Raw genomic sequence first — 52,481 nt, 5'->3', positions numbered from 1 at the left:
TACCGCACGCTCGTTCTGCGTTGCCGCCACGCTGGCAAAACTGGTGTCATTACGGCCGACGTTGAGCGTCACCTGATTCGGCTGGTAGGTCAGCCCGGTACCGAGGAACAGATAGTTTGGCGCCACAGAATCAAACTGCCCGCTGATGCCCTGCTGGGCGGTCAGAATGTTGTACTGCTGGCCCAGCAGGCTGCGAACCTCGCTTTGCGACAGCAGGTTGCCGCTGTTTTCCAGCGATACATTAACGTTACCGCCATTCAAAATAGCCGTACCCGCACTGTGAATTCGGTCGCTCTGACCGTTTGCCGCCACCTCTACCCAATATTGCGAGCCGGGCTCAAAAGCCACCCTGTCGGCTACATTCAATACGCCTATCGAGTGGCCCGGCGTGACCACACCGCCCTGATGGACGGTTAATCTATTCAACACTCCATTGCCGCTGATCAAGCCGCCCTGATTAACATCTAAAGTCGAGTTTACTGCCCCATCAGCGATGACGACTCCGCCACGGTTGATATCCAGGGCTGAATTTAACACCCCGCTAATGACCAGAGTTCCGCCGTTAACCACGGACTTATCGCTGTATTGCGCATTGCCGGAAACAATCAGCGTCCCCTGATTAACCTCCAGACCGCCAAAACGATCGTTGCCAGCAAGCGTCAGGCTGCCCTCACCATTTTTAATCAGCTTGCCTGGCCCCTCGATATCGTTTTTCCATTCGTCGGATAAGGAAAAACCAACAACATCATAGGCAGGGTTAAAAGTCTGATTGACCACCAGAGAGTCGTATAGATAGGCCGGGCCGCCGTAAGCTTTGGGTAAATCTATAACGCCCCAAAACGAGTCAGGATTACTCGATTGTATCATCCATCCTGCTAAAGAATTGCTCGGGTAAGCGGTGCTGGCCAAAATGCTGCGCCAGTTGGCCTCGGTCAAATAAGGGAAACGCAGGCGTAATAAATAACCGGCTTTATCCGGCATATCATCCGGGGTTATACGAGGTGCCTCGGCAGGCTCTTTTTTTCCGTAGTAACCTATGCTGTTGCTTGAATACAACGGGGTTCCAGGTTGCGTAGCAGCGATGCAACCACCGGTATTTTCGTGACAACCCTTGGCTATTTCACTTCGGGTTGCCTTTGCCAAATCGGCGAGCGTAGCCGCAATGCTGTCATCGGCCAACAATTGCGCCAATGAGAAATAGCTGCCGACTCGCGAAGCTATAGTATCGGTTGGGAAATGAGCGCCCACGATCACTCGGCTTTCACCAAATTGCAGGGCGCGCGAAAATATCTCACTCCCTCGTTCAGGGAATATCAGTGACAAAGCGATAGCCTGTTTAAAACCCGACCACGTATGTCCACTCGGGAAGGAAGAACCTTTCACCGACAGGTAATTTTTTATGTAATCACCCTTTTCGTCCAATACCTGATAAGGCCTTCCCCGCTTAAACTCATCTTTCAGTATAAAATCGAATGAGCGCGTTCGACCGCTGTTGGCATCATAGGCATAGGTCGCTGTTTTATATAATTCGCTTATTTGATTATAAGAGGTTATTGAGCGGAGATCCGGGGCGTTGGCTTGCTCACCCAATGCTGCAACAGCAAAACTGCGATAGATATATTCTGATGATTGATCTTGATCGTCATAGGCCAACGCATAGCGTTCGCCAGTAATAGCCGTATATTCATTACTGGCTTGCCGATCCCATTCTGATGCCTGAGAACCTTTCCCCGGGTAGCTTGTCAGCACTCGCTCATGCAAGCTGTTAAACCACCCCTGCCGCTGTGAATATAAACTTTCTTTTGTTGAGGTAATATCTATCTCAGCCCATGAAAAACCAGAGCAAGCCAGAGTTATTGCCAGTATTGAGAGTTTTATTTTCATTATCATTCCATAATAATCAAGAAAGCACGCCAATAAGCGTAAGCGCGATAACTTAGTAGAATAATGTGACAGGATAATGACAGCGAAGTTGAACGTGGATAAGTTTAATTTTCGCAAAAAAAAATTAAGCCACTTAAATTAAAATATGATTTAATTTATTATTTACACCTAAATTAATATCCATTTTTTCTGGCGTGAATTTATTTAGGATGTAAATAAACGATCAGAGGACGATAGCACGATGCCGGTTTTTTGAGCCCAAAATGCGTCCATATCAAATCGAGACAATGGAGGAGATATTGATGCTATTGGCGAAGCTTAATGGTACGCCCTACAGGGCTCGAACCTGTGACCTACGGCTTAGAAGGCCGTTGCTCTATCCAACTGAGCTAAGGGCGCATTGGGATGCGACAACCGGGAGTTGCGGGTTGGATTATACGGTCAGAGATCATTGAGTCAATGCCTTTTCATGACGTTACGGCAGTCGCCGTGCTTTATGATGAATTTTCAGCCATTGCCGCCGCTCTGCGTTGAGTTAACCGCGTCATTTTCCTTGGGTTAAATCCGACAGTTGGCGGCTGTTGCGCTGGGCCAGGCCGGAATCAAAGGGCTCAGGAAGACGATCCGACTGTTGCTGTTCTGCCGGGCGCTGCAGGCAAACGCGGGCCGAGCGCACCATCGCGTTGATGTTTCCCCAATCGGCATGCTGAGCCGTCAACAGGGTACAAGCCGCCGATAACGGTTGCTGCAAGACTGCGCTAACCGGTGCGGCGTTTAACGAAGCCTGCGCCATTGGCCCCCATACCAGCAGCATAAAACCCATCCCTTTGATGTTTCTCATGCGCGCAGCCTCCGGCACAATGCGCCCAGGCGCGTTCTCCATGAGGGCGGCGTTTTGTGTGCGGCAAGCTGATGCAGCGCAATCAACTGCGCGACGTCAGCCGGGTGCAAGGACGAATCGAATACCGTTTCCCCCACGTGCCTTGGCTGGCATGCCTGGCTATCAAGAGGCAGGTGTAAGAAGTGCAAGCGGGTAATGACCATCATGATTTTGACTCCCGTACCGCAGTGTGAATAGCCACAGCTTACGCAGCGAGCGGTAAAAAAGGCGTAGAGGATCATTCCGTTGGTATAAAAAAAGCGTAAATCGCACCCGACAAACGCCGTCGATCGCGATTCAGCGCCTGACAGCGCGCTCCGCTTCTGACAAAATAGCGCTATCCCCGCTTTTCTTAATTGATGGATTTCCTCACTGATGTCAGCAAAGATTATTGATGGTAAAACGATTGCGCAGCAGGTTAGAAACGAAGTGGCTGAGCAAGTTAAACAACGTCTGGCTGCCGGGAAACGCGCGCCGGGCCTGGCGGTAGTATTGGTTGGCGAGAACCCGGCCTCACAGATTTACGTCGCCAGCAAGCGCCGTGCCTGTGATGAAGTGGGTTTCCTCTCCCGCTCCTACGATCTGCCTGCAACCACCAGTGAGGCTGAACTGCTGGCGCTGATCGATCGTCTGAACGCCGACGGCGAGATCGACGGCATTTTAGTGCAGCTGCCGCTGCCGGCCGGCATCGACAACGTCAAGGTGCTGGAGCGTATTCATCCGGATAAGGACGTCGACGGTTTCCATCCGTACAACGTCGGTCGCCTGTGCCAACGTGCGCCCAAACTGCGCCCTTGCACCCCACGCGGTATCGTCACCCTGCTCGAGCGTTACAACATCGATACCTATGGCCTGAATGCCGTGGTGGTTGGCGCATCCAACATCGTCGGCCGCCCGATGAGCATGGAGCTGCTGCTGGCCGGGTGCACCACTACCGTGACCCACCGTTTCACCAAAAACCTGCGCCACCACGTTGAAAACGCCGATCTGCTGGTCGTTGCGGTCGGCAAACCGGGCTTTATTCCTGGCGACTGGATAAAACCGGGCGCCATCGTGGTGGACGTCGGTATTAACCGTCTGGAAAGTGGTAAAGTGGTCGGCGACGTGGATTTTGACGCCGCAAGCGAGCGCGCCGCCTACATTACTCCGGTTCCGGGTGGCGTTGGTCCAATGACCGTTGCTACACTGATCCAAAATACCTTGCAGGCCTGCGAGGAATATCACGACGTTCAACCTAAATAAGTAAGGCAGTATGGAAACTTTTAATCTGGATAATCACCCGCACGTCGAACTGTGCGACCTGCTCAAATTCCAGGGCTGGTGTGAAAGCGGCGGTGCCGCCAAAGAAGTCATCGCCGATGGGCAGGTGAAAGTGAACGGCAAAGTCGAAACGCGCAAACGCTGCAAAATCGTTGCCGATCAGGTCGTGGAGTTTAACGGCGGCAAGGTTGTGGTTAAACCTTGATCCCCGCTCCATAGAAAAAGGCGCTGAAGATTAACTCAGCGCCTTTTTTGTTTGCAGCCTAAAGTGAATTACTTACGGCGCCAGGTGGTCCCCTGCGGGCCATCTTCCAGCACGATGTTCATCTCATTCAAGCGATCGCGCGCGGCATCCGCCAGCGCCCAGTCTTTGGCTTTGCGCGCGTCGTTGCGCTGCTTGATCAGGGCTTCAATCTCCGCCACTTCGCCGTCATCGGCCTGCGCGCCGCTCTGCAGGAACTGTTCAGGCTCTTGCTGCAACAGGCCGAGCACCTTCGCCAGCTTACGCAGTTCCGCCGCCATGCCGTTAGCCGCCGTCATGTCTTCAGCTTTCAGGCGGTTAACCTCACGTGCCAAATCAAACAGCGCCGAGTATGCTTCCGGCGTATTGAAGTCGTCATCCATGGCTTCACGGAAGCGGGCTTCGAACACGTCGCCGCCGGCAGGTTGGGCATTGGCGTCAGTGCCGCGCAGCGCGGTGTAGAGGCGTTCCAGCGCGGTACGTGCCTGCTTCAGGTTCTCTTCGCTGTAGTTCAACTGGCTGCGATAGTGGCCGGACATCAGGAAGTAACGCACGGTTTCAGCGTCGTAGTAACCCAGCACGTCGCGGATAGTGAAGAAGTTATCCAGGGATTTCGACATTTTTTCTTTGTCGATCATCACCATGCCGGAGTGCATCCAATAGTTGACGTACGGGCCGTCATGGGCACAGCTCGACTGGGCAATTTCGTTCTCGTGATGCGGGAACATCAGATCGGAACCGCCGCCGTGGATATCAAAATGGGTGCCAAGCTGCTTGCAGTTCATGGCAGAACATTCAATGTGCCAACCCGGACGCCCTGCGCCCCAAGGCGACGCCCAGCTCGGTTCGCCCGGCTTGGACATCTTCCACAGCACGAAGTCCATCGGGTTGCGTTTCACATCGTCGATTTCCACGCGCGCACCGGCCTGCAGCTGATCCAGATCCTGGCGTGACAGCAAACCGTATTGCGGATCGCTGTCGATGGAGAACATCACGTCGCCGTTGCTGGCCACATATGCGTGATCGCGATCGATCAGGCGTTGGGTTATCTCAATGATCTCGGCGATATGCTGGGTCGCACGCGGTTCGATGTCCGGACGCTCGATCAGCAGAGAATCGAAGTCGGCGTGCATCTCCGCCAGCATGCGTGCAGTCAGTTGATCGCAGCTTTCGCCATTTTCAGTCGCCCGGCGGATAATTTTGTCGTCAACGTCGGTGACGTTACGCACGTAGTTCAACGAGTAGCCGAGATAACGCAGATAACGCGCCACCACGTCGAAAGCAACGAAGGTACGCCCGTGTCCGATATGACACAGGTCATAGATGGTTACCCCGCACACGTACATGCCCACTTTACCGGCATGAATGGGTTTAAATTCCTCTTTTTGACGACTCAGGGTATTAAAAATCTTTAGCATCGGGACATTCCGTGGTGTGCGTGATAACAAAAATGATAACCAGGGTTAAGGTTGTTCACCCAGCAGCGTATTGAAACCCGAAGCCTGATCTAATGCAAGGTTAAGGCCGCGCTTTGCTGAGCTCAGAGGTGGAAAACGGTGATAAATCAGCGATCGCCACCAGTGTTATAATATAACAAATGGCGATTTACCACAGCCTGAGCGCGGTTTAGCCGCTGCTGACTCATTAAAGGAGATATGTTATAACGGCGGTCTGATAGTTCACTCGCTCCATGTGACATCTCACTTCATCTTGTTAGGACTAAAACTATGGTTACTTTCCACACTAATCACGGCGACATCGTTATCAACACCTTTGCGGACAAAGCGCCGGTTACCGTTGAAAACTTCCTGAACTACTGCCGTGACGGTTTCTACAACAACACCATTTTCCACCGTGTTATCAATGGTTTCATGATTCAGGGCGGCGGTTTTGAGCCGGGTATGAACCAGAAAGACACCAAAGCCACCATCAAGAACGAAGCCAACAACGGTCTGAAAAACACCACCGGCACCCTGGCAATGGCGCGTACCAACGATCCACACTCCGCGACCGCACAGTTCTTCATCAACGTAGCAGACAACGACTTCCTGAACTTCCGCGGCGAAAACGCCCAGGGTTGGGGCTACTGCGTGTTTGCTGAAGTGGTTGAAGGCATGGACGTGGTTAACAAGATCAAAGCCGTGAAAACTGGCCGCAGCGGCATGCACCAGGACGTACCGGTAGAAGACGTGATCGTCACCAGCGTTACCGTCAGCGAGTAATCGCAGCTGAATGAACACGCTGTTCATTGCAGATCTGCACTTAAGCGCACAGGAACCGGCAATCACTGCCGGTTTTCTGCGTTTTTTGCGGCAAGATGCCATACATGCCGAAGCCCTGTACATTCTCGGTGACCTGTTCGAAGCCTGGATCGGCGATGACGATCCCGAACCTTTGCACGCTGAAATCGCCGCGGCGCTGAAGACGCTGCAACAGGCAGGCGTGCCCTGCTACTTTATCCACGGCAACCGTGATTTTCTGGTGGGCAAGCGCTTTGCCCGCGCCAGCGGCATGCAGCTGCTGCCGGAAGAAAAAGTGCTGGACCTGTATGGCCGCAAAATCCTGATCCTGCACGGCGACACGCTGTGTACCGACGATCAGGCCTACCAACAGTTCCGCCGCAAAGTACACAACCCGCTGATCCAGAAATTGTTCCTGGCAATGCCATTGCGCTGGCGCCTTAAGATCGCCGCTAAAATGCGTGCCCGCAGTCGGCAAAGCAACCAATACAAATCGGACGCCATCATGGACGTCAACCCACAGGCGGTCGAACAGGCGATGGTGAACCATCAGGTGCACTGGATGATCCACGGCCACACTCATCGTCCGGCAGTACACGAGCTGGCGCTGAGCAACGGCAAGGCCCATCGCGTGGTGCTGGGTGCCTGGCATGAAGAAGGCTCGATGATCAAAGTCAGCGCTGACGCCGTCGAACTGATCCAATTCCCTTTCTAAGCTTCTGACTTCCCACGCCGGTAAAAACATTCGCGCTTTTGACGATGAAAACCGGCGACGCAACCGTTTTCCTCGCCGTTCGCTCATGGTATGCTCTACGCCCTCATTCGGCCTCCCGCCGCAGGCAATCGGCCGTCGTTTGTACAATTACAGGAGCCTTACACCCATGGGAGCCAACGCCGCTTCAGCCACTCACGCTGAGGTTAAAATCGCAATTGTAATGGGATCGAAAAGTGACTGGGCCACCATGCAGTTTGCGGCCGAAGTCCTGACCTCACTCGATGTCCCGTTCCATGTCGAAGTCGTTTCCGCTCATCGCACGCCAGACAAGCTGTTCAGCTTTGCCGAACAGGCAAGTGCCAAGGGTATTGGCGTGATCATTGCCGGTGCGGGCGGTGCTGCGCACCTGCCGGGCATGCTGGCGGCGAAAACCCTGGTGCCGGTGCTGGGTGTGCCGGTGCAAAGCGCTGCCTTAAGCGGCGTAGACAGCCTGTATTCCATCGTGCAAATGCCGCGCGGTATTCCGGTCGGTACTCTGGCGATCGGCAAGGCCGGTGCTGCCAATGCCGCACTGCTGGCGGCACAAATTCTGGCGTTGCATGACGCCGCGCTGGCGCAGCGTCTGGCAGACTGGCGTCAGGCGCAGACCGACGAGGTGCTGAACAACCCGGACCCACGGGAGGAAGCATGAAGCCGGTTTGCGTACTGGGTAACGGTCAATTGGGGCGCATGCTGCGCCAGGCCGGTGAACCGCTGGGTATCGCCGTTTATCCGGTTGGCCTCGACGCCGAGCCGGAAGCGGTACCTTATCAAAACAGTGTGATCACCGCTGAAATCGAGCGTTGGCCGGAAACCGCGCTGACGCGTGAACTGGCGACCCACAACAGCTTCGTTAACCGCGATATTTTCCCCCGTCTGGCAGACCGACTGACGCAAAAACAGTTGCTCGATCAGCTCGGCCTGGCTACCGCGCCGTGGCAGTTGCTGGCCGACGCCACCGAGTGGCCGCAGGTGTTCGCGGCCCTGGGCGAACTGGCGATAGTCAAACGTCGCGTGGGCGGTTACGACGGCCGGGGTCAATGGCGTCTGCGCCCTGGCCAGGAAGCCGAACTGCCGGCCGATGCCTATGGCGAATGCATCGTTGAACAGGGGATTAACTTCTCCGGCGAAGTTTCGTTGGTTGGCGCACGCGGGCACGACGGTAAATCGGTGTTTTATCCGCTAACCCATAACCTGCATGAAGAAGGCATTCTGCGCACCAGCGTGGCGTTGCCGCAGCCCAACCCAGCGCTGCAACAGCAGGCTGAACGGATGCTGGCGGCGATCCTCGATGAACTGAACTACGTCGGCGTCATGGCGATGGAGTGCTTTATCGTCGGCGATAGCCTGCTGATTAACGAGCTGGCTCCCCGGGTACACAACAGCGGCCACTGGACGCAGAACGGCGCGTCTATCAGCCAGTTCGAACTGCACCTGCGCGCCATTCTCGCCCTGCCGCTGCCGAAACCCGTCGTGAGCACCCCGTCGGTGATGGTCAACCTGATCGGCACCGCGGTAAATCAGCAGTGGCTGGCGTTACCGCTGGTGCATCTGCACTGGTACGAGAAAGAGGTGCGCGAAGGCCGCAAGGTTGGGCATCTCAACCTGAACGATCCTGACGCTGCCGTACTGCAACAGGCATTGCAGGCTTTGGCACCGCTGTTACCGGCCGAATACCAAAGCGGTTTGGCCTGGGCGCAGCAGAAGCTGGCTTAAGCGTTACGCCGAACCAAAATAAAGGGTTCAACTCTCAGAGCTGAACCCTTTTTTATTGTCGATGAAAAGCTATTGGCGGTAGCCCTGAGGATTTTTGCTTTGCCAATTCCAGGTATCGCGCATCATCAGGTCAAGGCCGCGTTGTACTTCCCAGCCCAGTTCCTGTTTCGCCAGGCTGGCATCGGCCCAGAAGGCGGGCAGGTCACCCGCACGGCGCGGTAAAATCTGGTAGGGGATGGTGACCCCCGAAGCTTTCTCAAACGCCCGCACCATATCCAATACCGAATAACCTACCCCAGAACCCAGATTATAGGCTTTGAAACCAGCTACCTGCGTTAAGTGATCCATCGCCGCCAGGTGGCCCTGGGCAACGTCCATCACATGAATATAATCGCGCACGCCGGTGCCGTCTTTGGTCGGGTAATCGCCGCCAAACACGCTCAGGCTTTCACGCTGGCCAATGGCGACCTGCGCGATATACGGCAGCAGGTTATTGGGAATGCCGCTGGGGTCCTCGCCAATCAGCCCTGATTCATGGGCGCCTACCGGATTGAAATAGCGCAGCGCGATAATCGAAAATGCCGGCTCGGCCTTGGCAAAGTCCTGCAGGATCTGCTCGACCATCCACTTGGAGGTGCCATAGGGGCTGGTAGTGCCGCCGATCGGCATATCCTCGCGATAAGGCACTGGCGCATTTTCACCGTACACCGTGGCGGAGGAGCTAAAGATAAACCGGTTAACGCCGGCCTGACGCATCGCTTCCAGCAACACCAGCGTGCCCGTCACGTTGTTCTGATAATACTCCAGGGGTTTCCGGGTAGACTCCCCTACCGCCTTCAGGCCGGCAAAATGGATCACCGAGGTAATCTGGTGCGCCTTAAAGATCCGCTGCAAGCAGGCGGCGTCCTGTACATCTCCCCGATAGAACTTTGCGGCTTTGCCCGTCAGTTGCGCCACGCGTCGCAAGGACTCTTCAGACGCATTGATCAAATTGTCCAGCACCACCACATCTTCACCCCGTTCCAGCAGCGCCAATAGGGTGTGGGAACCAATGTATCCGGCACCGCCGGTCACCAGAATCGCCATAATTTCCTCCTGTAGTCAGCATCTGGCGTTAACGCCAGATGCCTGAACGGATATCCTGCGCACAGCCCGTCGGCTAGCGCGAACCAATGTTGCGTAACGGTTTGCCGGCCATCAGATTGCGTTCGATATGCTCCAGCGAGATGTTCTTCGTTTCCGGAATCAACGCCAGCGTAATGAAGATAAACACCAGGTTAAGCGCCGCATAGACCCAGAAAGTGTGCGCGCTGCCCAGCGAATTGAGCATGGTCAGGAAGGTCGCCCCGACGATCATGTTGGCAATCCAGTTGGTGGCGGTAGAACAGGTAATGCCAAAATCGCGGCCTTTCAGCGGCTGGATCTCTGAACACAGCACCCAAATCAGCGGGCCGGCGCTCATGGCAAAACCGACAATAAACATCAACAGCATGATGATGGCAAAGTATTGCTCGGCCGGCGAGGTCATGCCCACATTCATCATGGTCCCCAGCGCGCCCATGCCCACCGCCATGACGACAAAGCCCAGCGTCAGCGTCGGTTTGCGCCCCCAGCGGTCAACCAACCCGATGGCAATAAAGGTCGCCAGCACGTTAACCAGACCGACAATGACCGTCCCCCACATCTGCTGTGCGGTACTGGCAAAGCCCGCCAGGCCAAAAATTTTCGGGGCGTAATACATGATGACGTTCATCCCGGTGAACTGTTGCATCACCTGCAGCAGGACGCCAAGGAACACGGCACGACGGAAGTTTTTATTGTCTTTAAACAGCGCCCAGCCGCTCTGTTTCAGCTTCAGGCTTTCGCGAATTTCGTTCAGTTCGTGCTGCGCCTGAGCGCTGGTGTCACGCAGCTTTTCCAATACCTGACGCGCCTGCTCATGGCGATTGCGTGAAGCCAGCCAGCGCGGGCTATCCGGCAAGAAGAACACGCCGATCAACAGCAATACCGCAGGGATGGTGATCACGCCCAGCATCCAGCGCCAGGCGCCGGTGTAGCTGAATGCGGTATCCGACAGGTAGGCCGCCAGAATGCCGATGGTGATCATCAACTGGTACATCGAAATCATGCTGCCGCGAATTTTCTCCGGGGCAATTTCAGACAGATAAATCGGTGCGGTGTAAGAAGCCACCCCCACCGCCAGTCCAAGCAGCACGCGAGAAATCAGCAAGATTTCCACGTTGGGAGCTGCGGCTGAGCACAGCGAACCGACGACAAACAACACGGCGCCAATCATCAGGCTGTATTTACGCCCGATACGGAAGTTCATCCAGCCACTGCCCACGGCGCCGACCGCCGCCCCAAACATCATTGAGCTGACCACCCACTCCTGCTGGGAGCTGGTAATGTTAAACGAGTCGGTGATAAACGGCAGAGCACCCGCAATAACCCCGATGTCCAGACCGAACAGCAGCCCAGCCAATGCGGCCAGAAAACAGACGAAAAAAGTCATCCCTGCATTGCTCTGGCTTTTTTCTGCCACCGACACTTTGACGGTAGTACTCATACAGCCTCCAAACGATAACGTGCTTAAGTTGCCCGTATGATAGGAGGCAATTCGCCAGAGAGAAGTGAGTGCGATCACATTAGTGGAAACGATTACATTTATTGTTTGTTTAGTTAAAAACAGAAATACAACCTCAAAACAAACTCTTTTAACTGATTTAAAAGGATAAATATAGGCATCAACACCCTTGTATGCCGGTGACGGTAATATCAATTTACCTTAATCGCTCCTGGTAAATTGAGCAATCTGAAGATGAAGTGTAACCGATTTCATGCAGGCATCAGCAAAGTGAATAGCCGACCGTTCGAGGCAGGAATTGAAAGCAGAGGTTGTAACGAGAAACGGATTCGTGCGGAGAGTAACGTCGACCGGCCCCTGATAATGGAGCCGGTCGATAGCCTTAAGGAACTAGCCGTCGTAGCTGCGGAACAGCGCCTGACCGCGCAGCAAACGCACGCCCAGCCAACCGCCACACAGCGACAGCAACAGCGCGCTGAGCAACGGCAGTGCCCACCACAGCACCGGTGTCGGTGCCCACGGGAAGTCAAACACCTGGCTTTGCAGCAGCCACAGCGCCGCCTCTGCGCCCACCGCAGCGGCGATGCCCGCCACCAGCCCCAGTAGGGCAAACTCACACCACAGCGTACTGCGTAACAGGCGCTTGCCTGCGCCCAGCGTGCGATACACCACCAACTCCTGACGTCGCTGACGCATCCCCACCTGCACCTGAGCCATCAGCAACAGGCCGCCGCACAGCACCACCAGCACCACCATCACTTCCAGTGCGCGGCTGACCTGCTGCAGCACGCCGCCCACCTGTTTGAGGATCGAGCCGATATCCAGCAGGCTGAGCGTCGGGAACTGGCGATTAAGCTGGGTTAACATCTGGCCGTCCCCGTCATAGCGGAAACTGGTGAGCCAGGTTTGCGGCTGACCGTCCAGCGCACCCGGCGGGAAGATAAAGTAAAAGTTCGGCTTCAGACTTTCCCAATCCACCTGCCGCAGGCTGGTTACTTTGGCACTGAACGACTGGGTATCGCCACTGAAGGTCAGCGTATCGCCCAGCTTGATCTTGAGCCGCCCGGCAATGCCCTGATCCATCGACACTTCGCCGGTCTTGGGCGGCCAACTGCCCGCCAGCAAAGGGTTGTGCGCCGGCAAATCCGCCAGCCAGGTCAGGTTCAATTCGCGATTCACCGCTTCACCGCCCGGATCGTCCTCATGCACCCGTTCGGTCGCCACCTGCTGGTTAATCTCGGTCAGGCGAACACGGACAATCGGATAGTAGGTCTCAGGTGCAATTTGATGCTGTTGCAGGAAGGTCTTCACCTGCGGCACCTGCGCTTCGGTCAGGTTCAACAGGAAGTAGTTCGGGCTGTCCGGCGGCAGTTGTTGCTGCCAGCGTTCGAGCAGATCGCCACGCAACACCAGCAATAACGCCAACAGCATAAACGACAGCGAAAAGGCCGCCAGTTGGCTTACCGTTACCCAAGGCTGATGCAACAGACGGTTGACCGCCAGACGCAGCGCCAGGTTTTTCAGCGTAATACGGCGCAGCAGCAGCAGGCTGCCCCAACCTATGGCCCCCAACAGCAAGGCCAGCACCAGAATACCGGCCAGGATCGACCACAGCAGCGTGCTGGCGCCCATCAGCGCGGTCAGCAACGCCACCACAATCACCGCCGTCACCGGCAGGAAGTAGCGCAGTGGCCAGACGTTAGCCACCACATCGCGGCGCAGCACCCGCAGCGGCTGAGTCGCCAACAGCTGCCGGTATGGCCGCAGCCCCACCAGCAGCGAAATCATCAGCAACGCGCCGATCGCCCACAGCCACGGCCAGGTCCCGGCGGCAGGCAGTTCCCCCGGCAATACCGGAGCCAGCAGCCGGATCAACACCGCTTCAAATCCCAGCCCGATAATCCCCCCGCATACCGCAGCCAGCAGGATCACCGCCAACCACTGGCCGACAATCAGCTTACGCAGCGCACTACCACCGGCACCCAGCGTTTTCAGCACCGCTATCAGATCGTAACGACTGCGGCAATAGTGGCTCATAGCCACCGCCACCGCGGCAATCGACAGCAGTAAAGTCAGCAATGCGGACAACAGCAAGAACTGCTGCGAACGCTGCAGCGACTTGCCTAACGCGCTGCCGGACTCCTGCAACCCGAACCAGCGCTGATCCGGCCCGAGCTGCGGCGTCAGGCGATCTTCATAACGCTGAATATCCTGCTCGGCCCCGGCAAACATATAACGGTAGGTCAGGCGACTGCCCGGTTGCACAGCCCCGGTTTTGTCCACGTCCGCCAGATTGATCATGATACGCGGCGCGGTCTGGAACGGGTTAAAGCCGGAATCCGGCTCCTGGATGATTTCACCGGCAATACGCAGTTGGGTATCGCCAACGTCCAACGTGTCCCCCACCTTTACGTTCAACAGCGCCAGCAAACGCGGTGCGACCAATACGCTGCCCGGCGTCAGCTTGGCATTGGCTGGACGGGTCTCCAACTTGCCGTAAAGCGGATAGGCCAGATCGGTGGCCTTCACGTCCGCCAACTGCGGCCGGTCTCCGGCGTAGGTCATTGTGGTGAACGACAGCTGCCGACTGACCTTCAGCCCCTGCTGCTGCGCATCCAGCAGCCAGCCTTCCGGCACCGGCCGGGCGCTACGCAGCACCCGATCGCCGGCGATAAAATCGCGGCTCTGCTGGCTCAGGCCTTTATCCATACGATCGCTGATGCTGCCCAATGCCAATACGCAGGCCATCGACAGCGTCAGCGCCAGCCAGACGATCAGCAGCGACGGCGAGCGCCACTCGCGCCAGAACCAGCGCCAGATCATGCTTCCTCCCACAGCTTGCCTTCGCGCAGGCGCAGCCGCCGCTGGCAGCGCGCCGCCAGGGTTTCGTCATGGGTGACCAGAATTAAGGTGGTGGAAAAATCGCGGTTGAGCGAAAACAGCAGATCGGCGATGCGCTCGCCGGTCTGGCGATCGAGATTGCCGGTCGGCTCATCGGCGAACAGCACCCGTGGCCGCCCGCTAAACGCCCGCGCCAGCGCCACCCGTTGCTGTTCGCCGCCGGAGAGCTGCGCCGGCAAGTGGTCAAGGCGTTTACCCAGCCCAAGCTGCTCCAACAGTTGCACTGCCTGCTCACGACTTTGGCGATCGCTTTCACCACGCAGCAGCGCCGGCAACTGCACGTTTTCCAATGCATTGAGCGTCGGCACCAGCATAAATGATTGAAACACAAAGCCGACATTCTTGGCGCGCAGCGCGGCACGGCCCTCTTCGTCCAGCGCGGTCAGCGATTCGCCCAACAAATGCACGTCCCCTTCGCTGCCGTCATCCAACCCGGCGAGGATCCCCAGCAGCGTTGACTTGCCTGAACCTGACTCACCAATCAGGGCAATTGTCTGCGCGGGTTTGACAACCAGCTCGACTCCGGTAAGGATGGAGAGCTGATGCTCACCCTGACCAACGTGTTTACTAAGATGATGAACTTCAAGAACGTTTTCCGCTGGCATCTTCCCTTCCTTTTGCTGTTGGGATTATTCAGTTTACGCGCTGTCGCCGCCGATACCCTGTTGATTTTAGGCGACAGTTTAAGCGCCGGTTACCGCTTGCCGGTGGCGCAGGCCTGGCCGACGCTGTTGGCCGATCAATGGCAGAAAAAGCCGGGCGATCCGCAACTGGTCAACGCCAGTATCAGCGGCGACACCGCAGCACAGGGGCTGGCCCGCCTGCCCGAATTGCTAAAACAGCACCAGCCGCGCTGGGTGCTGATTGAATTGGGCGCCAACGATGGTCTGCGCGGCTTCCCGGCACAGGACCTGCAGCGCGATCTCGGCCAAATCATCACCTTGGTACAGCAGGCCGGCGCACAGCCGCTGCTGATGCAGATCCGCATCCCACCCAACTATGGCCGCCGTTATACCGAGGCCTTCAGCGCGGTTTACCCTCAGTTGGCCAAGCAGTTCAACATTCCGCTGCTGCCGTTCTACATGGAACAGGTGGTGGTAAAAGCGGAATGGATGCAGGATGACGGATTGCATCCCAATAAGGATGCCCAACCGTTTATCGCCACCTGGATGGCGGAACGTCTGGAACCTCTAGTAAAACATGAGTCTAACTAAATAGCGTTGTACACTAGGTAAAGTTATGCAAAAAGCAGTGTTGATAACCGGCTGTTCCAGCGGGATTGGATTGATTGCGGCACAGGATCTGCGCAACCGTGGCTACCGCGTGCTGGCCGCCTGCCGCAAACCGCAGGACGTGGAAAACATGCGCCAGCTTGGGCTGGAAGGCATTGAGCTGGATCTGGACGACAGCGCCAGCGTCGAACGTGCCGCCGCGCAGGTGATCGAACTGACCGGCGGCCGGCTGTACGGCCTGTTCAACAACGGCGGCTTTGGCGTTTATGGGCCATTGAGCAGTATTTCGCGCCAGCAATTGGAACGCCAGTTTGCCACCAACCTGTTTGGCACCCATCAGTTAACCCAGCTGCTGTTGCCGGCGATGCTGCCGCACGGCGAGGGGCGCATTATTCAGACCAGTTCGGTGATGGGGCTGGTTTCCAGCGCCGGACGCGGTGCCTATGCCGCCAGCAAGTTTGCGCTGGAAGCCTGGTCCGATGCTCTGCGCATGGAGCTGCACGGTACCGGCATTCAGGTCAGCCTGATTGAGCCCGGCCCGATCTCCACCCACTTTACCCAGAACGTCAATCAGGCGCAGAGCGATAAACCGGTGCACAACCCCGGCATTGCCAAGCGTCTGACGCTGCCGCCGGAAGCCATTTTGCCCAAATTGCGCCACGCGCTGGAAAGCCCAAGGGCTAAACTGCGTTATCCAGTGACCCTGCTGGCGCACGCGCTCAGCGTATTGCGTCGCATCCTGCCCGGCCGCTGCCTGGACTGGCTGCTGCGCAGCAACGGTTAATTGGGCCGGCGGGGTTGAAGAATGCCACTCCGCCCCCATTTAAAAGCCAATGGCTCCGCAAGATCAGAGAGAAAATACATGCTAGCTCAAGCTGTTGTTGATATTAACGAAACTAACCTGCACCAGACGCTGGAACAGTCAATGTCCCTGCCGGTGGTGTTCTACTTCTGGTCGGATCGCAGCCAACACTGTCTGCAGCTCACCCCGATACTGGACAAGCTGGCGGCGGAATATGCCGGTCAGTTCGTGCTGGCAAAAGTGGATTGCGACGCCGAACAGGCCATCGCGGCCCAGTTTGGCCTGCGTTCTCTGCCGACGGTGTACCTGTTCAAAGACGGCCAGCCGGTCGACGGATTCCAGGGCCCGCAGCCGGAAGAGATGATCCGCGAATTCCTGCAGCGTTTCCTGCCGAAAGAAGAAGATTTGAAGCTGGCGCAGGCGACTGAATTGCTGGCCGAAGGCAATGCCACCGAGGCGCTACCGCTGTTGAAAGACGCCTGGCAAGCCAGTCAGCAACGCAGCGATATTGGCCTGACACTGGCAGAAACCCAGATTGCGCTGAACCGCACTGAAGATGCCGAAACCGTGCTGGCAACCATCCCACTGCAGGATCGGGATACCCGCTATCAGGGGCTGGTGGCGCAGATTGAGCTGTTGAAACAGGCCGCCGACACGCCGGAAATTCAACAGTTGCAACAGCAGGTGGAACAGCAGCCGGAGAACGTCGATTTAGCCGTGCAACTGGCGCTGCAACTGCATCAGGTGGGGCGCAATGAAGAAGCGCTGGAGCTGCTGATGGGGCATCTGAAGAAAGATCTCGCCGCCGCCAACGGCAACGCACGCAAAACGCTGATGGATATTCTGGCCGCGCTGGGCACCGGCGACGCGCTGGCCGCCAAATACCGCCGTCAGCTCTATTCGCTGCTGTACTGATATTTGAGGGCGCAGCCTGCTGCGCCCCCTTCACTTCTTAGCGGTACACCCGCACTCCGCCTTCAACGCCCTTCGGACTGAACAACACTTGCCATAGCTGAATATCCCGTGCACGGAACGCGCCGGCGCAGGCATTCAGGTAATAGGTGAACATCCGCTCGAACCGCTCGGAATACTCTTCGGCCAGTAGCGGCCAAGCCCGTTTGAAATTTTCATACCAGGCCATCAGCGTGCGGTCGTAATCGGCGCCAATATTATGCCAGTCCTCCATCACAAAACGCCCTTCGCTGGCCTCGGAAATATGCCGTACCGATGGCAGACAGCCGTTGGGGAAGATGTATTTGTCTATCCAGGCGTCGACGTGCAAATTGGTTTGGTTTGCGCCAATAGTATGCAGCAGGAACAGGCCATCGGGCTTGAGGTTGCGCGCCGCAACGCGGAAATAAGTGTCATAGTTCTTGGGCCCCACGTGTTCGAACATGCCGACGGAGACAATGCGGTCAAACTGACGGTCAAGATCGCGATAATCCTGCAGTTGTATCTCTACGTTCAATCCCTGACAGCGTTCCTGCGCCAGCTTTTGCTGCTCGGCGGAAATCGTCACGCCATACACAGATACGCCGTAGTTTTCTGCCGCATATTGAGCCAATCCGCCCCAGCCGCAGCCGATGTCCAACAGCGACATGCCGGGTTTCAGCTGCAGCTTCTCGCAGATCATTTTCAGCTTGGCCTGCTGCGCCTGTTCCAGCGAGTCAGCGTCTTTCCAATAGCCGCAGGAATATTGCATATAGGGGTCGAGCATCGCACGGAACAGATCGTTGCCAATGTCGTAATGCTCCTTGCCCACCTGCCAGGCGCGTTTACGTGACTGACGATTAAACAGCCGGGCATAGGCGATACGCGCAATGTCGCTCAGGTTTTTAGGCAAGCGCTCATCGACGCCCGCCTGCAGAATACGGGTAAATAGCACGTCCAGTCGCTCGCAGTCCCACCAGCCATCCATGTAGCTTTCGCCGAACCCTAGCGATCCTTCCTGCAAAATGCGTTTAAACAACGCCGGATTATGTACCTTGATATCGCAGGCGCGGTTGCCGTTGATGGCCACATCGGCAGAGGACAACAATTCCTCCACAATGCGATACCAACGATCTTTTTTCGGGGCAAGTTCATCAACACTGATTGAGTCCATAACAATCCTTGGCGCAAGATGTCATTTCAAAAAGCATAGTCGCAAATATAAATGACAAATATTTGAAGTGAAAAACGGCGATGCTTTTTACTCTAGCCAAGGCGGACAACGTCATGAAATGAATTAAAATTATTGGAAACATGCCAATTTGGAATGTTAAGGGGCCAGCAGTCCTGATTTAGTCGTTTTTACTGCGCCGCTAGCGTAATATTCGTTTACATATGTCTGACAGGAGGTTTGCCATGTTTACCCTTATTCCCATCGTGATTGTCGTCGCGCTGATCATCGTATTTGCCGGCGTCAAAATTGTTCCGCAGGGGTTCCAATGGACGGTGGAACGCTTCGGCCGCTACACCAAAACGCTGATGCCCGGTTTAAACCTGGTAGTGCCCTTTATGGACCGCATCGGCAGAAAAATCAATATGATGGAACAGGTTCTGGATATTCCTTCTCAGGAAATCATCTCGCGCGATAACGCCAATGTGGCCATCGATGCCGTCTGTTTTATCCAGGTGGTGGATCCGGCCCGTGCCGCCTATGAGGTCAGTAACCTGGAGCTGGCCATCGTCAATTTGACCATGACCAACTTCCGTACCGTACTCGGCTCGATGGAGCTGGACGAAATCCTCTCGCAGCGTGACAGCATCAACAGCCGCCTGCTGCACATTGTCGACGAAGCCACCAACCCCTGGGGCATTAAAATCACCCGTATCGAGATCCGCGATGTCCGCCCACCGGCTGAACTGGTTGCGTCAATGAACGCCCAAATGAAGGCCGAGCGAACCAAGCGCGCCGACATTCTGGAAGCCGAAGGGGTGCGCCAGGCCGCCATTCTCCGCGCCGAAGGGGACAAGCAGTCGCAAATCCTCAAGGCGGAAGGTGAACGCCAGTCGGCGTTCCTGCAGGCGGAAGCGCGTGAACGTGCCGCGGAAGCCGAAGCCCGTGCTACTCAACTGGTTTCCGATGCTATCGCCAGCGGCAATATCCAGGCGGTGAACTACTTTGTGGCGCAGAAATACACCGATGCGCTGCAGAAGATCGGCTCGGCCAACAACAGTAAAGTCATCATGATGCCGCTGGATGCCAGCAGCCTGCTCGGTTCAATTGGTGGCATTGCCGAGCTGTTGAAAGACACCAAAGGCAAGTAATCATGCTCGAGCAAATTGCAGCAAACCCGCACTGGTTCTGGCTCTCCCTTGGCGGGCTGCTGCTGGCGGCCGAAATGCTCGGCGCCAGCGGTTACCTGTTATGGAGCGGCGTATCCGCGGTGGTGGTCGGCGCGATCGTCTGGCTGTTGCCGCAGATGGCCTGGGAATGGCAGGGGGTGATTTTCGCCGTACTGACCGTGGTGGTGGCTTACCTGTGGTGGTATTGGCTGCGCCAACGTCCGGCGGCGGCCTCCAGCGGTTCGCAGGTGCTGAACCAGCGCAACCGCCAACTGATTGGCACCCGCGCCACGCTGACGGAACCCATGCACAACGGCATGGGGCGCATTAACATCGGCGACAGCAGTTGGCGTGCGCAGGCCAGTGAAGATCTGGCGGTGGGTACCGAGGTGGAAGTGATCGCCGTCGAAGGCATAACGCTGGTGATCCGCGCGCTACCTCAACAATCCCATTAGTTCATTAAGCCGGGAGAGTCCCGGCTTTTTTATCTATACGATCAATGCCGAATTTAAAACTATGACTTTTGAGGTTGCAGGATAGGTCACTTTCCATGGCAGACTGTCGGAAGGATAGTGTTCAATTGTTAATTGTGTATCTGCCCCTCTAATACTTGGCAGGACTGTCGGGTTACCTTTAATCTGCCAGGTTTTAACGAATGAAGCTCCGTCTCCGAATATTTTAACCGCTGAGTCAATGGCATCTGCCGTTTGTTGAATTGTCAAATTCTGTGGCAATTGGGTGACGCTTGCCGTAGTTTGCAAACAAACAGACTTGTTGTTGTTCACAATCAGATTATCAATGTTGGCATTCGCCTCCATCAACACTACCGGCAGCATGTTATTTGCCGACTTGCTGTTAAATACCAAGCTACCGATTGTTGCTGGTTTCTTAATGCTGCAAAGACTCCCACCACTTCCGAAAGCACTTGCATATTCGTTAACCGTAATCTGATCTATAACCAGACCATTCATGTTAAGATCTAAAGCCTTATTACCAATCAGACGACCGAACGTTAATTTACCAATGCGACTATCCAACTGAGTACCAGACGCACTTAACCCTGGATGTACCCGGCACGATGCTATAGAAATATTGTCAATGAGATTACCGTCTGAACCATCATGTATTTCAACTCCTCTAATACAGTGCCCAACAGTAACATTATTGATTCGGTGTTTGCTGCCACCGACATACACTGCCGGCGCTCCATTCAGAATGGCAGAAGCATTCGTCTGTTCAAGATAGTAACAGTCGCCACCCACAATATTGTCGCAAAAATTATTTTCCCCATCGACAATGACACCACCTCCGCCCCATGTTCCACATTTAACATCAATGACATAACAGTTGGAAGTCATTCCATCGAATTGACTGTCCTGCCCTAAAGCAACAATAGAACCAGACACATAACCAGGCTCAAAAGTACTGGCTGGTATTCCCGCGCCAGCAATAGTGACTTTAGCAACAATATTTTTACTGCCCTTAACTAAAACCCCATCGCCAAGGCAATAACCACCCGTTATATTACTGACCACATTATCATTGTTCTTGACGACAATTAAATTATCCCTACACTCATCAACACTCACGTCGAAAGCGACGGAGTCACCCATTAATACCATGCCGTCACAAAACCCCCGCACTGTCATATGATAAAAATAACTTTTGTCCCCCGCGACAAAACCGTTATGTGAAGACACCTGGTGATAAACACTTTCACGCTTTACCCAGCCATATAACGTGCCACCAAACATTTCCACACCATGCAAATAGTCATAAGCTTCAGAGGTAGAGGTTTGATTAGCAAAAAATGGTTTCAGATGACCTGGCTTAGCCTTAATAGTTGCACCATTCAGATTAATAACTTTCTTACCAGAGTTACCATTTTTAATCCGTACGGTGTCAGACGTCATATAAGTCGCCCCCTGCTGGCAAACCGTATTATATGTTGTCAAAAAAGCAGCCGTTAGTGCGTTAGTATCATCTGCACTACCATTACCACGGGCACCAAACATATTTGGCGACACCAAAGACTGACTATTTAACGCACGAACCCATGTCCACTGTGAATTGGGTTTTATATAAATCCCTGCATCATCAGTAAGATCAGGATCATTAGAAGAAATGAAAACTCCACCGCCAGACTGCAATTGATCATCTCCGTGCCAACCTGAATAATAAGAAACAACCTCGATGAATTCATTAGCAGCGGCAGGGATAATAGTTCGTAATGTTGCGATATCAGGACAAGTATTCATAACGAAAAACCTCTTAGTAAGCGAAGTCCTTATGGACATAGCAACAATAAGAGGCATTTGGTAGGGGATAAATGGAAGTGAGTTGTATGGTTAATCAACGAACATAAGTTCTGTGATCTAGCTAATAACCGTTATCTCTTTCACCGCTTCTCTGTGTGGCAACACCCTGCCAGGTTATTGATGATTGGGCACTCTGCCCCGTCATCACCCGGGCACTGCTCCGCCAGCGCCAGTAAACGCTGACGCATCTCACCCAACTCGGCGATGTGCTTTTCAATGTCCGCCACTTTTTGCAGCGTGCGGGCTTTCACATCGGCGCTGTGACGGGCCGGATCGTTGAACAACGCCACCAGTTCACCGCATTCGTCCAGGTTAAACCCCACCTGCCGCGCCTGACGCAGCAACGTCAGTTCCTCAATGTGCTTCGGGCTGTAGCTGCGGTAGCCGTTATCGGTGCGGATCGGCGCGGTCACCAGGCCTTTCTCTTCATAGAAGCGGATTGCCTTGCTGGTTAAACCGGTTTTTTTCGCCACGTCGCTGATATTCATTTATCCCCCTTGACCTTCCCCTTGCTGGAAGGTTTAGACTCCATTCTTAGTGAAAATAGGCTAAGCGGTCAACCTTTAAACACCGCACTTGAGCGAGGAATCGAATCATGTCACAGACCACAGTGCTGGCATTGCAGGGGCTAACCTGCATGAACTGCGCGCAGCGGGTGAAAAAAGCCCTGGAAAGCCGCAACGATGTCGAACAGGCAGAAGTCAATGTCCACTACGCCAAGGTCACTGGCGAGGCGCCAAGCCAGGCGCTGATCGACAGCGTTATCGCTGCCGGCTACCAGGCCGCCGTGGCGCAGCAGGCAGATACCGAGCTGCAGTTGAACGGCCTGAGCTGCATGCATTGCGCCGCCAGCACCCGCAAAGCGCTGGAAGCGGTGCCGGGAGTCATTGCCGCCGACGTCAGTATCGACAGCGCCAAGGTTTACGGCGACGCCGCTCCCGAGGCGTTGATTGCCGCAGTTGAAGACGCGGGTTATCACGCCAGCCTTGCCGGAGCCGCTACCTCCCCAAAAACTGAGCCGTTGACTGAATCAGTCCCTGTATTGCCGGAAACCCAGGCAACGGCTTCGTCTCCCCTTCCGGCAACCTCTCATGGCGATGATGATGACAGCGTGCAGCTTTTGCTCACTGGAATGAGCTGCGCCAGCTGCGTCAGTAAAGTGCAAAATGCGCTACAAAGCGTATCCGGTGTAGATCAGGCGCGCGTTAATCTGGCGGAGCGCAGCGCACTGATCACCGGCAGCGCCGATCCACAAGCGCTGGTCGCGGCGGTCGAGAAAGCCGGTTACGGCGCGGAAATGATCCAGGACGAAACCGAACGTCGCGAGCGCCAACAGCAAACTGCCCAGGCCAACATGAAGCGTTTCCGCTGGCAGGCCGCGCTTGGCCTGGCGCTGGGCATCCCGCTGATGGCCTGGGGGCTGTTGGGTGGCAGCATGTCACTGACGCCGGAAACTCAGCGTCCGTGGCTGCTGGTCGGCCTGCTCACGCTGGCGGTGATGGTGTTCGCCGGCGGGCATTTCTATCGTAACGCCTGGCGCGCGCTGATGAATGGCAGCGCCACCATGGACACCCTGGTCGCACTGGGCACCGGTGCCGCCTGGCTGTACTCAATCAGCGTCAACCTATGGCCGGATTTCTTCCCCATGGCGGCGCGGCATCTGTACTACGAAGCCAGCGCAATGATTATCGGTCTGATAAACCTGGGCCATGCGTTGGAGCAACGCGCTCGCCAACGCTCATCACAGGCGCTGGAGCGGCTGTTGGATCTGACTCCGCCGACCGCGCGCCTGGTCACCGACGACGGCGAGAAAAGCATCCCGCTGGCGCAGGTGCAGCTCGGCATGACGCTGCGGCTGACGACCGGCGATCGCATCCCGGTAGACGGCGAGATAGTCCAGGGTGAAGTCTGGCTCGATGAAGCGATGCTGACCGGCGAGGCGGTACCGCAACAAAAAGGCGTTGGCGATACCGTGCATGCCGGTACGGTGGTGGATGACGGCAGCGTACTGTTCCGCGCAGGCGCTATCGGCAGCAAAACTACGCTGGCGCGCATCATCAAACTGGTGCGTCAGGCGCAGAGCAGCAAACCGGAGATCGGCAAGCTGGCGGATCGCATTTCTGCGGTATTCGTCCCAACGGTGGTGGCCATCGCCCTGTTCAGCGCCGCAATCTGGTATTTCTTCGGCCCGCAGCCGCAGCTGGTTTATACGCTGGTGATCGCCACCACGGTTTTGATCATCGCCTGCCCTTGCGCACTGGGTTTGGCGACGCCGATGTCGATCATCTCCGGAGTGGGTCGCGCTGCCGAGTTTGGCGTGCTGGTCCGTGATGCCGATGCCTTGCAGCAGGCAAGCCAACTCGACACCCTGGTGTTTGATAAAACCGGCACCCTGACCGAAGGTCAGCCGCGGGTGGTGGAAATCCTCACGTTTAACCAGGTGAGCGAGCAGCAGGCGCTGCGCTGGGCTGCCGCATTGGAACAGGGTGCCAGCCACCCGCTGGCCCGTGCCATCGTTGATCACGCCGGTAGACAAGCGCTGCCGCAGGTTGAGCAGTTCCGTACCCTGCGCGGTGCAGGCGTCAGCGGCGAAGTGGACGGCATGAAGTTGCTGCTGGGCAATGCTGCACTGCTGCAACAGCATCAGGTAGCCACCGCCGAGCTGGACACACAGATGCAGCAACAGGCAGAGCGCGGCATTACGCCGGTGCTGCTGGCCGTCGAAGGTAAACCGGCCGCACTGTTCGCCATCCGCGATCCGCTGCGCGGCGACAGCGTTGAAGCGCTACAGCGCTTGCACCGTCAGGGCTATCAGTTGGTGATGTTAACCGGCGATAACCCGGTGACCGCCAACGCCATTGCCAAAGAAGCCGGTATAGACCGGGTAATTGCCGGCATGCTGCCGGAGGGCAAAGCCGAGGCGATTAAGCAGTTGCAGGCGCAAGGTCACCGCGTAGCCATGGTTGGCGATGGCATCAACGACGCACCGGCGCTGGCGCAGGCCGATGTCGGCATCGCCATGGGAGGCGGCAGCGACATCGCGATTGAGACTGCCGCCATCACCCTGATGCGCCACAGTCTGAACGGCGTCGCCGATGCGCTTGAGCTGTCTAAAGCCACGTTGCGTAATATGAAGCAGAACCTGCTCGGAGCCTTTGTTTACAACACGCTCGGCATTCCTATTGCCGCCGGGGTGCTGTATCCGTTGACCGGCACCCTGCTCAGCCCGGTGGTGGCTGGCGCCGCAATGGCCCTGTCCTCCATTACCGTGGTCAGTAACGCCAACAGACTGCTGCGTTTTAAACCCAAACGCTAAATACCCAAGGGGCGCAAATCATTGCGCCCCGTTTTCTTTGGGATAATTCCTTCACTCTTCAGGCTTTCTTGTCCGGCGGATAGCGTTTAGCATGGGGAAGGGTTTCGCCCCCTCACCTGTCACCCCAAAAGTGAACACGTTATTCAGGAGCCACGCTGTATGGGTCAACTGTTACGCCGCATCGCCGCCTTTCTCGGCCTGATATCCCCGATGACTTACGCCTACCCGGCGCTGGATATTCGGCTGCCCGGCGATCGTCAGTTCCATCTGGTGGGCAGCATCCATATGGGCACGGTAGATATGTCGCCGCTGCCGGCCAAACTGGCGGCACGCCTGAAGCAGGCGGATGCCCTGATTGTCGAAGCCGACATTACCGGTTCCGCCTCGCCCTTTGACCACATCGAACAGCAACCGGAACTTGAACAGCGGCTCTCCGAGTCGGAATTTCAGCAATTGCTGACGCTGTGCCAGGAACTGGGTGCCGACGCCGACAGTTTTTCAACCCTGCCCGGCTGGCAGGTGGCGTTGATGATGCAGGCCCGCCAGGCGCAGCGATTGGGATTACGCGCCGAATACGGCGTCGATTACCAGCTGTTGCAGGCGGCGAGGGTCCAGCATAAAAAAGTGATTGAACTGGAAGGGGCACAACAGCAGATGAGCCTGCTGGAGCAGTTACCGGAGGGCGGCATGGCGTTGCTGCGCGATACGCTGGAGCACTGGCACACCAACGCACGCTTGCTGCAAACCATGGTGAGCTGGTGGCTGGACGCAAAACCCAGCGGTATGCTCGAAACCCTGCCCGCCACTTTCAGCGCCGATCTGTACGATGTGCTGATGCATCAGCGCAACCGCGACTGGCAACAAAAGCTGGAGGCCTTACCGCCAGGTAACTACGTGGTGGCGGTCGGCGCACTGCATCTGTACGGCGAGGACAATTTGCCGACGATGCTGCAGGCGCAGTAAAAAAGTGGCCAATATCGCTACTGGCCAGTCAAAGAGGAATTTCTTGTATTTTAGTTATACGCATAGCAACCGTGTTAACGGTTACAACAGACAGGGTAGCAACCCAGTGAACATCTTGGCAACCCGCTTTACGCGCCTGCCACCCAGGTTGCTGTTACCGTTATATTTTTGTAATTTTGTTGCATCCGTTTGCAACCTCCCGCTGAACGGGAAAGAGGAAAACACATGACGCCCGCAGTGATCCTGCTCGAGAAACAAAAAGTCGCCTTTACCCTTCACCCTTATCATCACGACAGCGCGGAGACCAACTTCGGCGATGAGGCGGTGAAAAAACTGGGGCTGGATGCCGACCGCGTTTATAAAACGCTGCTGGTAGCATTGAACGGCGACGCCAAACATCTGGCGGTAGCGGTCACGCCGGTAGCCACTCAGCTGGATCTGAAAAAGGTCGCCCGCGCGCTCGGAGCCAAAAAAGCAGAGATGGCCGATCCGATGCTGGCACAGCGCGTCACCGGTTATCTGGTTGGCGGCATCAGCCCGCTGGGGCAAAAAAAGCGGCTGCCAACGGTGATCGACAGCCCGGCGCAGCAGTTTGCCACCATTTACGTCTCCGGCGGTAAACGCGGGCTGGACATCGAACTGGCGGCACAAGATCTTTGCCGGTTGCTGGCCGGCAGCTTTGCCGATATCGCCAAGCGCGACTGAAAAGCCATCAATACGCGGCCGGCGCCCCAGCATCGGCCGCGAGATCTCATTACTCCACCGGCTTATTACGCCCCCTCATTCGTGGCAACAACATTGGAACCTGTCGGCAATACTGCTGATAATCCTGCCCCAGTGCTTTAACCAGGCCGCGCTCTTCAAAATATACGCCCACCAAAATATATAATGTCATTCCTGAATTAAATAACAGGCGCCCAGTGGTCATCTCGGGAGTGAACCAAAAGGCCAATAACATTCCCGTCATCATGGGATGCCTCGTCAGTCGGTAAAATCCTCTGACCTGAAAAGGCAAGTCGGTATATTGCCGCTCTCTCCACTGCAACCAGGATTGTCGCAAGCCAAATAAGTCGGTGTGGCTGATCATACAGGTTGAAGCAAAGACCACTAACCAGCCCAGCACGCTGATGCCGTTAAGTCCCCATGCGGCGACACTTGCCGGCGGCAACCGCCACAAGGCACCCGGCAGTGGCTGCCACATGAGCGCCAGCAATGCCAACAACAAACCGGCAATCAATACATAGGTACTTCTTTCCAGCGCCGGGGACAACGCCAAACGAACCTTGAACCTTTCATGGGCCATCACCGAATGCGTCAGGCCAAACAACAGGAGTAAACCGGCATTCACCAGCCAGGGCCACATACTGCCCTCCCCTACGATGGCGACCATATTTCGTAGTCCCCAGCCGTTAAGCAACAAAATAAGCAAAATAAAACCGACCAATCCGCCTAAATAGCCGAATACGCCATATAAAAGTATCATTGTCCTGTGCATTTATTTTCCTTTTTAATCACGATAATTTCGCTGAGATTTCCCCCCTGGAAAATTATGATTTAAGAAAAATAAAATCATTAACCCTAAAGGTATAGACAAAGAAAATAGAAATACAACTATGCAAGACAAGGAAAACAATATTGAAATTAATAATATTAGAGTGCTTTTATTCAGAGGCGTGGCACTGCGGGGGAAGATAAACGGCGGCTTTTAACCGGTAAAAGCCGCCGGAAGATTACTGATAAACAATCTCGCCCTTCGGCTCATAGGCCGCGGCATCCAACGGAGAATGCTTCTCGATATATTGCTTCAGCACTTCAGCATCGATAAAACCGGTGTTGACGTAGCTTGGCAGGGTGTCCAGCTTCGGATAGCCGTCGCCGCCCAGCGCATTGAAGTTCAAGGTCGCCATACGGTAGATTTTATCCGCCTGCAACGGTTCACCCTTGATTTTGACGTTGCTGACGCCCTTACCGTCCGCCGTCAGGCTAACGTTGGCAAATTGCGCATAGGCACCGGAATCCACCTTCATATTGGCCACTACCGCCAGGTATTTTTCCACGTCGCTGCCTTTCATCTCGACGTAGACCAGCGTGTTGCCGAACGGCTGTACTTTCAGCACGTTTTTGTAGGTGATATCGCCGCCCTCAATCGAGTCACGTACCCCGCCGCCGCTCATCACCGCGAAGTCCGCCTCGGCACGTTCCATCTGCGCTGCCAACAAGACGCGCGACAGGTTGGTCTGTACGAAGCGCACCTTGCTGCGATCGCCTTCCAGCTTGCCGTTCACGCTGCCAATCTTGACGTCCAACTGCGCCTTGCCCTTTTCCTGGAACGGTGTCAGCAGCTTCATCATTGAAGCGTCTTCCGCGATCTGCTGGGTGTAATACACGCGCTCGCTGGTACCGTCGGCTTTTTCCACCTTCTTCTTCAGGTTGACCGGGATCAGTTGATAATGCACCAGCTTGAGTTCGCCATTACGGAACTGGAAATCGGCACGCCCCACGTACTTGCCCCACTCGTGCGCCTGCACGATCCAGGTTCCGTTCTGACGATCCGGCGAGCACGGCGTGCCCGGCACATAATCCACCTGTTTGTGGTTTTCGCCGGCCATACAGACCGGATCCTGCGAATGGCCACCGACGATCATGTCCAGGTAGCCGGCAGGCAGGCTGCGCGCCATCTCTACATCACCCGGCACGTTGGAGCCGTGATTGCCGTCATCGTAATGACCCATGTGCGTTGCGGCGATGATCACGTCCGGCTTTTCGTCCTTACGCAATTGCTCCACCACCTGTTTGGCTTCTTGTGCCGGGACGCGGAACTCGATATCGGTAAAATATTCCGGGTTGCCAATCTTGGCCGTGTCATCCGTCGTCAGGCCGATGACCGCAATCTTGATCCCCTGCTTGTCAAACAAGGCATAGGGCTTGAACAGACGCTGCTGGGTGCTTTTTTGATAAATGTTGGCCGACAGCAGCGGGAAAGTGGCCCATTTTTCCTGCTGGCGCAGCACGCTGAGCGGGTTGTCGAATTCATGGTTGCCGATCGCCATTGCGTCGTAACCCACCAGATTCATGCCGCGGAAATCCGGCTCGGCATCTTGCAGATCGGATTCCGGCACGCCGGTATTAATGTCGCCGCCCGACAGCAGCAACAGGCTACCGCCCTGCGCCGCAACTTCTTGACGGATGCTGTCCACCAGCGTTTTCTGTGCGCCCAAACCATATTCGCCATGATCGTTCTGCCAGAAATGACCGTGATGATCGTTGGTGTGCAGAATGGTGATATCGTAGGTCTTATCCTTTTCCCAGGCGTTGGCGGCTCCCGACAGAAAAGTCAGGGATACGGCCAGAGCGCATGCGGTGGTTTTTAACGAAAAGCGCATGGCGGAGCTCCATATGATCATTAACGTTTTTTTGAGATGGCCGAAATTGTAGCGCGAAACAAAGGCCTTTGATTTCAAATTTTTGCGATGTGCGTCAAATTATGTCGGATATGGCAAATATTGAGCAAGTTGCTAAGATATCTGCTCTGTCCTCTAAAACTTACCAGGCTAATAATAAAATGACCGACCGTAGCGATACTGCCATGCCACCGGCCAAGGGCAGCGCGGTTAAAGGGACTGCATTCTCGATTCTCGGGGCCATCAGCGTCTCTCACCTGCTTAACGACATGATTCAATCGCTGATCCTGGCGATTTACCCGATCCTGCAGGCTGACTTCAGCCTCAGCTTCGTGCAGATCGGCATGATTACTCTGACCTATCAGCTCACGGCGTCCTTATTGCAGCCGCTAATCGGGCACTACACGGATAAGCACCCGCAGCCCTATTCGCTGCCGATTGGCATGGGCTTTACCCTGTGCGGGTTGTTGCTGTTGTCGGTAGCCAATACTTTCCCGCTGGTGTTGCTGGCGGCGGCGCTGGTCGGCACCGGTTCCTCGGTATTCCACCCGGAATCCTCCCGTGTCGCACGTATGGCCTCCGGCGGGCGACATGGCCTGGCGCAGTCGCTGTTCCAGGTCGGCGGTAACTTTGGCAGCTCCCTCGGCCCCCTGTTGGCGGCACTGATTATTGCGCCTTATGGCAAAGGTAACGTGGCCTGGTTCTCACTGGCCGCGCTGCTGGCTATCGTGGTGTTACTGCAAGTCAGCAAGTGGTACCAGCAACAGCACCGGGCAACAAAAGGTCAGCCAAAAGCCGCCTCAAGGGTGAAACCGCTGCCAAAACGTACCGTAACCTATGCTCTCGGCATCCTGTTGATACTGATTTTCTCCAAATACTTCTACCTGGCGAGCATTAGCAGCTATTACACCTTCTATTTGATACATAAGTTCGGCGTTTCGGTGCAGAACGCACAACTTCACCTGTTTGCCTTCCTGTTTGCCGTAGCGGCCGGAACCATTATCGGCGGGCCATTGGGCGATAAGATAGGCCGTAAATATGTTATTTGGGGCTCAATACTGGGCGCAGCTCCTTTCACGCTAGTTTTACCCTACGCTTCTCTCTACTGGACCGGCATTTTAACCGTCATTATAGGGGTAATTCTCGCTTCGGCCTTTTCGGCCATTCTGGTTTACGCGCAGGAGCTGATACCGGGAAAAGTGGGCATGGTTTCCGGTTTATTCTTCGGTTTTGCTTTTGGTATGGGGGGATTAGGCGCAGCTGTTCTTGGTTATGTCGCAGATTTGACCAGTATCGAATTGGTCTACCAAATCTGTGCTTTCTTGCCACTGATCGGCATTATCACCGCATTACTGCCTAATATGGACCATAACTCGCAATAACCCTGATGTAACCCGGCTGAACCAATATGCTCAGTCGGGTTATCTCCCGAACAAACCAATGTTATTTGACTTATTTAGTGTTAAATCCCCTTACTGCCCCCCCCAAAGCGGAATCCTCTGCTTTTTCGCAAAAAAGCTCAATTTAGCTAAGCAAGGCACGAACAAATGCAATAAACTAAATGTATCTTTTCGTAACTTTGTTGCGTTTCCCCTCTGCTGCCATGCATAGCTAGAAGGAGTCTGGATGCATAATTCAACACCGCTAATCACCACCATTGTCGGAGGGTTAGTACTTGCCTTCCTCCTCGGTATGCTGGCGAATCGCCTGCGCATCTCACCGCTGGTGGGGTACCTTGCCGCAGGCGTGCTCGCCGGCCCTTTTACCCCCGGTTTTGTTGCCGACACCTCGCTGGCACCGGAACTGGCGGAAATCGGCGTGATCCTGTTGATGTTCGGTGTTGGCCTCCATTTCTCGCTTAAAGACCTCCTCGCAGTAAAACACATCGCCATTCCCGGCGCCGTGGCCCAGATTGCCGTCGCCACCCTGCTGGGTATGGGGCTGTCAAAGCTGCTCGGCTGGGATTTGATTTCCGGGCTGGTGTTCGGGCTCTGTCTGTCGACCGCCAGTACCGTGGTACTGCTACGTGCGCTGGAGGAACGCCAGCTGATCGATAGCCAGCGCGGGCAAATCGCCATCGGCTGGCTGATCGTGGAAGACCTGGCGATGGTGCTGACGCTGGTGCTGCTGCCCGCGTTCGGCAACATGATGGGCAATGACAACGCCAGCAGCAGTCAGTTGCTGATAGAACTGGCAATGACCATCGGTAAAGTCATCGCCTTTATCGCGCTGATGATTGTGGTAGGCCGCCGGCTGGTGCCGTGGATCCTGGCGAAAACCGCCAGTACCGGCTCGCGCGAGCTGTTTACCCTGGCCGTGCTGGCCCTGGCGCTCGGCATCGCCTATGGCGCGGTAAAGCTGTTCGACGTTTCCTTTGCGCTGGGAGCCTTCTTCGCCGGTATGGTACTGAACGAATCGGAGTTGAGCCACCGGGCGGCCCACGATACCTTACCGCTGCGCGATGCCTTCGCCGTGCTGTTCTTTGTTTCGGTCGGCATGCTGTTTGATCCGATGATCCTGATCAACGAGCCGCTGGCGGTGCTGGCAACGCTGGCGATTATCGTGTTCGGCAAATCGGCGGCGGCGTTCCTGCTGGTGAAAATGTTTGGCCACTCCAAACGCACCGCACTGACCATTTCCGCCAGCCTGGCGCAGATCGGCGAGTTCGCCTTCATTCTGGCCGGCCTTGGCATCACGCTGGGCATGATGTCGGAGCACGGCCGCAATCTGGTGCTGGCCGGGGCTATCTTGTCGATTATGTTGAATCCGTTGCTGTTCACGCTGCTTGAGCGTTATCTGGCCAAAACCGAAACCATCGAAGACCAGATAATGGAAGAAGCGGTGGAAGAAGAGAAACAGATCCCGGTCGATATGTGCAACCACGCGCTGGTGGTCGGCTATGGCCGCGTCGGCAGCCTGCTGGGGGCAAAGTTGGCCGAAGCCGGTATTCCGCTGGTGGTGATCGAGAACTCCCGCCCACGGGTTGAGGCTCTGCGCGAGCAAGGCATCAAAACGGTGCTGGGCAACGCCGCCAATCCTGAAGTCATGGATCTGGCGCGGCTCGACTGTGCACGCTGGCTGTTGCTGACCATCCCCAACGGTTATGAGGCCGGTGAAATCGTGGCCTCGGCACGCACCAAACGGCCGAACATCGAGATTATCGCCCGGGCGCACTACGATGACGAAGTGTCGTATATCTCCGATCGCGGTGCGAATCAGGTGGTGATGGGCGAGCGAGAAATCGCCAACAGCATGCTGAATATCCTCAAACTGGATACGCTGACCGACGAAGAGAAAATGGGTGGCTGCCCGATTTGATCGGCCATTCGATGTAAAAAAGGTCCGGCTTGCCGGACCTTAGTCTGATGGCAAACACCCGAAAAACGTGGTTTTCGGATGTTTGGGGTAAATCAGAAAACATTATCCTTTGTTTTTATTAGTTCCCAGATCGGAACTTTTAACTGCAAAGGACTTTGTCAGCAATCTGAGGTCCGGCTTGCCGGACCTTTCGCTTTTTACCGTTCCCAGTAAGACTCTTCGAGACTGTCTTCCCGCTCGGGCAAGCCGCGCGTCAGGCGCGGAGAATGCTGGTTCAGCACCTGATAGCTGACGCGGTTGGCGTATTTACACACCTGCGCCAGCGAGGAATAGGTCAGATAGCTGCGAACGTGCTTGCTGGAGTTAGGCACGTTATTGCGGTGATAACCGTTGGCGGCGATATCATGCAGCAACGCCGACAGTGCGCCATCGCCGGCACCGTTGGTGTTCATGATTTTCTCCGGCCCGCCCATGTAAGGCGCGATGTGCGAATAGATGCGGAACGGATTTTCACAGCTTTCACGGCGCATAGCGCGGCTGAACTCATAACGGTTGAATTCGGCAATATGCCCCGGCAGCAGCGGATGCTGAGTTTCCCGCTTATTCGACTCTTCGGTATAACCCGCCATATAAAGGCCGTTTGGCCCGGCGGTGCACAGCACCAGATCCACCCATTCAAGCGCCATGTCAGAGGCAGTCAAAGGATCGCTCAACCCGGTCAATTCCAGCGCTTCATCTTCGTTCATCGCCAGGATCGACACGTGTTGTTTCAGGAAGTCGCGCCACCATTGCGGGTTATCGGCGATCACGTACTTGGTGCCCAGCGTCAGTACCACCGGCACGTCGTGCTTTTTGGCAAACTCGATGGCCTGCATGGTGGCAGCCGGCATCGGCTCCCCTTCCTTGCAGCGCACCAAATATGACGTCAGTACCAGCGCCGACGCGCCGGCAATCACCTCTTCCTTCACGCTTTCCGGCCGCAGTTGGTTCATTTGACCGGGGCTGATGGCAAAGGTCCGTTCACCGCTTTCGCCGATCAGCGTAAAGCAGCGGCCAATAGCACCGTCAACCGCCTGCAGGTGGTTAAGATCGGTACGGCTGGAGGTGTTGCACAGATAACGATAGGCGTAGCTGCCAATCTTGATATTGCTGCACATCACGCCGAGCAGAACGGAACGGTCGTCCGCCAGCACGGAATAGTTGTGCAGGGTATTGCCGATGGTGCCGCCGGCAAACTGATGGGTGATCAGATTATTGTCGATCAATTCCTGATACAGCGCCTCGGCGACGTCATCCTCAATCACCAGGGAGTGCCCCAGGCTCAGGCCGTAACGCTGGACGAAGGCATCGTCCACTTTGGCTTCGATATCCACCAGCGTCTGGTCGATGCCGACGACATAGGAGGTGCTGATTTCATTTTCTGGCTGAGCCTGCTGCAAGAGCGGATCGCGGGCGTTCACCGGAAAATAGTGTTTGGACTTACGTTTACCAGGAAATTTCATTTAATTGGCGGCAGTGGCAGTTAACAGGCAGAGAATGTTAGCACATTCCTGCCCGATTGATGATGACTGTCACTATTTTGCGCTCTGAGGATCAGAGGTGCTGCGCCACCAGTTGCTGCATCATGTCAATGTGCGCCGGCTCGTCGTTCAGCGCCGAAATGTACTCAAACTTTTCGCCGCCGGCCTCGAGGAAGATCTCACGGTTTTGCTCTTTGATTTCTTCCAGCGTTTCCAGGCAGTCTGCCGAGAAACCGGGACAGATAAGCTGAATATGTTTAACGCCTTGTGCAGGCAGGCCTTTGAGGGTTTCGTCGGTATACGGCGTCAGCCAGGGCTCACGACCAAAACGCGACTGGTAGGTCATCATGACCCGATCCGGCGCCAGCGGTAAGGTTTCGGTCAAGGCACGTAACGTGTCTTCGCAGCGCTGCGGATAATCGTCGCCGAGGCGCGCATAGCGCTTGGGAATGCCGTGGAATGACAGCACCAGCCGGTCCGGTTGACCATGCTCGGCAAACGAACGCTCGACGCTTTGGCGCAATGCGGCGATGTAGGCCGGGTGTTCGGCATAGTCGCGGATAAAGCTGATCGACGGCAGGCGGCGATAGCCTTTCAATATCCGGGCCACGCCATCCCACACGGCAGCACTGGTTGAACAAGAATATTGCGGGTACAACGGCAGCACCACCAGATTGGTCACCCCCTGCGCCAGCAGCTTGTCTATCGCCTCAGCCAGGCTTGGAGAGCCGTAGCTCATGCCCAATTCGACCGGCGTGTTCGGCATGCGGGCAGCCAATGCGCGTTGCTGACGGCGGCTGTAGACCAGCAGTGGAGAACCTTCATCCATCCATACCGACTGATACAGCTTGGCAACCCGCGGCGAACGGATTGGCAGGATCACGCCATTGAGGATCGGCCACCAGATCAGCGGGGCGGTGTCCACTACGCGGTCGTCACTGAGGAATTCCTTCAGATAGCGTTTTACCGCCGACGAGGTCGGAGCATCCGGCGTGCCCAGGTTCACCAGCAATACCCCGTGTTTCTCTTGCTTCATCTCAGTTCCCCTTGATTCCTTGCAAGCTAACCCCCTGTTCTGGGTCAGGGGGTTAACGTCGATTAATGGCGCCTATTGTAACGGAAAAGCGCCTCGTCGGAACCGATATCAGCAACAGGCGTTGCCCATGATAAAGGGGAATGATATTAGCTCTGCGCCAACCGCCACACCGCCGCCACATTGCGCGCCGTCACCTCCAGGTTATCGGCCGCTTCTGCCAGTGCTTCCTCAAGCGAAACGACCCGATCGAGCACCGAAAATGCCGCGTCAATGCCGTGCTGGTGCACCACCTGATAATCTTTCGACAGGCTGCCGGCAATGCCGATCACCGGCAAACCATAGCGCTTGGCCACTCGCGCCACGCCAATCGGCGTTTTGCCGTGGATGGACTGACTGTCCAGTCGACCTTCGCCGGTGATCACCAGGTCGGCATCACGCAACGCCTCTTCCAATTGAAGGGTTTCGATCACGATCTCAATGCCGGGGCGCAACCGGGCGTTTAGCATGCCAAGCAACGCTGCCCCCATCCCGCCCGCCGCTCCGGCACCCGGTACGTTGATGACCTCACGGCCGGTAGCCTGTTCCAGCAACGTGCCGTAATGGCGCAGTGCTGCATCGAGCTGCGCGACGGTCTCCGGCGTAGCCCCCTTCTGCGGACCAAACACCGCCGAGGCTCCGTTAGCGCCGCACAAGGGGTTATCGACGTCGCAGGCCGCCGTTATGTTCACCTGCTGCAAACGCGGATCCATCCCGGAAAGATCGATATAGGCCAACTGTGCCAGCGCCGCTCCACCCGGCTGCAGGCATTGCCGCTGGTCGTCCAGCAGTTTCACCCCCAGCGCCTGCAGCATACCGGCACCGCCGTCATTGGTAGCGCTGCCGCCAATGCCAAGAATAATCGCCTTAACGCCGCGTTCCAGAGCAGCCAGGATCAGCTCACCGGTGCCATAACTGGTGGTCATGCACGGATCTCGCTGCGCCTTGGGCGCCAGATGCAACCCGGAAGCCGCCGCCATCTCGATAACGGCGGTTTCGCCCTCTCCCAGCAAACCGTAGAAGGCCTGTACCGGTTGGCCCAGCGGACCGGTGACCTCTGCCCTGACGATTTCCCCACCGGTGGCCGCCACCATCGAATCCACCGTACCTTCGCCGCCGTCCGCCATGGGCAGCTTCACATACTGTACCTGCGGGAAGATCTGGCGGAAGCCGCGTTCGATGGCTTCGGCCACCTCCAGCGCACTCAGGCTTTCTTTAAACGAATCCGGCGCAATCACCACTTTTTTCAGCGTTTTCATTACTCTTCCTTATCCCGCCAGATTAAATACGCCAAACATCAACGCCGAGACGGCCGCGATGGTAAAGCCGACCAGTGTTTCATAAGGCAGTAGCTTCAACCGCTGATGCACGGCCATATTGACGCTGCCGCCGGTGGCATGGAAGAAGCTGCCGTGCGGCAGGTGATCCAGCACCGTCGCCCCGGCATGGATCATCGCCGCCCCTGCCAGCCCGCTGACGCCCAGCTCCAGCAGAGTGCTGCTGAAGACCCCGGATGCCACGGCGGTACCTGCGGTTGTCGAAGCGGTGGCCATCGACATTAATGCCCCAGAAAGCGGAGCCAGCAGCCAGGCCGGCATGCCGGTGCTGGTCAACCCGCTGATGAGCACGTCCTTCAGCGAAGAGTTGGCGATAATGCCTGCCAGCGTACCGGTGCCAAGCAGCATAATCGCCACCGGCGCCATACGGGACAGCCCGGAAACCATAAACTGGTTGCACTGGCGGATGCGGCCCATCAGCAATGCGCCCACCAGACCGCCCAGCGGCAGCGCTATCAGCGGATCGATAGCGATGCCGGCGATCGGCCGCAGCGACAGCAGAACAATGGCAACCAAGGGTGCGCTGATCGCCGCCGCAAAGCCCGGACGAATGCCTTCGGCTTGCTGCGTCAGCTCTTCCGCCATCACCTTATCGCCCTTATCACTCAAACGGCGGGCCAGCAGATAGGCCACCATCAATCCGCACAACCCTGGCACGATACCGGCCATCATCACCGAGGTCAGCGGCACGTGGAAGTTGTCGGCTGCGGCAATGGTGTTGGGGTTTGGTGACATCACGTTACCGGCCTTGCCGCCGCCGATCATCGCCAGCAGTATCGCCGCACGCGAGATCCCGGCCTTCTGAGCGATGGAAAGGGCAATCGGCGCCACGGTGATCACCGCAACGTCGATAAATACGCCCACTGCCGTCAGGATCAGTGTAGCTACCGCCAGCGCTAACAGCGCACGGGTTTCCCCGACTTTGCGGACGATGGTTTCTGCGATGGTGTGCGCCGCGCCGGACTCGATCAACACCCCGGCCAGCACCCCCGCCGCCAAAATGCGCATCACGGCATTGGTAATGCCCTGCGCACCGGTGATCATCAGCGTTACGGTCTGCACCAGATCGGCGCCGCCGCATAATCCGCCCGCCAGCGCGCCGGCAATCATGCCATAGGCCGGTGGGACCTTGCGTAAAATCAGGACGATAGCGACGATCAATGCCACCAGCGCCCCCAGCGTGGATACCGTTGTCATTATTATTTTCCCCGTTGTTGGTGTGGGGAGAACATATCCTGAGCGCCAGGCATTGGCGTGAGAGAAAGCCACAAAAACCTCTGCGTCCGTACGCCGGAAAGTTGTGGTTTCATACAATTCAATCGTGCATCAGCATGCCGATATACAGCCGCAAGGAATCCGTTAACTGATTGATTTTCAATCCAGTAATGGCTTCAATACGCTGCAGGCGATAACGCAAGGTATTGACGTGGATATGAAGCTCGGCGGCAGTCTGCGTTTGATCACAATTTCGCGAAAAATAGTGTTTCAGGGTACTGCGCAACACCCCCTTGTCATCGTGATCGCCCAAAACCTGCCAGGGGCGGGAAAGCTCCTGCGCGCGCCAATCCTCACCCAGATCACACAACAGCGAAGGCAGCGGATAATCTTGATAGAACAGCGTCTTGTGGCGTAGCTTCAAGCGCTTTGCCATCGTCTGCGTCGCGCGGGCCGTCAGGTTTGAGCGGTGCAGCCCCGCCTCATCGCTAAAGAAACCGCCGATAATCAGCCGCAGGTTGAAACGCGGCTGAAGCTGACTTAGCAACTGCTGCGCCTGTTTGCGCTCCTGCTTCAAACTCCAGGATCCCTGCACCAGGCTGGCGGGGCGCAGCAGGATCATTTCGTTGAAGCCGGTGATAGCGATCAGCGCTTCACGCTGCGTGTGCTCCAGCTCTGTCAGCAGTTCACGCAGCAGATGCGGCTGAGCATCCTGTAATTCCACGATCCAGACAATGCGCGGCTGTTGCAGATCCAATCCCAGATAAGCAGCCATCGCCTCCAGCGAGCCCGATGCCGGCTGCGGCTGCAGCAACTGATTGGCCAACTCCTCGCGGTAGCGTTTTTCCCACTGGTTTTGATCCAGCAACGCCGCCTGCTCCACCATCATTTCGGCCGCCATTTTCACCAGCTCAGCATAGGCACGTACCTGCGCGGGTTCACCGGAAATGCCGATCACCCCCACCTGTTGGCTGTAAAAACTGAACGGCAGGTTGATACCGGGCTGCACGCCTTTCAGGTGCGCGGCGGTCACCGCATCGATTTCCACCACCCGGTTCTCGGTCAGCGCCAGCACCGCCCCTTCATGGCGCTGGAACAGGCGCGAAGGATTACCGGAGGCGATGATAACGCCGTTGTTGTCCATCACGTTGACAGAATGGCTGATGATGCTCATCGCCCGCTGCACAATCTGGCGCGCAGTGGATTCTGCCAGCAAATGGGTCGATCTGAGCATGCGGATTATCCCCAAGGGTTAAGATGGGGGAGTTATACGTCATTTCTAACGGCGGATTAAAGGGCACAGGCGCAACAAGCCACGGCGATCACAATTCGGCGGAAAAATAGCAAAAAAAAACGCCAGGCGGATGAGGCCTGGCGCTATGCACAGCAATGAAAAACCGATCAGCCGAGGATGTTCGCCAGTTCGGCGCTCACTTCGGTCACTTTGCGGGTGCCGTCGATTTTACGGTATTGGGTGTTGCCTGCAGCAGCTTCTTTGCTGTAGTAGGAAATCAGCGGTGCCGTCATCTGATGGTACTCGACCAGACGTTTACGCACGGTTTCTTCCTGGTCGTCTTTACGGGTCGTCAGTTCTTCACCGGTCGCGTCGTCTTTGCCTTCCACCTTCGGTGGATTGAACTTAATGTGGTACACGCGGCCAGAAGGGGCATGCACGCGACGACCAACGATGCGATCGACAATCAGCTCGTCCGGCACGTCAAATTCCAGCACGTAATCCACGTTGATGCCGGCTTCTTTCATCGCGTCAGCCTGCGGAATGGTACGCGGGAAACCGTCCAGCAGAAAACCTTTACGGCAATCTTCCTGGGTGATGCGTTCTTTAACCAGTGCAATGACCAACTCATCGGTCACCAGCTTGCCGGCGTCCATGATTTCTTTCGCCTGCTTGCCCAATTCACTGCCGGCCTTCACGGCTGCGCGCAACATATCACCCGTGGAGATTTGCGGAATACCGTATTTCTCCATGATGAATTGAGCCTGAGTACCTTTACCAGCGCCCGGAGCGCCCAGCAGAATGATACGCATTGCGTAAATCCCCTTGCTATGTAGTTTTTATAAAATTGCGAAAACGCTCAACCATACCATTTCAGGGGGGGCTGGCTCAAGGTACGCGAGGAAATCGATTGCGGGACAAAAGGAAGGAAACAGAGAATAAAGCACGGAAAATCGGCAGGAAAAACAAAAAAATACGCCCAAAATTCGCGGATTTTGGGCGTATATACTCGGAATTATGCGGACAACAGTTTATTCATACGACGGATAAACTGGTTTGGATCCTCCAGGGTGCCGCGTTCAGCCAGCAGTGCTTGATCCAATAACAGGTCAATCCATTCGGCGAATTGTTCGTTATCGCCCACATCGGATGCGCGTTTGACCAACGCATGCTCCGGATTCAGTTCGAAAATGTACTTCACCGCCGGCGCTTCCTGGCCCGCAGCGGCAAACAATTTCGCCATCTGGGTGCTCATTTCGTCGGCATCGGTGATAACGATAGCCGGCGTGTCGGTCAGACGGTGCGTCAGACGCACGTCCTTCACGCGATCGCCCAGCAGGGTTTTCACGCGGTCAACAAAAGGCTCCAGCTGCTTCTCGGCGGCCTTCTGCTCTTCGGTTTCGTCTGCCAACTTATCCAACGCGTCATCTGCCTTGCTGACGGACTGGAACGGCTTGCCGTCGAACTCGGTCAGGTAGCTCATCATCCATTCGTCGATACGGTCGGAAAGCAGCAGCACTTCGATGCCTTTCTTGCGGAACAGCTCCAGGTGCGGGCTGCTCTTGGCGGCGGCATAGCTGTCGGCAGTGATGTAATAAATCTTCTCCTGCCCTTCTGCCATGCGGCCCACGTACTCTTCCAGCGAGACGGTTTGCGCCGAGCTGTCGTTATGGGTGGAAGCAAAGCGCAGCAGCTTGGCAATGGCTTCTTTGTTGCCACCGTCTTCCGCCGGGCCCTCTTTCAACACCAGACCGAACTGCTGCCAGAACTTCTGGTAGCCTTCCGCATCGTCTTTAGCCAGTTTCTCCAGCATCTGCAACACACGCTTGGTCAGCGCACCGCGCAGGTTCTGGGTCACGCGGCTGTCTTGCAGGATCTCACGCGAAACGTTCAGCGGCAGATCGTTGGAATCTATCAGACCACGCACGAAACGCAGGTAGTTCGGCATGAACTGTTCAGCGTCGTCCATGATGAACACGCGCTGCACGTACAGCTTCAGGCCGTGCTTGTGGTCGCGGTTCCACATGTCCCATGGCGCCTGGGCCGGAATGTACAGCAGGCTGGTGTATTCCTGCTTGCCTTCCACCCGGTTGTGGCTCCAGCTCAGCGGATCGGTAAAGTCGTGCGCAATGTGCTTATAGAACTCTTTGTATTCTTCATCGGTAACGTCAGCCTTGCTGCGGGTCCACAGGGCCTGCGCCTTGTTGATTTTTTCCCAGGTGACGGTACCGTCTTCTTCGTTTTTGCTTTCAATTTCAACCGGCAGTGCGATGTGGTCGGAGTATTTGCCGATCACTGAACGCAGACGCCAGGCATCGAGATACTCATCTTCGCCTTCGCGCAGATGCAGGGTAATTTCGGTTCCGCGATCTTCTTTGCTGATGTCGGCAATGGTGTAATCGCCTTCGCCGACAGACTCCCAAAACACGCCTTGATCGGCCGGAGCGCCCGCTGCACGAGTACGTACAGTGACTTTATCCGCCACGATGAACGCGGAGTAGAACCCCACGCCGAACTGACCAATCAGCTGGCTGTCTTTGGCCTGGTCGGAACCGATGGATTCCAGGAAGGCTTTGGTACCTGACTTGGCAATGGTACCCAGGTTTTCAATCACTTCCTCACGGCTCATGCCAATACCGTTGTCGGCAATGGTCAACGTACGCTGCTCTTTATCGAAGGAAAGGCGAACACGCAGCTCGCCGTCACCTTCATACAGCTCAGGCGTCGACAGTGCGCGGAAACGCAGCTTGTCGGCGGCATCCGAGGCGTTGGAGATCAACTCGCGCAGGAAAATTTCTTTATTGGAGTACAGCGAATGAATCATCAAATGAAGCAGTTGTTTTACTTCAGACTGGAAACCACGGGTTTCTTGACCTTTCATACTCATTGATTACCTCAAAGACAATTTACCCGTCGCCTTTCAAGCCACAGCGTTGTTATCTGCACTCGCTTCCCCCAGTTACTTACCAAAGTAAGCGCCTGGGGGAAGCGAGCTGGCCGCCTAGCTGCAGCCTGAAATTCATAGGGTATTTTTAATAAAAGCGAACAATGAGGATCAAGTGGGGGTAAGGGCGTTGTTTTTCAAGCGGCTGGGGGAAAATTTTTGCAGGAAACTAACGGGGCCGCGATGGCCCCGTTAAAGATCAGAACTTGATGACGTGACGACCGGCCAGGGAATGCGACAACGTGGTGCCGTCGACCATTTCCAGTTCACCGCCCACCGGTACGCCGTGGGCAATGCGGCTGGCGACCACGCCATACTGGCCGCACATCTCGGCGATGTAGTTGGCGGTTGCCTCACCTTCCACCGTCGGGTTGGTGGCCAGGATCACTTCAGTGATGCTTTCTTTTTCCAGCCGTTGCTCCAGCCGATCCAGACCGATATCACCGGGCCCAATGCCGTCCATCGGCGACAGGTGGCCCATCAGCACAAAGTAGCGCCCGGCGAACTGGCCGGTCTGTTCGATGGCGTGAATATCAGCCGGGCTTTCCACCACGCAGATCTGGCCGTTTTGCTGACGGCGCGGATTGGCGCAGATGGTGCAAACGTCCTGCTCGGTGAACGTACGGCAATCGGCACAGTGGCCGATCTCTGACATGGCGCGGGTCAGCGCCTGCGCCAGGCGCATCCCACCGCTGCGATCGCGCTGCAGCAGCTGGAACGCCATACGCTGCGCCGACTTCGGGCCAACGCCCGGCAGGCAGCGCAACGCCTCCATCAGTGTTTCAAGGAGCGGGCTGGTCTGCATTAGAACGGCATCTTAAAGCCAGGTGGCAGTTGCATGCCGTTGGACACAGACGCCATCTTCTCTTTCTGGGTTTCGTCGATACGGCGCGCAGCATCGTTAATCGCAGCGGCGATCAGATCTTCCAGCATGTCTTTGTCGTCTTCCATCAGGCTCTGATCGATCTCCACACGACGGCAGTTGTGCGCACCGTTGATGGTGACTTTCACCAGGCCGGCGCCGGATTCGCCAGTCACTTCCAATTTGGCGACTTCTTCCTGCATCTGCTGCATTTTTTCTTGCATTTGCTGGGCTTGCTTCATCAGGTTGCCCAGACCGCCTTTACCAAACATAGTCGTCTCTCGTCGCTAGGGCCGCGCACTTTACGCGGCGTTTAAATGGGGCGAATACTCTCTTCATCCAGGTCTGCGTCGAAGAACCGGCGCAGCGTTTGGATATTGGTATCCGCAACGATCGACTGGCGCGCCTGCGCCAGTTTTTCTTCATAAATGGCTTGGCGCCACTCCAGCGGAGTCCGCTCCGCCGGATTATCGTCTTCCACCACGGTCAGCTCAACCGGACTGCCGTGCAGCTCGGTGAGTGCATCGGTCAACACCTTCTGCGCCGAAGGCGAGTTCAGATGGCGCTGCGACGACCGCAGATGGAGACAAATTTTACCTGGTTCCAGCACTTCTTTAACCGCGTTCAACGCCAGTTGCTGCACCAGTTTTGGAATTTTCAGCTTATCGATTTCCGCCGCCCAGGCATCGCGTTCCAGCGACTCCACCACCAGCTTGGCTGACAGTTCGGGCGTTTTTTCATGCTCAAGCGCAGTGCGCAGCGCTTTTGGCGTCGCCAGCGGTTCCGGCTCGGCCTCTGGCTCGGTCTGCGCGCGCCAGCGATAAGCTTCCGGCTTGGCCGGTTTTTGCTGAACCAGTTTTTCCGCCTGGCGCTGCTGGCTGCGCTCAGTCACGGAAGCCAACCGCTCCAGTGCTGAGTTTGCCGGCCGCGCTTTTCCTGGCGCCGCCGGTTCACTCTTTTTTGGTGTGGATGCTCCCTGCCGTAACAGCTGGGTGCGCGCCTTTAATAATTGCGCGGTGGCATCCGGTAAACTCGCTGGCGGATTGTTCTGCGGGGCGGCCTGCCCTAACGGCGGTGGCGCGTCCTGAAACTGTGGCGGCTGAGCCGATGGTGCCTGCGGCTGCGCCATCTGCGCCGGAGCAGTTTGCACCATCGCCACCGGCTCCGGGATCACCGCTTTCGGGTGAAACGCCAGCGCACGCAGCAGGGTCATCTCGACCCCCATACGGCGATCCGGCGCAAATGCCAGTTCTTTACGGCCGACCAGCAGCGTTTGGTAATAAAGCTGTACGTCCGTCGGCGGTAAAGTTCGCGCCAACTCACGTAGCCGCTGTTCAATGGTGGCGTAATGATTGTCCAGTACCGATGGCAGCAGTTGCACCATCGCGATCCGGTGCAGCAAGGCCAGCGTTTCGACCAGCAGGTTTTCCCAGTCAACACCGCGTGAAGCGGCCTGCGCGACCTGCGCCATCACCTTTTCGCCGTCGGCGCTCACCAGCGCTTCGAGGATCGCCAGCGGCTGTTCGTCGTCGAGCGTGCCGAGCATTTGGCTGACGGTGACGGTGGTCACCTGGCCCTGGCCCATCGCGATAGCCTGATCGGTGAGGCTCAGCGCGTCACGCATGCTGCCGTCGGCGGCACGCGCTATCAGCTGCAGAGCGCGCTGGTCGCTGGTGATTTGTTCTGCCTGCAGAACCGTTTCCAACTGGTTACGGATCTGCTCGACATCCAAAGCCTTAAGATGAAATTGCAGGCAACGCGACAAGATGGTGACCGGCAGCTTCTGCGGATCGGTCGTCGCAAGCAGGAATTTAACGTGAGAAGGCGGCTCTTCCAGCGTTTTCAACAGCGCATTGAAGCTGTGACGCGAAAGCATATGCACTTCGTCAATCAGGTAAACCTTGAAGCGGCCTCGGGCGGGGGCGTACTGGACGTTATCCAGCAGATCGCGGGTATCTTCCACCTTGGTTCTGGACGCGGCGTCGATCTCAATCAGATCAACAAAGCGCCCCTGCTCAATCTCGCGGCAGTTGTCGCATTGACCGCACGGTGTGGCGGTGATGCCGGTTTCACAGTTCAGGCCTTTGGCCAGCAGGCGCGCAATGGTGGTTTTACCCACGCCGCGCGTGCCCGAGAACAGATAGGCGTGATGAATCCGCCCCAGCGAGAGGCCGTTAGCCAGCGCAGTCAGGACATGTTCCTGTCCGACAACATCTGCAAACGTTTGAGGGCGCCACTTACGGGCAAGAACCTGATAGCTCATTAATACCGGAAAAGTCGAGTAATCTGGAGGGTCATGCTAACACAGCCCCGCGGCGTTCCGCGAGGCCGTTGTGGTAATGCAGATCAGTGGCCGGCGAAGTTGACCAGGCTGTAGCATTCAATACCCAGGGAGTTCAAACGCGCTTCACCGCCAAGATCCGGCAGGTTAATAATGAAAGCGGCGTCTTTGACTTCGCCGCCCAGACGGCGGATCAGTTTTGCGGTAGCTTCGATGGTGCCACCGGTGGCCAGCAGATCGTCCACCACCAGCACTTTATCACCGGCACTGATGGCATCGGTGTGGATTTCCAACTGGTCAGTACCGTATTCCAGCTCATAACTTTCGCTGAGCGTCGCACGCGGCAGCTTGCCCGGTTTACGCACCGGAACAAAACCCACGCCCAGCGCCAACGCCACCGGGGCGCCAAACAGGAAACCGCGCGCTTCGGTACCTACCACCTTGGTCACGCCCGCTTCGCGAAAACGCTCGACCAGCAATTCAATGCTGGCGGCATAGGCCAGCGGGTTTTCCAGCAGGCTGGTGACGTCACGGAACAGTATGCCCGGCTTAGGGTAATCCGGAATGGTTTTGATACTGTCTTTAATAAACTGAAGCTGCTGTGCAGTAGCGGTCATAATTATTGCCTGATAAAACTGCCTGATGACTTGCGCGCAGGTCGTCTGAAACCCGATCCCGAGATAAACAGGAAATGGGTAGCACCCCGCGCACGAAAACGCCCAAATCTATGCAAACTGGCGGACAAATGCAACTCTCCGCTGCATCTTTCAAGCCGCGCCCTGAAAGCTATTGGATATCATAAGCCACAATCAACGCTGTTTTTGTTGCGATAAGTCAACAACCGGCAGGCGCAACATAAAGGTCAGCAAAATAGCCAATATCAGTAACAGCACACCGCGCACCCACCAGATTTTCACCAGCCACAATGAAAGCGCGAATGTCAGCACAATCACCACCACCGCCTTCCATTTAGCCCCCGGCGGCAAAGCGCGATGCTGCTGCCAATGGCGCAGATAAGGCCCGAACCAGGAGCGATACAGCAGCCAACTGTGGAATCGCGGCGACGAACGGGCGAAGCACCAGGCGGCCAACAGCAGAAACGGCGTCGTCGGCAGCAGCGGCAAAACCACGCCCAGCGTCGCCAACACCACCGCCAACCAACCGAGGATAATCAATAACCAACGCGTCATGCGAGCCCTTGTCCATCAACCTGTCTGGCGTTACTTTATCACCGCCTTCCCCTGTGCCACCAGCCGCAACGGGCGGAATATAGGCACGGCGCTTGTTTCACGACGCGATCGCGGGCAAGCTGAGCCCACCATCCCCCCAATGGAGCCAACGTGAGCACCCAGCGTCTTTTAGAAGCGTTAGAACAACAAATCAAGGTATTGGCCAGCGAGATCACGCCACGCGGCGACGCGCCGATCCCTCAGGCACGCTTCGATACTGCGCTGTTCTCTAACCGCGGTACACGACTGCGCGATTATTTGACCGAAGTGCAAAAAAATTTCGCCCAGCTGCAGACGGCGGCCAACGACAACCGCACCAATCAGGTAGCCTTTCTGGCCGAAAAGTTGCTGGCGCAGCTGACCGCCCTGCAACGCGAGCTGGCAACCCAGGCGCTGCGCCGTAAGAATCAACCCAAAGAAGTGGCAGCGGTCGACTTGTATCACAAGCTGGCCGAACATCAGGATTACGAACGTCGGATCATTGCAATGATTCAGGATCGGGAAAGCCTGCTGGGAAGGCAGACGACGCTGGCGGCACAGCAAAAGCTTCAGCATGAGCTGGCTGCGTTAGAAGGCCGACTGACGCGTTGCCGTCAAGCTCTGGCGCGCATTGAGCGCAGTATTGAACGTAAAGAAAACGGTTTTTGAAGATTTATCACAATATTTTAATGATTATTCCCCCCAATCGGGCTTGTTCACTATACTCAGCCGAACGAAGTATCATTCATCTCAATTAAAACGTGGGTTTTATGTCTCTAGAAAATGCCTCACCAGAATTGCAACTGGCGGTAGATCTGATTTACCTGCTGGAATGCAATGAAATCGATCCCGCCACTGCGCTGGCGGCGCTGGATATTGTCAAACGGGACTATCAGGAAAAGCTGCAGCGCAACGGCGCCACCTCCCCTTACCTGCCTGTCGGGCAGTAAAAAGGGTTCAGCCTGCGCTGAACCCTGGATCCTCGTTCTACTCTCCTGCCGTTGTGCCGCCCTGATCCGGCGATAACGTCCGTTTCACTTCCTGCACCTCGTTGCCCTGCTGATTGTGCAAATAGACCTCGAGCTGGTTGAAAGCAATGTTGATGTCGTTTTCACGACACAGGCGTTCGATAGAGCGGTTCAGTTCGTCAACGGTGTAGCTGCGGTCGCGTAGCTCGCGCACGTAAAGGCGCAGCTCATGATCCAGCGTGCTGGCGCCGAAATTCAGGAAGAACACCTGCGGTTCCGGATCGCTCATCACCCGTGGGTTATCATGCGCCGCCTTCAACAGCACCGCTTTCACTTTGTCCAAATCGGAGCCGTAGGCCACTCCCACCTTGATTAAAACGCGAGTGATGGTGTCTGACAGCGACCAGTTGATCAGCCGTTCGGTCACAAATGCCTTATTCGGAATGATCACCTCTTTGCGGTCAAAGTCAGTGATGGTGGTGGCGCGAATGCGGATTTTGCTGACCGAACCGGAGAAAGTGCCAATAGTAATGGTATCGCCGATACGGATCGGCCGTTCGAACAGGATGATCAGACCGGAGACAAAGTTGGCAAAAATCTCCTGCAACCCGAAGCCCAACCCGACGGTCAAGCCGGCCGCCAGCCACTGCAGTTTATCCCAGGAGACGCCCAGCGACCCTAGCGCGGTGACGGCACCCACGGTGGTGATCAGGTAGGTGAGTATGGTGGTGACGGCATAAGACGTCCCCTGCCGCAGCTGCAGCCGCGACAGCACCACCACCTCCAGCAGACCGGGCAGGTTGCGCGTCATCACGTAAGCAACGATCACCGCCGCTATCGCCACCATCATGTTGCCCAACGTCACCGCCTGCGCCACGCTGCTGCCGGCGACCGTGGTGGTGTAATGCCACAGCGTAATGCTGTCCAGGTACGAAATGACCGTCACCAAATCTGACCAAATGCCATACAGGGCGCTGGCGAAGATAATAAACAGCACCATGGTGGTCAGACGCAGCGACTGCTGGTTGATCTGATCGAGCGCCAAAGGCGGCTCCTCAACCGGTTCAACCCCTTCGGCTCCCTCTTTCTCTTTCGCCAGGCTCTGACGACGAGCTATCGCGCGGCGGTAAGCCAGACGGCGCGCCGCGACGCTCAGCCCGCGAATGGCGGTCAGATACACGATGTTCCACAGGAAGAACAGATACAGGCTGTCGATCCAGCGGCCGGCTAACCGCAACGTGGTATAGAAATAGCCGGCGAACATCAGCCCCAGCAGGATCAGCGGCGTGGCGGCAATGGCGGTAACAATGATCAGCCGTACCGCGTGCGAGCCTTTTTCACGCCAGCTGTCGCGGCACAACGGAAACACCAGCACCGCCAGCAGTGCCAACGTCAACATCACCACCACCTGGCCGATAACGTCTTCCACCAGACGCAGTGGCGCTTTCTCACCCAACACCGACCAGAAGATCAGCGGCAGCAACGCCAACCCCAAACGCATCGTCTGACGACGGTAATGCGCACAAAGCTCGGCGGCGAAGTTGAAATGCCGTTCGCAGATGCCGCCAGGCGCCAGCGTGCGGTAGGTAAAGCCGAAAATCAGCCAGAACAGCGCCAGCTGTTGCGACAATGCCCAGAGAAAATCGCTGAGGCCGATTTCGGCACGGTAACACCAGAAACCGGCCCCCAGCAGCAACGCCGAACCGGGCAGCACCTTCAGCAGGGTCAACACAATGGCCTTGGGGGTGTGCATCTGGCTATCACGCTTTAACTGCCCCACGTCATTGGCCAGCTTCTGCAAATGGGTGTCTATCAGCTTGTAACGCCAGCGCAACAGGCCGATCAGCAACAGCAGCGGGATCAGCATGACCAGTGAATTCAGTCCGCCCTGGAGTATTTTGCCGAGATCGACTTTGAAATCGAGCGCAGCCAGTTGATCTCTCACCGCCCCCGGCAAGGCTTTCAACCACACCAGATCGACCGGTTTGTTGCTGTTTACCCAGAAAATCTGCTGGGTCAGGGTATCTCGCAGCGAGCTGTTAACGCTGGTTAACTGCTGTTGGTTGATCTGCAGGCTGATCGATTGCGCCAACTGATTACTGAGCTGTTTGTTTAACTGATCCAACAGCTCGCGTCGCATGTCGACGATTTCATTCAGGGCATCCAGCACGTCGGCGCCGGCTTTTTCTTTGCTGTCGGCGACCAGCTTGTTGATGTAATCGTCACCCTTGAACAGGTCGTCGCGCTGTTGGTTGATATCAAACTGTTCCAGGCGCAGATCGGCGATGCGCGTGCCCATATCCGCCACCAAGGTGCCCTGCGGCAGGCTTTGTTGCTGCTGATACAGAATGCGCGACAGCACCAGGCTGCCTTTCAATACCTGGATCTGCTCCTTCAGATTGCGTTCCGCCTGCAGGCCGCGATCCAGCCAGTTCTTCACCCGAATATTCTGCTGGAACAGGACGTTGCTCTCTTCCGTGGCGGCAATCAGCCGCTGGCTGAGCTGGCGGTTAACGTCCAGCTCTTTGCTGACCAACTGGTCGTGCTGGATGTCCGTGGCATCTTCCGGATTCTGCGCCTCTTTGGCGGTTTTTTCCGACAGCGTAAGGCGCTTGCTGTTGACTACTTCTTGCAACAGTTGCACGTTGTGGTCGAGCGCATCGATATGCCCGGTCGTATAATCGCGCTGCTTCTGCAGCAGATCTTGTAAGGTAGTGTTGGCTTCCAGACTTTTACGTTGCAGGTCGATCTGCGCATTGAGCAGCGTTTGCTCGGTGGCCAGCATCACCAGCTGACTGTCGCGCAGTGAGTTTTGCCCCGGCGTCTGATCGTTGATTTGGTTCCGAATTTCCTGCAGTCGTTGGGAAGCGGTATACATGCTGCTCTGCACCCGTTCCGGTTGAGTCTGCAACGAAACCAACTGGCTGTTATAGGTGGAAAGGTTCTCCTGCGCCGTCTGCAGGTCGTCGAGCGTCTGGTAGAGCCGGGTTTCCAATTGGCGCAGGGAAAGCGGCAGCAGTTCGGCCCTGGCGGCAGCGCTGTCGACCGGCGTTTTGAGCGCCGCCAGGTCGTCGGTCACCTGACGCAGCTTGCCCGGTGCCAGCTGCAGCTGTTGCTTAAGCTGCGCTCCATCCTGCCTGGTGCGTTCAATCGCATCCAGCAACTCGAGCGTACGGGTGAGATCCTGCTGCGTGAGTTTGTTGACCGGCGTCAGCGTCTTTTGCTTGTTCAGCGCATCAAGCTGGCTTTGGATTTCGCTGCGTGAAGGCAAATCGCCATTGAGCGTGGCATAGGCGGCTGGTGGGCAGATCGCGCAAACCGCGATCAGCAAAAACAGGGCAAAGGCGCGGGAGAACTCCACGCCGAAGAACGAGAATAGCGGCAGAAAAAGACGTTTGGCTAACCTGCGATGCATGATTTGGCTTCGAATCAATAAAGAAGCCTAAAGATTATCACGATCGCAGAGAGCCAAAGAATAAGAAAAGCGTTGCGGGTGATGTACAAATGTCGCGGACTTAGAAGGTCAATACCTTCTCCGCCGCCAGCGTCCACTGCGCCAGTTCCACCAGCGTACCGATTTCCACCCCATCCGCCAGTGGCAGCCGACTGACTCCGCGCGCATCGGCACAGGTTTTACACAATTTTACCGGTACCTGCTGAGCGGTGAGAATTTCCAGCATTTGCTGCAGATGGTAGCCTTCGTGTGGCTGCTGCCCGGCAATACCCGCGACCACCGCATCAGACATCAAAAACAGTTTCAGATTGAGATCGGACTGCTGTTCTTTCAACGCAATAGCCAGACGCAGCGCGTTAAACAGCGATTCGTGGCCATAAGCGGCGCCATTGGCGATCAAAACAACGGATGACATGGTGTTTCTCCTATAAATGATGATGTTCTGCACTCAACGGCGGTGCCGCCAGCTCCCCCTCCTCCGGTTTTATCCGCAGGGTGGGACTGAATTGGGCCATTTCGATAAATGAGTCGATCAACACTGCCGCTTCGGCTTTCAGATCAAAACTTTCCGGCATAAAAAGCCAGTTTTCCATCAGGCCGGTAATGTAGGCTCGCAGGATGATAGATGCGCGGCGGGTATGTAGATCGGCTGGCAGTTGGCCGTGGCGCATACTGTTGCGCAGCACGGACTCAATACGGTCGTAACCTTCCAGATAGAGGACTTTACGGGCATCTTGCAGCGGGAGCATCTCACCGACAAATTCACACTTATGAAAAACGATCTCCATCAGGGCACGCCTGCGTGCGTCATCTACCGTAGCCGTCAGAATATAAATTAGAATTTCGCGTAAAATACGCAGTGGATTCTCAGGGTACTTTGCCTGATACTCTAGTTCGAGATCGCCTATTTTCGACTCTGATAATTCCCAAACTTCGTTAAACAGGTCTACCTTATTCTTGAAGTGCCAGTAAATTGCGCCACGCGTAACCCCAGCAGCGGTGGCAATATCGGTGAGGGACGTTGCAGAAACGCCACGTTCAGAGAATTCTCGCACCGCAGCGTCAAGAATGTGCTGTCGAGTTTCTTGCGCTTGCTGTTTGGTTTTTCGTGCCATGGCGTTGTTTTTTCGGGGAAGTGAGATTTACATACATTCGTGTATGTATGTACCATAGCACGCACTAATAATTAACGCAGCAATGGGTTTTAAAGCTTGTGATCCATTGATCATTTTGAAATCGGACACTTGAGGTTTTTCTATGAACAAAAACAGAGGGTTAACGCCTCTGGCGGCAGTTCTGATGCTTT

The 52,481-nt window shown here is 56.1% G+C and carries 46 protein-coding genes, 1 tRNA gene and 1 other annotated feature (1 of these 48 only partly in view); of the genes, 19 read left to right on the top strand and 28 right to left on the bottom strand.

The features are described 5' to 3' along the window. The 3 genes from H5P17_RS06040 to H5P17_RS06030 all read right to left on the bottom strand — a co-directional run. Window positions 1-1,884: phosphatase PAP2 family protein (locus tag H5P17_RS06040; protein WP_182821851.1), on the bottom strand; the 1,884-nt coding region annotated here is incomplete at its 3' end. 322 nt (window positions 1,885-2,206) lie between these two features. Next, window positions 2,207-2,283: transfer RNA gene (locus H5P17_RS06035), tRNA-Arg, on the bottom strand. A gap of 145 nt (window positions 2,284-2,428) precedes the next feature. After that, window positions 2,429-2,725, bottom strand: a complete 297-nt coding sequence (locus tag H5P17_RS06030; RefSeq protein ID WP_182821849.1) for a hypothetical protein — start codon at window positions 2,723-2,725, stop codon at window positions 2,429-2,431. Between the two features lie 414 nt (window positions 2,726-3,139). Here H5P17_RS06030 and folD point away from each other — a divergent pair, with 414 nt between their 5' ends. Both folD and ybcJ read left to right on the top strand, forming a co-directional pair. Further along, the gene (gene folD / locus H5P17_RS06025) at window positions 3,140-4,006 is read left to right on the top strand and encodes a bifunctional methylenetetrahydrofolate dehydrogenase/methenyltetrahydrofolate cyclohydrolase FolD (RefSeq protein WP_020825565.1); all 867 of its coding nucleotides are present in this window, start codon (window positions 3,140-3,142) and stop codon (window positions 4,004-4,006) included. Between the two features lie 10 nt (window positions 4,007-4,016). Continuing rightward, on the top strand, window positions 4,017-4,229 hold the full coding sequence (gene ybcJ / locus H5P17_RS06020) for a ribosome-associated protein YbcJ (protein ID WP_012005606.1): 213 nt from the start codon (window positions 4,017-4,019) through the stop codon (window positions 4,227-4,229). 68 nt (window positions 4,230-4,297) lie between these two features. Here the strand turns inward: ybcJ and cysS are convergent, their stop codons facing one another. Next, window positions 4,298-5,683, bottom strand: a complete 1,386-nt coding sequence (gene cysS / locus H5P17_RS06015; protein WP_182821847.1) for a cysteine--tRNA ligase — start codon at window positions 5,681-5,683, stop codon at window positions 4,298-4,300. Between the two features lie 309 nt (window positions 5,684-5,992). On the opposite strand from cysS, the gene ppiB reads away from it, so the two are divergent. The 4 genes from ppiB to purK all read left to right on the top strand — a co-directional run bounded on the left by ppiB (window position 5,993) and on the right by purK (window position 8,975). Beyond that, window positions 5,993-6,487 (top strand): peptidylprolyl isomerase B, encoded by a 495-nt coding sequence (ppiB, locus tag H5P17_RS06010; RefSeq protein WP_044548774.1) that lies wholly within the window; start codon window positions 5,993-5,995, stop codon window positions 6,485-6,487. A 10-nt stretch (window positions 6,488-6,497) separates the two neighbouring features. Beyond that, window positions 6,498-7,220 (top strand): UDP-2,3-diacylglucosamine diphosphatase, encoded by a 723-nt coding sequence (gene lpxH, locus H5P17_RS06005; RefSeq protein WP_182821846.1) that lies wholly within the window; start codon window positions 6,498-6,500, stop codon window positions 7,218-7,220. A gap of 166 nt (window positions 7,221-7,386) precedes the next feature. Next, entirely contained in the window at window positions 7,387-7,911 is a 525-nt protein-coding gene (gene purE / locus H5P17_RS06000; RefSeq protein WP_182821844.1) for a 5-(carboxyamino)imidazole ribonucleotide mutase, read from the top strand. After that, window positions 7,908-8,975 carry a 5-(carboxyamino)imidazole ribonucleotide synthase gene (purK, locus tag H5P17_RS05995; protein WP_182821842.1) on the top strand — a complete coding sequence of 356 codons (1,068 nt, stop codon included), beginning with the start codon at window positions 7,908-7,910 and terminating at the stop codon, window positions 8,973-8,975. Before purE ends, purK begins: the two co-directional genes overlap by 4 nt. 69 nt (window positions 8,976-9,044) lie before the next feature. Here purK and galE read toward each other — a convergent pair whose 3' ends face one another. The 4 genes from galE to ybbA all read right to left on the bottom strand — a co-directional run bounded on the left by galE (window position 9,045) and on the right by ybbA (window position 15,065). Beyond that, entirely contained in the window at window positions 9,045-10,061 is a 1,017-nt protein-coding gene (gene galE / locus H5P17_RS05990; RefSeq protein ID WP_182821840.1) for a UDP-glucose 4-epimerase GalE, read from the bottom strand. Between the two features lie 73 nt (window positions 10,062-10,134). Further along, a complete protein-coding gene (locus H5P17_RS05985; protein ID WP_044548767.1) occupies window positions 10,135-11,541 on the bottom strand; it encodes a sugar porter family MFS transporter in 1,407 nt (468 codons plus the stop codon). 408 nt (window positions 11,542-11,949) lie between these two features. After that, window positions 11,950-14,382, bottom strand: a complete 2,433-nt coding sequence (gene ybbP / locus H5P17_RS05980; RefSeq protein ID WP_044548766.1) for a putative ABC transporter permease subunit YbbP — start codon at window positions 14,380-14,382, stop codon at window positions 11,950-11,952. Continuing rightward, complete coding sequence (ybbA, locus tag H5P17_RS05975; RefSeq protein ID WP_004949414.1) at window positions 14,379-15,065, bottom strand: putative ABC transporter ATP-binding protein YbbA; 687 nt, start codon at window positions 15,063-15,065, stop codon at window positions 14,379-14,381. The genes ybbP and ybbA overlap by 4 nt, the downstream gene beginning before the upstream one ends. On the opposite strand from ybbA, the gene tesA reads away from it, so the two are divergent. From tesA to H5P17_RS05960, 3 genes are all read left to right on the top strand, one after another. Then, window positions 15,036-15,674: a multifunctional acyl-CoA thioesterase I/protease I/lysophospholipase L1 gene (tesA, locus tag H5P17_RS05970; RefSeq protein ID WP_044548763.1), complete on the top strand. Its 639-nt coding sequence runs from the start codon at window positions 15,036-15,038 to the stop codon at window positions 15,672-15,674. The two genes, ybbA and tesA, sit on opposite strands and share 30 nt — an antisense overlap. Window positions 15,675-15,699: 25 nt before the next feature. Then, complete coding sequence (locus tag H5P17_RS05965) at window positions 15,700-16,476, top strand: SDR family oxidoreductase (RefSeq protein ID WP_044548761.1); 777 nt, start codon at window positions 15,700-15,702, stop codon at window positions 16,474-16,476. Between the two features lie 78 nt (window positions 16,477-16,554). Then, window positions 16,555-17,409, top strand: a complete 855-nt coding sequence (locus H5P17_RS05960; protein ID WP_041414284.1) for a co-chaperone YbbN — start codon at window positions 16,555-16,557, stop codon at window positions 17,407-17,409. 37 nt (window positions 17,410-17,446) lie between these two features. Here H5P17_RS05960 and cfa read toward each other — a convergent pair whose 3' ends face one another. Beyond that, window positions 17,447-18,598 carry a cyclopropane fatty acyl phospholipid synthase gene (gene cfa / locus H5P17_RS05955; RefSeq protein WP_182821838.1) on the bottom strand — a complete coding sequence of 384 codons (1,152 nt, stop codon included), beginning with the start codon at window positions 18,596-18,598 and terminating at the stop codon, window positions 17,447-17,449. 242 nt (window positions 18,599-18,840) lie between these two features. Between cfa and H5P17_RS05950 the strand changes: the two genes are divergently transcribed. Together H5P17_RS05950 and H5P17_RS05945 are read left to right on the top strand one after the other, a co-directional pair. Continuing rightward, window positions 18,841-19,746 (top strand): SPFH domain-containing protein, encoded by a 906-nt coding sequence (locus tag H5P17_RS05950; RefSeq protein ID WP_044548758.1) that lies wholly within the window; start codon window positions 18,841-18,843, stop codon window positions 19,744-19,746. A 2-nt stretch (window positions 19,747-19,748) separates the two neighbouring features. Beyond that, window positions 19,749-20,219, top strand: coding sequence for an NfeD family protein (locus H5P17_RS05945; protein WP_182821836.1), 471 nt, complete (start codon window positions 19,749-19,751; stop codon window positions 20,217-20,219). Window positions 20,220-20,252: 33 nt separating this feature from the next. On the opposite strand, the gene H5P17_RS05940 is transcribed toward H5P17_RS05945, so the two are convergent. After that, on the bottom strand, window positions 20,253-22,022 hold the full coding sequence (locus tag H5P17_RS05940; protein ID WP_182821834.1) for a hypothetical protein: 1,770 nt from the start codon (window positions 22,020-22,022) through the stop codon (window positions 20,253-20,255). A 140-nt stretch (window positions 22,023-22,162) separates the two neighbouring features. After that, window positions 22,163-22,570: a Cu(I)-responsive transcriptional regulator gene (gene cueR / locus H5P17_RS05935; protein WP_182821832.1), complete on the bottom strand. Its 408-nt coding sequence runs from the start codon at window positions 22,568-22,570 to the stop codon at window positions 22,163-22,165. A gap of 107 nt (window positions 22,571-22,677) precedes the next feature. Between cueR and copA the strand changes: the two genes are divergently transcribed. From copA to ybaK, 3 genes are all read left to right on the top strand, one after another. Further along, the gene (gene copA / locus H5P17_RS05930; protein ID WP_182821831.1) at window positions 22,678-25,398 is read left to right on the top strand and encodes a copper-exporting P-type ATPase CopA; all 2,721 of its coding nucleotides are present in this window, start codon (window positions 22,678-22,680) and stop codon (window positions 25,396-25,398) included. A gap of 159 nt (window positions 25,399-25,557) precedes the next feature. Next, a complete protein-coding gene (locus H5P17_RS05925) occupies window positions 25,558-26,361 on the top strand; it encodes a TraB/GumN family protein (RefSeq protein ID WP_182821829.1) in 804 nt (267 codons plus the stop codon). A gap of 225 nt (window positions 26,362-26,586) precedes the next feature. Then, complete coding sequence (gene ybaK / locus H5P17_RS05920; protein WP_037417850.1) at window positions 26,587-27,066, top strand: Cys-tRNA(Pro)/Cys-tRNA(Cys) deacylase YbaK; 480 nt, start codon at window positions 26,587-26,589, stop codon at window positions 27,064-27,066. Between the two features lie 49 nt (window positions 27,067-27,115). Here ybaK and H5P17_RS05915 read toward each other — a convergent pair whose 3' ends face one another. Further along, window positions 27,116-27,856, bottom strand: coding sequence for an isoprenylcysteine carboxylmethyltransferase family protein (locus H5P17_RS05915; RefSeq protein WP_182821827.1), 741 nt, complete (start codon window positions 27,854-27,856; stop codon window positions 27,116-27,118). A 235-nt stretch (window positions 27,857-28,091) separates the two neighbouring features. Further along, window positions 28,092-29,744: a bifunctional UDP-sugar hydrolase/5'-nucleotidase UshA gene (ushA, locus tag H5P17_RS05910; protein ID WP_182821825.1), complete on the bottom strand. Its 1,653-nt coding sequence runs from the start codon at window positions 29,742-29,744 to the stop codon at window positions 28,092-28,094. A gap of 179 nt (window positions 29,745-29,923) precedes the next feature. On the opposite strand from ushA, the gene H5P17_RS05905 reads away from it, so the two are divergent. Together H5P17_RS05905 and ybaL are read left to right on the top strand one after the other, a co-directional pair. Beyond that, complete coding sequence (locus H5P17_RS05905) at window positions 29,924-31,144, top strand: MFS transporter (RefSeq protein WP_044548742.1); 1,221 nt, start codon at window positions 29,924-29,926, stop codon at window positions 31,142-31,144. A gap of 244 nt (window positions 31,145-31,388) precedes the next feature. Further along, complete coding sequence (gene ybaL / locus H5P17_RS05900) at window positions 31,389-33,080, top strand: YbaL family putative K(+) efflux transporter (protein ID WP_044548741.1); 1,692 nt, start codon at window positions 31,389-31,391, stop codon at window positions 33,078-33,080. Window positions 33,081-33,277: 197 nt separating this feature from the next. Here ybaL and H5P17_RS05895 read toward each other — a convergent pair whose 3' ends face one another. The 12 genes from H5P17_RS05895 to H5P17_RS05840 all read right to left on the bottom strand — a co-directional run bounded on the left by H5P17_RS05895 (window position 33,278) and on the right by H5P17_RS05840 (window position 46,735). Continuing rightward, window positions 33,278-34,582, bottom strand: coding sequence for an inosine/guanosine kinase (locus tag H5P17_RS05895; protein WP_182821823.1), 1,305 nt, complete (start codon window positions 34,580-34,582; stop codon window positions 33,278-33,280). A gap of 91 nt (window positions 34,583-34,673) precedes the next feature. Continuing rightward, window positions 34,674-35,636, bottom strand: coding sequence for a ferrochelatase (gene hemH, locus H5P17_RS05890; protein WP_182821821.1), 963 nt, complete (start codon window positions 35,634-35,636; stop codon window positions 34,674-34,676). Between the two features lie 146 nt (window positions 35,637-35,782). Beyond that, window positions 35,783-36,931 (bottom strand): glycerate kinase, encoded by a 1,149-nt coding sequence (locus H5P17_RS05885; RefSeq protein WP_182821819.1) that lies wholly within the window; start codon window positions 36,929-36,931, stop codon window positions 35,783-35,785. Window positions 36,932-36,940: 9 nt separating this feature from the next. Then, a complete protein-coding gene (locus H5P17_RS05880) occupies window positions 36,941-38,206 on the bottom strand; it encodes a GntP family permease (protein WP_182821817.1) in 1,266 nt (421 codons plus the stop codon). A 118-nt stretch (window positions 38,207-38,324) separates the two neighbouring features. Beyond that, complete coding sequence (locus H5P17_RS05875) at window positions 38,325-39,458, bottom strand: sugar diacid recognition domain-containing protein (protein ID WP_182821815.1); 1,134 nt, start codon at window positions 39,456-39,458, stop codon at window positions 38,325-38,327. Window positions 39,459-39,625: 167 nt separating this feature from the next. Next, complete coding sequence (gene adk, locus H5P17_RS05870; protein ID WP_044548735.1) at window positions 39,626-40,270, bottom strand: adenylate kinase; 645 nt, start codon at window positions 40,268-40,270, stop codon at window positions 39,626-39,628. 203 nt (window positions 40,271-40,473) lie between these two features. Next, on the bottom strand, window positions 40,474-42,339 hold the full coding sequence (htpG, locus tag H5P17_RS05865; RefSeq protein WP_020825535.1) for a molecular chaperone HtpG: 1,866 nt from the start codon (window positions 42,337-42,339) through the stop codon (window positions 40,474-40,476). A 262-nt stretch (window positions 42,340-42,601) separates the two neighbouring features. Further along, complete coding sequence (recR, locus tag H5P17_RS05860) at window positions 42,602-43,207, bottom strand: recombination mediator RecR (protein WP_020825534.1); 606 nt, start codon at window positions 43,205-43,207, stop codon at window positions 42,602-42,604. Next, on the bottom strand, window positions 43,207-43,536 hold the full coding sequence (locus H5P17_RS05855; RefSeq protein WP_044548733.1) for a YbaB/EbfC family nucleoid-associated protein: 330 nt from the start codon (window positions 43,534-43,536) through the stop codon (window positions 43,207-43,209). The genes recR and H5P17_RS05855 overlap by 1 nt, the downstream gene beginning before the upstream one ends. A 41-nt stretch (window positions 43,537-43,577) precedes the next feature. Next, window positions 43,578-45,527 (bottom strand): DNA polymerase III subunit gamma/tau, encoded by a 1,950-nt coding sequence (gene dnaX, locus H5P17_RS05850; protein WP_182821813.1) that lies wholly within the window; start codon window positions 45,525-45,527, stop codon window positions 43,578-43,580. Further along, window positions 44,181-44,245 (bottom strand) — a sequence feature (DnaX frameshifting element). (Overlaps the previous gene by 65 nt.) 83 nt (window positions 45,528-45,610) lie before the next feature. Beyond that, entirely contained in the window at window positions 45,611-46,162 is a 552-nt protein-coding gene (gene apt / locus H5P17_RS05845; protein WP_044548731.1) for an adenine phosphoribosyltransferase, read from the bottom strand. A gap of 192 nt (window positions 46,163-46,354) precedes the next feature. Then, complete coding sequence (locus tag H5P17_RS05840) at window positions 46,355-46,735, bottom strand: DUF454 family protein (RefSeq protein WP_182821811.1); 381 nt, start codon at window positions 46,733-46,735, stop codon at window positions 46,355-46,357. Window positions 46,736-46,885: 150 nt separating this feature from the next. Between H5P17_RS05840 and priC the strand changes: the two genes are divergently transcribed. After that, window positions 46,886-47,422: a primosomal replication protein PriC gene (gene priC / locus H5P17_RS05835; protein WP_182821809.1), complete on the top strand. Its 537-nt coding sequence runs from the start codon at window positions 46,886-46,888 to the stop codon at window positions 47,420-47,422. Between the two features lie 101 nt (window positions 47,423-47,523). Next, window positions 47,524-47,703 (top strand): pleiotropic regulatory protein RsmS, encoded by a 180-nt coding sequence (gene rsmS / locus H5P17_RS05830; RefSeq protein ID WP_044548729.1) that lies wholly within the window; start codon window positions 47,524-47,526, stop codon window positions 47,701-47,703. A gap of 37 nt (window positions 47,704-47,740) precedes the next feature. Here the strand turns inward: rsmS and mscK are convergent, their stop codons facing one another. The 3 genes from mscK to acrR form a co-directional block, all read right to left on the bottom strand. Continuing rightward, on the bottom strand, window positions 47,741-51,136 hold the full coding sequence (gene mscK, locus H5P17_RS05825; protein ID WP_182821807.1) for a mechanosensitive channel MscK: 3,396 nt from the start codon (window positions 51,134-51,136) through the stop codon (window positions 47,741-47,743). Window positions 51,137-51,236: 100 nt separating this feature from the next. Further along, window positions 51,237-51,590 carry a DsrE/DsrF/TusD sulfur relay family protein gene (locus tag H5P17_RS05820; protein WP_020825526.1) on the bottom strand — a complete coding sequence of 118 codons (354 nt, stop codon included), beginning with the start codon at window positions 51,588-51,590 and terminating at the stop codon, window positions 51,237-51,239. 10 nt (window positions 51,591-51,600) lie between these two features. After that, complete coding sequence (gene acrR, locus H5P17_RS05815; protein WP_182821805.1) at window positions 51,601-52,290, bottom strand: multidrug efflux transporter transcriptional repressor AcrR; 690 nt, start codon at window positions 52,288-52,290, stop codon at window positions 51,601-51,603. A gap of 142 nt (window positions 52,291-52,432) precedes the next feature. Here acrR and sdeX point away from each other — a divergent pair, with 142 nt between their 5' ends. Next, window positions 52,433-52,481: the start of a multidrug efflux RND transporter periplasmic adaptor subunit SdeX gene (gene sdeX / locus H5P17_RS05810; protein ID WP_044548725.1), read on the top strand. 1,139 nt of this gene lie beyond the right edge of the window; only the first 49 of its 1,188 coding nucleotides appear in the window; its start codon is at window positions 52,433-52,435; the stop codon falls past the right edge of the window.

The sequence above is a fragment of the Serratia sp. OS31 genome (assembly GCF_014164835.1).
GTDB classification, from domain to species: Bacteria; Pseudomonadota; Gammaproteobacteria; order Enterobacterales; family Enterobacteriaceae; genus Serratia; species Serratia liquefaciens_A.
This window is presented reverse-complemented; position numbering and strand designations above follow the sequence as displayed.

What these genes read in the sequence shown, in the direction of transcription:
- H5P17_RS06030 (WP_182821849.1), bottom strand. Translation starts at nt 2,725, where the DNA reads ATGAGAAACATCAAAGGGATGGGTTTTATGCTGCTGGTATGGGGGCCA.
- folD (WP_020825565.1), top strand. Translation starts at nt 3,140, where the DNA reads ATGTCAGCAAAGATTATTGATGGTAAAACGATTGCGCAGCAGGTTAGA.
- ybcJ (WP_012005606.1), top strand. Translation starts at nt 4,017, where the DNA reads ATGGAAACTTTTAATCTGGATAATCACCCGCACGTCGAACTGTGCGAC.
- cysS (WP_182821847.1), bottom strand. Translation starts at nt 5,683, where the DNA reads ATGCTAAAGATTTTTAATACCCTGAGTCGTCAAAAAGAGGAATTTAAA.
- ppiB (WP_044548774.1), top strand. Translation starts at nt 5,993, where the DNA reads ATGGTTACTTTCCACACTAATCACGGCGACATCGTTATCAACACCTTT.
- lpxH (WP_182821846.1), top strand. Translation starts at nt 6,498, where the DNA reads ATGAACACGCTGTTCATTGCAGATCTGCACTTAAGCGCACAGGAACCG.
- purE (WP_182821844.1), top strand. Translation starts at nt 7,387, where the DNA reads ATGGGAGCCAACGCCGCTTCAGCCACTCACGCTGAGGTTAAAATCGCA.
- purK (WP_182821842.1), top strand. Translation starts at nt 7,908, where the DNA reads ATGAAGCCGGTTTGCGTACTGGGTAACGGTCAATTGGGGCGCATGCTG.
- galE (WP_182821840.1), bottom strand. Translation starts at nt 10,061, where the DNA reads ATGGCGATTCTGGTGACCGGCGGTGCCGGATACATTGGTTCCCACACC.
- H5P17_RS05985 (WP_044548767.1), bottom strand. Translation starts at nt 11,541, where the DNA reads ATGAGTACTACCGTCAAAGTGTCGGTGGCAGAAAAAAGCCAGAGCAAT.
- ybbP (WP_044548766.1), bottom strand. Translation starts at nt 14,382, where the DNA reads ATGATCTGGCGCTGGTTCTGGCGCGAGTGGCGCTCGCCGTCGCTGCTG.
- tesA (WP_044548763.1), top strand. Translation starts at nt 15,036, where the DNA reads ATGAACTTCAAGAACGTTTTCCGCTGGCATCTTCCCTTCCTTTTGCTG.
- ybbA (WP_004949414.1), bottom strand. Translation starts at nt 15,065, where the DNA reads ATGCCAGCGGAAAACGTTCTTGAAGTTCATCATCTTAGTAAACACGTT.
- H5P17_RS05965 (WP_044548761.1), top strand. Translation starts at nt 15,700, where the DNA reads ATGCAAAAAGCAGTGTTGATAACCGGCTGTTCCAGCGGGATTGGATTG.
- H5P17_RS05960 (WP_041414284.1), top strand. Translation starts at nt 16,555, where the DNA reads ATGCTAGCTCAAGCTGTTGTTGATATTAACGAAACTAACCTGCACCAG.
- cfa (WP_182821838.1), bottom strand. Translation starts at nt 18,598, where the DNA reads ATGGACTCAATCAGTGTTGATGAACTTGCCCCGAAAAAAGATCGTTGG.
- H5P17_RS05950 (WP_044548758.1), top strand. Translation starts at nt 18,841, where the DNA reads ATGTTTACCCTTATTCCCATCGTGATTGTCGTCGCGCTGATCATCGTA.
- H5P17_RS05945 (WP_182821836.1), top strand. Translation starts at nt 19,749, where the DNA reads ATGCTCGAGCAAATTGCAGCAAACCCGCACTGGTTCTGGCTCTCCCTT.
- H5P17_RS05940 (WP_182821834.1), bottom strand. Translation starts at nt 22,022, where the DNA reads ATGAATACTTGTCCTGATATCGCAACATTACGAACTATTATCCCTGCC.
- cueR (WP_182821832.1), bottom strand. Translation starts at nt 22,570, where the DNA reads ATGAATATCAGCGACGTGGCGAAAAAAACCGGTTTAACCAGCAAGGCA.
- copA (WP_182821831.1), top strand. Translation starts at nt 22,678, where the DNA reads ATGTCACAGACCACAGTGCTGGCATTGCAGGGGCTAACCTGCATGAAC.
- H5P17_RS05925 (WP_182821829.1), top strand. Translation starts at nt 25,558, where the DNA reads ATGGGTCAACTGTTACGCCGCATCGCCGCCTTTCTCGGCCTGATATCC.
- ybaK (WP_037417850.1), top strand. Translation starts at nt 26,587, where the DNA reads ATGACGCCCGCAGTGATCCTGCTCGAGAAACAAAAAGTCGCCTTTACC.
- H5P17_RS05915 (WP_182821827.1), bottom strand. Translation starts at nt 27,856, where the DNA reads ATGCACAGGACAATGATACTTTTATATGGCGTATTCGGCTATTTAGGC.
- ushA (WP_182821825.1), bottom strand. Translation starts at nt 29,744, where the DNA reads ATGCGCTTTTCGTTAAAAACCACCGCATGCGCTCTGGCCGTATCCCTG.
- H5P17_RS05905 (WP_044548742.1), top strand. Translation starts at nt 29,924, where the DNA reads ATGACCGACCGTAGCGATACTGCCATGCCACCGGCCAAGGGCAGCGCG.
- ybaL (WP_044548741.1), top strand. Translation starts at nt 31,389, where the DNA reads ATGCATAATTCAACACCGCTAATCACCACCATTGTCGGAGGGTTAGTA.
- H5P17_RS05895 (WP_182821823.1), bottom strand. Translation starts at nt 34,582, where the DNA reads ATGAAATTTCCTGGTAAACGTAAGTCCAAACACTATTTTCCGGTGAAC.
- hemH (WP_182821821.1), bottom strand. Translation starts at nt 35,636, where the DNA reads ATGAAGCAAGAGAAACACGGGGTATTGCTGGTGAACCTGGGCACGCCG.
- H5P17_RS05885 (WP_182821819.1), bottom strand. Translation starts at nt 36,931, where the DNA reads ATGAAAACGCTGAAAAAAGTGGTGATTGCGCCGGATTCGTTTAAAGAA.
- H5P17_RS05880 (WP_182821817.1), bottom strand. Translation starts at nt 38,206, where the DNA reads ATGACAACGGTATCCACGCTGGGGGCGCTGGTGGCATTGATCGTCGCT.
- H5P17_RS05875 (WP_182821815.1), bottom strand. Translation starts at nt 39,458, where the DNA reads ATGCTCAGATCGACCCATTTGCTGGCAGAATCCACTGCGCGCCAGATT.
- adk (WP_044548735.1), bottom strand. Translation starts at nt 40,270, where the DNA reads ATGCGTATCATTCTGCTGGGCGCTCCGGGCGCTGGTAAAGGTACTCAG.
- htpG (WP_020825535.1), bottom strand. Translation starts at nt 42,339, where the DNA reads ATGAAAGGTCAAGAAACCCGTGGTTTCCAGTCTGAAGTAAAACAACTG.
- recR (WP_020825534.1), bottom strand. Translation starts at nt 43,207, where the DNA reads ATGCAGACCAGCCCGCTCCTTGAAACACTGATGGAGGCGTTGCGCTGC.
- H5P17_RS05855 (WP_044548733.1), bottom strand. Translation starts at nt 43,536, where the DNA reads ATGTTTGGTAAAGGCGGTCTGGGCAACCTGATGAAGCAAGCCCAGCAA.
- dnaX (WP_182821813.1), bottom strand. Translation starts at nt 45,527, where the DNA reads ATGAGCTATCAGGTTCTTGCCCGTAAGTGGCGCCCTCAAACGTTTGCA.
- apt (WP_044548731.1), bottom strand. Translation starts at nt 46,162, where the DNA reads ATGACCGCTACTGCACAGCAGCTTCAGTTTATTAAAGACAGTATCAAA.
- H5P17_RS05840 (WP_182821811.1), bottom strand. Translation starts at nt 46,735, where the DNA reads ATGACGCGTTGGTTATTGATTATCCTCGGTTGGTTGGCGGTGGTGTTG.
- rsmS (WP_044548729.1), top strand. Translation starts at nt 47,524, where the DNA reads ATGTCTCTAGAAAATGCCTCACCAGAATTGCAACTGGCGGTAGATCTG.
- mscK (WP_182821807.1), bottom strand. Translation starts at nt 51,136, where the DNA reads ATGCATCGCAGGTTAGCCAAACGTCTTTTTCTGCCGCTATTCTCGTTC.
- H5P17_RS05820 (WP_020825526.1), bottom strand. Translation starts at nt 51,590, where the DNA reads ATGTCATCCGTTGTTTTGATCGCCAATGGCGCCGCTTATGGCCACGAA.
- acrR (WP_182821805.1), bottom strand. Translation starts at nt 52,290, where the DNA reads ATGGCACGAAAAACCAAACAGCAAGCGCAAGAAACTCGACAGCACATT.